Below are 57531 nucleotides of genomic sequence, written 5' to 3'. Positions count from 1 at the left end.
CGATCTGCCACGGCGACGCCGAGAAGACGGCCCCCGACAGCATCGCCCGCACCGCGGCCCAGCCGAACGACATGCCCAGCACCACGCCCACCAGCGCCCCGATCAGCCCGAGCACCAGCGCCTCCACGGAGAGCATCCGCCGCAACTGCGGCCTGGTGAGCCCGAGCGCCCGCAGCAGCGCCGATTCCCTGGTCCGCTCGTGGACCGACAGGGAGAGCGTGTTGGCGATGCCGAGCAGCGAGATGAGGATCGCCAGCCCGAGCAGCCCCGTGATGATCATGAGCACCATGTCGAGCGTCTGGTCGAACTCGCCGCGGATCTCGGTCGAGCTCATCACCTGGACGGTCGGGTGGCCGGCCGCCGCGGCGTCGACCACGGCGCGGGCCCGTTCCGCGGTCACGCCGTCGGCGATGTTGAGCACGACGGTGCTGTCGGGCACCGCCCCGAACACCTCGTCGAACTGCGGCGCGGACATCGTGATCGTGGGCAGCGGCGAGTCGCTTCCCGGGAAGACGGCGACCACCCGCAGGTTGACCGTGCCGGACCGCTTGGCCTTGACGGGGACGGTGTCGCCGACCTTGACGCCCAGGTCGGTGGCGGCGTAGTCGGCGATGGCGGCCGTGCCGGGCCCGAGCGCGCCGATCGAGCCGGACGTCACCTCAGGCTTGAGCGGCCCCTGGAAGGCGCCCACCTGGACCTTGACGTCGCCTGACGTGCTCATCGTGTCGCGGATCTGCACCACGCCCGACAGCTCGGGCGCGGCCCGCAGCTCGTCGGCGATGGAGCGCGGGATGCTGGACTCGCGCGACTGGGAGGTGAGCTGGTAGTCGACGGGGAACTGGTCGTCGAGCTTGACCGTCACGGTGGCCCGGGTCGACGCGGTGATCACCGAGATGAGCGTCATCAGCGTCACGCCGATGGTCAGCGCCACGGTCGTGGTGGCCGCCCGCTTGGGGTTGCGCCCGGAGTTGTCCACGGCCAGCTTGCCGGGCACCCCGAACAGCCGGGCCGGGAGCCAGCCGACCAGCGCGCTCAGCGGCCTGACCAGCAGCGGCCCGATGATGAGCACGCCCAGGAAGGTCAGCACGCCGCCGCCCATGACGACGAGCAGCGAGATCTGCTCGCCGGGCGTCATCACCAGCGCGCCGACCGCGGCCAGCCCGACGCCGCCCAGCAGGAACAGCGCGGCGAACGCCACGCGCAGCATCCCAGCCCGGAACGTCTGCTCCTCGGTCTGCGTGCGCAGCGCCGCGATCGGCGCGACCCGGGTGGCGGTACGGGCGGGCAGCACCGCGGCGCCGACCGTGACCACCAGGCCGACGGCCAGGCCGATGCCGATCGTGGCCGGGGTCAGCCGCATCGCCGCCTCGGTGGGCAGCGGCGCGTCCACTGCGCGTAGCACGGCCAGCGTGATCGCGCTCAGGCCGTAGCCGGCGGCCAGCCCGAGCACCGACGCGATCAGGCCGACCACCGCCGACTCGACGAGCACCGAGCCGAACACCTGGCCGCGCGTCGCCCCGATGCACCGCAGCAGCGCCATCTCCCGGGTCCGCTGCGCGACGAGGATGTTGAAGGTGTTGTAGATGACCAGCGTCGCCACCAGCATCGCCACGAACCCGAACATCAGCAGCCCGAGGGTGAGCATCTCGATCTGCAGCCCGGCGGACTTGGCCAGGTCGGAGGCCAGCTCGTCGCCGGTCTTGACGACGAGCCCGGCGCCGGCGGCCGAGGCGACGGCCCGCTTCAGCGCGACGGGGTCGGCCCCCGCGACGTCGATCTCGGCGAACTCCCGCTCGCCGGTCATCCGCTGCGCCGTCGCCGTGGTGAACCCGAGCGCCCCGGTGAAGGCCAGCTCCTGGTCCACGCCCGGGTCGAACAGCCCGACGAGCTTGAACGTGTGCTCGCGCTGCTTGGCGTCGAGCACCGTGATCGTGTCGCCGACCTGGAAGCCCTCGGCCTTGGCGGTGTTCTCGTCGAGCACGGCCGCCTGGTCGTCGCTGCCGGGGCCGGTGCCGCTCACGATGGAGGTGCGGGCCAGCACGCCCGGCACGACGGAGATCGCCGTCGTGGGCAGGCTGCCGACGGCCTTGCCGTCCTTGCCGAGCAGCGGCGCGCTGCCGCGGACCAGCCCGTGCGCCTCCTGGACGCCGGGGACGGCGCGCACCCGTTCCAGCGTCTCCGGAGCGATGCCCTGGTCCGGCTTGCCGGGCAGCACGGCCACCGCGACCTTGCCGGCGTCGGCCGTGACGCGCTCCTCGAACCCGGCCTGGACCGTGTCGTTCAGCACGAAGGTGCCGGTGATGAACGCGACCCCCAGCATGATCGCGAGCGAGGTGAGCAGCAGCCGCACCTTGTGCGCGCGCAGCCCCGCCCTGGCGGTCTTCAGCACCTCACGCCTCCAGCTTCATCAGCGTGTCGAGCACCGACTGCGGCGTCGGCGAGGTGATCTCGGTGACCAGCGAGCCGTCCCGCAGGAACACCACCCGGTCGGCGTACGAGGCGGCCATCGGGTCGTGCGTGACCATGACGATCGTCTGGCCCAGCTCGCGCACCGACGTGCGCAGGAACGACAGCACCTCGGCGCCGCTGCGCGAGTCGAGGTTGCCGGTCGGCTCGTCGGCGAAGATCACCTGCGGCTTGCTGATGAGCGCCCTGGCCACGGCCACGCGCTGCTGCTGGCCGCCGGACAGCTCGTTGGGCCGGTGGCGCAGCCGGTCCTTCAGCCCGACGGTCTCGATGACCCGGTCGAACAGCACCTGGTCGGCCTGCCGGTCGGCGATCTCCAGCGGCAGCCGGATGTTCTCCTCGGCGGTCAGCGTCGGCAGCAGGTTGAACGCCTGGAAGATGAAGCCGATCCGCTCCCGGCGCAGCAGCGTGAGCTGCTTGTCGCCGAGCCCGGTCAGCTCCACGTCACCGATGTGCACGGTGCCCGCGGTCGCGCTGTCGAGACCGGCCAGGCAGTGCATCAGCGTGGACTTGCCGGATCCGGACGGGCCCATGATCGCGGTGAAGGCGCCGGTGGCGAAGGCCACGTCCACCTCGCGCAGGGCGTGCACCCGGGCGTCGCCCTGGCCGTACACCTTGGACAGCCCCTTGGCCACCACTGCCGGCGGCGCCTGGCGCGGGGTCTCGGTGAGAGTCACGTTCACTCCTCGTCGTGCGAAAACAACGCGACTCACGCTAGGGGCGCGAAACCCGCCGGACCTGGGCCTTGAGGACGGACTTCGTGTAGGACCCTGGATGACCCGGGTCAGCCGTTCGGCCGATGCGAGGGCACCACGAGCCCGGCCTCGTAGGCGTAGACGACCACCTGCGCCCGGTCGCGCAGCCCCAGCTTGGCCAGCACCCGGCCCAGGTGCGTCTTGACCGTCGCCTCCGCCACCTCCAGCTCGGCGGCGATCTCCAGGTTGGAGCGGCCGCGCGCCACCATGAGCAGCACCTCGCGCTCGCGCGGCGTCAGCTCCGTCGCCGCCGCGGGCTCCTCCGCCGGCAGGAACGTGGCGAACCGGTCGAGCATCCGCTTCAGCGTCGTCGGCGCCATCACGGCCTCGCCCGCGTGCACCGACCGGATCGCCGTCACCAGCTCCGCCGTCGGCACGTCCTTCAGCAGGAACCCCGACGCGCCCGCCCTGATCGCCGCGAACGCGTACTCGTCGAGGTCGAACGTGGTCAGCACCAGCACCTTCGGGCCGGTGATGTGCTTGATCGCCTCGACGCCGTCCATGCGCGGCATCCGCACGTCCATCAGGACGACGTCCACCTCGACCGTGCGCAGCACCTCGATCGCCTGCTGGCCGTCGCCCGCCTCGGCCACCACCTCGATGCCGGGCTGCGCGCCCAGCACCATGCGGAACCCGGCCCGCAGCAACTGCTGGTCGTCGACCAGCATGACCCGTATCATCCGACGCTCCCCCTAAGCCGCTTTCGACTCGGCCGTAGGCAGCCGCGCCAGCACTTCGAACCCGCCACCCGCGCGCGGCCCGGCCGTGACCGCGCCGCCGTACATCGTGACCCGCTCCCGCATACCCACCAGCCCGTGGCCGCCCGTCTCGGTGGCCGGGGCGGCCGCGCCGCGCCCGTCGTCGGTCACCCGCACGACCAGCTCGGGGCCGCTGTAGCGCAGCTCGACCTGCGCGCGGACGCCCGGCCCGCCGTGCTTGAGCGCGTTGGTCAGGGCCTCCTGGACGATCCGGTAGACCGCCAGCTGCTTGCCCTCGGTCAGCTCGGTGCGCCGGCCCGTGACCCGCAGCCGCGCGGGCACGCCCGCCGCCCGGACCAGCTCGTCGAGCTGCGCCAGGCCGGGCTGCGGCGTGTAGTCGGTGCCGCCGTCGTCCTGCCGCAGCACGCCGACGAGCCGGCGCATCTCGGCCAGCGCCTCCCGGCCGGTCCTGGAGATCGTCCGCACGGCCTGCCGCGCCTGCTCGGGGTCGCTGTCGATGGCGTAGCCCGCGCCGTCGGCCTGCACGACCATGACGCTCACGTTGTGCGCCACCACGTCGTGCAGCTCCCTGGCGATCCTGGCCCGCTCGGCGGCGGCCGCCATCCGGGCCTGCTGGTCGCGCTCGCGCTCGGCGCGTTCGGCGCGCTCCTCCAGGCCCTCCAGGTAGCGGCGGCGCGTGCTCGCGTACAGGCCGGTCAGCCAGAGCGCCATCACGAAGATCGTGCTGGTGGTGAACATGCCCAGCGTCGGCGTGTCCCACTGCACCAGCGCCAGGAACACGCCCAGCTCGGCCACCATCAGCGCCGCCAGCGCCCACCGGAACGCGCACTGGTAGACCACCGACCACAGCGCCACCAGCACCGCCATGTTGGCCGGCAGCACCTCGATCTGGGCCGCCCACTGCGCGAAGCTGACCAGCGACACCACGGCGAACACCGCCAGCGGACGCCGCCGCCACAGCAACGGCAGCAGCAGCGCCAGCGTCAGCACCGCGTAGACGGGCGCGTTGAGCGGCGGCAGCGACCCGTCGGGCGCGTAGGTCAGGTAGGGCACGACGGGCAGCAGGCACAGCAGCGCGAGAGGAGCCACCCGCAGGGCGTCCATCAGCTTCACATGGCGCCTCGACCACGCCCGTACCCTGCCGAACACAACCATCACGATACGTAAACCCGGGAGTGGGGCGGCTCAGCCTTGAGAGTGAAGTACGCCTACGACCCTGGTCTTACACGGCTCCGGTCTTACGCGGGTCTTACGGCCCGGCAGGCAAAGTAGTCGTCGGGAGCACCCTCTGGGGTGAGTAAAGGGAGAGATCGTGATGGCGATCATGATCGCGAAGCCGGGTCGCGCGGAGACGAGGAAGCTCTGCGCGACCCGATCCGCTTGCGGGCCGCTGGGCTAGAGTCTCCCCCGGCCGAAAGATCCGAGACCGGGGACCCGCATGTCAGCGCACCACAACCGTCCGCAGGACCTCGTCGTCCTGGTGCCCGAAGAGCGCGGCCGCGCGGCCCTGTCCGCCGTCACCGGCCTGCGGCCCCTCCTGTACGACGTCGGGGCCCCGTTGCCGCCGGGAGCCGCCGAGGCCCGCGCGATGGTGGTGCCCTCGCGCCCGGTCGACCGCGTGCTGGCCCTGATCGGCGAGCTGCCCGAGCTGCGCCTCGTCCAGACGCTCAGCGCCGGCACCGACCAGTGGCAGGGCCGCCTGCCCGCCCACGTCGCCCTGTCCAGCGCCCGGGGCGCCCACGGCGCGGCGGTCGCCGAATGGGCCGTCGCCGCCCTCCTGTCCCTCTACAGGGACCTGCCGGGCTTCGCCGCCGACCAGGCCGCCGCCCGCTGGCGTCCCCGCATGGCCGAGTCGCTGGCGGGCAAGCGCGTGCTCGTGCTCGGCGCCGGTGACCTCGGCACGCAGCTCCGCGTCCGGCTGGAGCCGTTCGGCGCCCGCGTCACGATGGTGGCCCGCCGCGCCCGTGACGGCGTGCGTGCCCTGGACGACCTGCCGGGCCTGCTGCCCGCCCACGACGTGGTGGCGCTCATGCTCCCGCACACCCCGGCCACCCACCACCTGGCCGACAAGCGGTTCCTCGGCCGCATGCGCGACGGCGCCGTCCTCGTCAACGCCGCCCGCGGCCCCGTCGTCGACACCGACGCGCTGCTCGGCGAAACCCGCTCCGGGCGGCTGCGCGCCGTCCTCGACGTCACCGACCCCGAGCCGCTGCCCGGCGACCACCCGCTGTGGCACACGCCGGGCGTCATCATCACCCCGCACGTCGCGGGCACGGTCCCGCAGGCGGACGAACGCTCGTGGCAGGTCGCGGCCGACCAGCTCGCCCAATTCGCCCGGGGTGAGCAACCCGCGAATCTGGTCGGCTGACGCCAATTCTTCGCGTCCGTATTTCGGGGTGCCGCCGCGCCGAATAACCGGCCGGGTTTCGGCGCATCGCAATTCCGGGCGAACACATATCGGCCAATTGCCGGACGGTGTCATTGATGTGCGGGCGGGGGGACTCGAACCCCCACAGTGTCTCCACCAACAGGACCTAAACCTGCCGCGTATGCCTGATTTCGCCACGCCCGCGCAATCCCGCCAAAGGCGGGCCGTGAGTAGTTTAGCGCTCCGGCCACGCACCGGTGCCACGTCACCTACCGGCACGGACAAGGCGCGGTGCGTGTCAATTCACCCCGGGCGGGCTCCCGGATCGGAGCCCGCGGGGAGTGGTCAGGAGAGGCCGAGCTTCTTCTTCAGGCTCGCCACGTGCCCGGTGGCCTTCACGTTGTAGAGGGCCTGCTCGATCTTGCCGTCGGCGTCGATGACGAACGTGGAGCGGATGACGCCCACGACTTCCTTGCCGTAGAGCTTCTTGGTGCCGTACGCGCCGTACGCCTTGTGGATTTCCAGCCCCGGGTCGGACAGGAGCGGGAAGGTGAGCGCGTCGCGTTCGGCGAACTTGGCGAGCTTCTCCGGCTTGTCCTTCGACACGCCGAGGACGACGAAGCCGTCGGCGGTGAGCTGGGCGAGGCTGTCGCGGAAGTCGCACGCTTGCTTGGTGCACCCGGGAGTCATCGCGGCGGGGTAGAAATAGAGGATCACCCGCTTGCCTCTGTAGGCGTCGAGGGAGATCTCGTCGCCGCCGGCGGCGGGCAGCGCGAACTCGGGGGCGGCGTCGCCGGGGGCGAGCCTGGTCTCGGTCATGGGTCCTCCAGGAGTTTCTCCAGGAAAACCTACCTGGCCGCCCGCCGTGCCGTACGGCGTGCGGACCTGACAGACTGATCAGGACATGTGAGGGCACGGGCAGGAGCGCGGCCGAGAGGAGAGTCATGGCTGACACCGATCCCGATGAGCTGGAGCGGCGCATCGCGCGGACGCGGGCGGAGCTGGCGCAGACGGTCGACGCGATCGCCGACCGGGTGAGCCCGAAGCGTGTGGCCGAGCGCACGGTGGCGGATGTGAAGTCCCGGGCGGGGAGCCTCGCGGCTTCGGTCAGCGACGCGCTGGGGATGTCGCCTCGGCCGGTGGAGTTCGGTGACGACCCCGACCGGCTGTGGGACGACGAGGCGCCGAGCCTGGCGCCGGTGCTGATCGGCGTGGGCGCGGCGCTGGTGATCGGCGCGGCGGTGGTCCTGTGGCGGCGTCGCCGCCGGTGACCCGTCTCTAGGGGCCTCTAGAGGAAGGTGCGGCCCTCGCCTCTGTAGGTGGGGACGGTCTCGGTGAGCGTGTCGCCCTCGACGAGGTGGAGGGCGTCGAAGCGTTCGCACAGCTCGCCCGACTTCGCGTGCCGGAACCAGACGCGGTCGCCGGTGCGCAGGTCCTCGGCGGGCGCGCCGATGAGCGGGGTCTGCACCTCGCCCGCGCCCTCGTCGGGCGCGTAGCGCAGGCCGGCGGGCAGGTAGGGCTGCGGCAGGCGGCTGGGGCCGGGGGCGCCGGAGGCGAGATAGCCGCCGCCGAGCACGGTGACGATGTCGCGCGCGGGCCGCCGCACGACGGGGAGCGCGAACAGGGCCGCCGGGTGGCCGCTGAAGCGGCTGTAGAAGTCGAACAGCCGGGGATGGAAGAGCCCGGACCCGGCGGCGACCTCTGTGACGGCCTTCTCGCGTACGGTGCGCTCGATGGAGCCGGTGCCGCCGCCGTTGACGAACTCCAGGTCGGCGACCTGGCGCACGGCGTTGACGATGCGGCCGCGGCGCACGACGAGCTCGCGGGCCGACAGGGTCTGCATGGCCTTGACGAGCCGGGCGTACGCGGCGCGGGCCTGGGGGGCGTCGCCGACGCCGGCGATCTGGGCCTCGTACGCGAGCAGCCCGGTCAGGCGGTAGCCGGGACGTTTGGCGATGGCGGCGGCCAGGTCGGCGGCCTGGTCGGGCTCGCGGATGGGGGAGCGGAGCGCCCCCGCCCGAAATTTCCCACCAAAGGCCACAAATCCGGCGTCGATGTCCATACATATCCGGATCTCGTGGCGCGGGTGGACCCCCGCCACCGCATGGTCCATGAACGCCAGATGCTCCGCCGAGTCCACCGTCAGCGTGATCGCCGCCGCGGCCTCCGCCGAGCCCGCCAGCGCGGCCAGCGCCCGCCGGTCGGCCGTCGGATAGGCCACCAGGATGTCGCCGAACCCCTGCTCCGCCAGCCACAGCGCCTCGGGCAGCGTGAAGGCCATCAGCCCGCGGAACCCGTCCAGGGCCAGCACCCGCTCCAGCACCGCCCGCGAGCGCACCGACTTGGTGGCGACGCGGATCGGCTTGCCGGCGGCCCGCCGCACCAGGCTGCGGGCGTTGGCGCGCAGCGCCTCCAGGTCGAGGATCGCGAACGGCGGCTCAACAGCGGCCGTGGCCCGGTCGTAGCGCTGGCGGTCATCCATACCGGCAGCGTAATCCAGGTAAAACGGGCACGGCAGGGGTGCGCGCCCCCGGCGGGCAACCACGGCATATCCGCCCATTGATCGCCGGGCCCGTAATGATCCTGCAAACGGGCGGCGGGGGCGCGGTCGAGCCGGTCGGGGACCCGTGTACCTCTGGTCGTTGTGATGACCACGCTCCAGCAGATCCTGCCCGGTGCGGCCGTCGCCGCGCAGGACACCCCGCTCCGCAGGTCCAACCGGGTGCTCAGACCCGCGCGCACGCCCGCCGCGGTGGCCGTGGCCCTGGTGCTGACGGCCGCGCTCGGGCTGACCTGCGCCGAGGTGGTCGCGTCGCTGATGGGCCGGCCGCTCGGCTGGGTGCCGGTCAACGAGGCCGCCGAGCTGGCGTCCGCCTCCTCCTGGAGCGAGCTGGACGCCGTCGCGGTGGCGCTGGCGGGCACGGGTGCGGTGCTGCTGCTGCTCGCGCTGCTGCCCGGCCGCTCCCGGCTGGTCCCGGTGGAGACCACCGACCCGCTGATCGTCATCGGCATCACCCGCTCGGGCCTGCGCCGTACGCTGCGGGCCGTCGCCCAGGAGGTGGACGGCGTGCGCCGGGCCCAGGTACGGCTGCGCAGGCGGCGCATCGAGGTCACCGTCGTGACCGAGGGGGAGAGCTCGGGCACGATGCTCAGGCAGGTCGGCAACGCGGTGGGCGACCGCCTGGCGGGCGTGGGCACGCTGGCCGCGGGCGAGGTCGTGGTGCGGCTGCGCAGGAGGGGGCTGTGATGCGGCAGTACGCGGGCAACCGGATCGGCCTGGCCGTCGTCGGCGCGGTGCTGCTCGTGGCGGGCGGCTACGCCTGGCTGCGCGGCCACGACAAGCTGGCGGGGCTGCCGCCGAAGGCCAAGGTGCTGCCGGAGCGCACCGCGCGGGCGCTGGCCGAGCAGCCGTGGGCGCTGTGGGTGGTGGCGCTGGTGCTGCTGGTGCTCGCCCTGGTCACGCTGCGCTGGCTGCTGCTGAGCCTGGGCTGGGGGCGCTACGGCTCCCGGTCGGGCACCGGGACGGCGATGCTCTGCGTGGGGCTCAAGGACGTCGACGGCCTGGCCAGGGCGGGGGTGCGGGTCGTCGGCGAGGGGGCCAGGCTGCGCATCGGCCTGACCTGCCCGGCCGCCACGGACGTCGGCGCGGTCGTGGCCAAGCTGGACCGCGAGATCGTCAGCCGCATCCGCCGCGAGGTGCGCGACGACGACCTCGGCGCCGTCGTCCGCATCCACGTCCGGCGCTGAACGACCGCGCCGGTCATCACGCGCTCAGCACTCGATGACGTTGACCGCGAGGCCGCCGCGCGAGGTCTCCTTGTACTTGTCGAGCATGTCCCGCCCGGTGTCGCGCATGGTCTTGATGGCCTTGTCCAGCGACACGTGGTGGCGTCCGTCGCCGCGCAGCGCGATGCGGGCGGCGGTGATGGCCTTGATGGAGGCCACCGCGTTGCGCTCGATGCACGGGATCTGCACCAGCCCGCCGATGGGGTCGCAGGTCAGGCCCAGGTTGTGCTCGATGCCGATCTCGGCCGCGTTCTCCACCTGCTCCGGGGTGCCGCCCAGCACCTCGGTGAGGCCGGCGGAGGCCATCGAGCAGGCCGAGCCCACCTCGCCCTGGCAGCCGACCTCGGCCCCGGAGATGGAGGCGTTCTCCTTGAACAGCACGCCGATCGCGGCGGCCGTGAGGAGGAAGCGGACCACGCCCTCGTCGTCGGCGTTGGGGGTGAAGCGGGAGTAGTAGGTCAGCACGGCGGGGATGATGCCGGCCGCGCCGTTGGTCGGGGCGGTGACGATGCGGCCGCCGGCCGCGTTCTCCTCGTTGACGGCCAGCGCGAACAGGGAGACCCAGTCCATCGCCTGGAGCGGGTCGCGCTCGGCCGACTCGGTCTGCAGCCGCCGGTGCAGGCGGTTGGCCCGGCGCTTGACCTTCAGGCCGCCGGGCAGCACGCCCTCCTGCGAGATGCCCCGCTGGACGCAGTCGGACATGACCTGCCACAGGTGCAGGATGCCGGCGCGGATCTCGGCCTCGGAGCGGCCGAACGCCTTCTCGTTCTCCAGCATGAGCGCGGAGATCGACAGGCCGGTGTTGGAGCAGTGCTTGAGCAGCTCCTCCGCCGTGGTGAACGGGTAGGGCAGCACGGTGTCGTCGGGCTTGATGCGGTCGGCCCCGGTGGCCTTCTCGTCCACGACGAAGCCGCCGCCGACGGAGAAGTAGACCTTCTCCCGCAGCTTGGCGCCCGAATCGTCGAACGCGGTGAAGCGCATGCCGTTCGGGTGCTCGGGCAGCGAGATCTTCCGCTCGAAGACGAGGTCCTGGCCCACGACGAAGGGGATCTCGCGGACCCCGTACAGCGTGACGGTGCCGGAGTCGCGCATGGCGGCCAGCCGCTCGTCGATGCTGTCGACGTCCACCAGCTCGGGCTTCTCGCCCGACAGGCCGAGCAGGACGGCCTTGTCGCTGCCGTGGCCCTTGCCGGTGAGGCCGAGCGAGCCGTACAGGATGGCCTCGACGCGCGCGGTGCGCTCCAGCAGGCCGTCGTCGTTCAGGCCGCGCGCGAACTTGTGCGCGGCCGCCATCGGGCCGCCCGTGTGGGAGCTGGACGGGCCGATGCCGACCTTGAAGAGGTCGAAGACGCTGATCGCCATTGACGCGCCTTTCGGGAGGGCCGGGGCCCGCTACCGGGCCCCGGCGGTGCTGTCAGGAGTCGCCCGAGGTGAGGGCGGTGTATTCCTCGGGCGTCAGCAGGTCCTTCGGGTCGCCGTCCACGCGCACCCGGAACATCCAGCCGTCGCCGTAGGGGTCGCTGTTGGCCAGCGACGGGTCGTCCACCAGGGCCTGGTTGATCTCGACGACCTCGCCGCCGACCGGGCTGTAGATCTCGCTCACGGACTTGGTCGACTCGACCTCGCCGACCGAGTCGCCCGCCTCGATGACCGACCCGGCGTCGGGGAGCTGCACGAAGACGACGTCACCCAGAGCCTCGGCGGCGAACGCCGTGATGCCGATCGTGACGGTGATCCCGTCGTCGATCCCGGCAACCCACTCGTGCTCCTTGGTGTAGCTCAGGTCGTCAGGGATGTTGCTCACTTGTTCCTCCTGTAGAAGGGCAGCTCAACCAGGTCCACAGGTTCTTGGCTGCCCCGGATGTCCACGGCCAGACCTTCACTGACCCCGGTGTCGACGTACGCCAGCGCGATGGGCTTGCCCAGGGTCTGGGAAGGCGCCCCGCTGGTGACCTCGCCGACGACGGCACCGTCCTTGGTGACCGGGTACCCGTGGCGGGGCACCCGGCGGCCCCGCGCGACCAGGCCGACGAGCCGGCGCGCGGGAGCGGTGTCCTTGACCGCCTCCAGCGCCGACCTGCCGACGAAGTCGCCCGGCTTGTCGAATTTCACCACCCTGCCCAGCCCCGCGTCGAACGGGGTCAGCTCCGCGCTCAACTCGTTGCCGTACAGGGGCATGCCCGCCTCCAGGCGGAGCGTGTCGCGGCTGGACAGACCGGCGGGCTTGATCCCGTACGGCGCTCCGGCCGACGTCAGGGCGTGCCAGAGCGGCACGGCGTCCTCGTTGGCCACGAACAGCTCGAAGCCGTCCTCGCCGGTGTAGCCGGTGCGGGCGATGAGCGCCTGGCGCCCGTCGACGACGCCGGGCAGGCCGGCGTAGTACTTGAGCCCGGCCAGGTCGGCGTCGGTGAGCGTGGCGAGGATCTCCTGCGCGCGCGGGCCCTGCACCGCGATCAGCGCGTACTGCTCGGAGCGGTCCTCGACCACCGCGTCGTACGACTTGGCGCGGTTCTTCAGCTCCGCGTCGACCTTCGGGTAGTTGGAGGCGTTGGCCACGACCATGAACTCCTCGTCCCCGAGCCGGTAGACGATGAGGTCGTCGAGCACGCCGCCGCGCTCGTCCACGATCATGGTGTAGCGGGCCCGGCCCGTCGCCAGCGCCGACAGGTGGCCCACGAGCGCGTAGTCCAGCGCCTTGGCGGCCTGGGGGCCGGTCACGAAGATCTCGCCCATGTGGGAGAGGTCGAACAGCCCGGCTGCCTGGCGGACCGCGTTGTGCTCGGCGGACTCGCTGCCGTAGCGCAGCGGCATCAGCCAGCCGGCGAAGTCGGTGAGCGTGGCGCCGAGAGCCTCGTGGACGTCTCGCAGCGGTGTCGGTCGGGACATGGGTCGCACCTCAGGGCAGAGTCGGATGCCAGCATCCTCCCCCTCTGTCATCGATGCCTGAGAGCTTCGCCCGGGTTTTGCCGGACTTTCACCTTCGGCGAGGCCCACCGGCCTGCTTTCCAGAGGTCACCTCGGCCGTGCGGTCCTTTGCCTTGAGAGGTTCGCGGGGAGGGCTTGCTCCTTCAGGGGCCCTGACCGGCTGTCAGGGCGCTCTCCCGCACGGTTTCGTCGGTGATGTCCGCAAGCCTAGTGGGGTGACGGCGGTGTTGTCGCGCCCTGAACCGGGCGGACGCCGTACCCGTCGTAGAGGTATGAGACGGATGACCGCGTTCCTCGCGCTGGCGGTGGGCCTGGCGGCCTGCGGCGCCCAGGGCGGCGCCGCGCCCGCCGGGCCCACCGGGGCCACCGGGCCCACCGGGCCGCCCCCGCGCTACACGGCGACGGTGACCGTGCTGGAGGACGGGACGCACGGCCCGCAGATGTGCCGCGCGCTGCTGGAGTCGATGCCGCCCCAGTGCGGCGGCCCCGACGTGGTGGGCTGGGACTGGAGCAAGGTCCGCCACGAGTCGGCCGCGAGCACCCGCTGGGGCCTGTACGTGGTCACCGGCACCTGGGACGGTGCGCGGCTCACGCTCACCGAGCCGCCGCGCCCTGCCGAAGGGGGAGCGGACCGGCCGGACCGCATCGGGACGCCGTGCCCCGCGCCCGAGGGCGGCTGGAAGCCGGTCGACCCGGCCAGGACGACGCCGGACGCCATGAACGAGGCCATCGCCAGGGCCGGATCGGCCAAGGAGTTCGCCGGGGCGTGGATCGACCGGCTCGACCCGGACCCGCCGGAGGAGGGCGAGGACCACGCCCGCGACGTCGTGCTGAACCTGGCCTTCACCGGCGACCTGTCAGGCCGGGAGGCGTGGATCCGGGAGGTGTGGGGCGGCGCGCTCTGCGTCACCGGCGCGAAGCGGACGCGGGCCGAGCTCTACGGGATCCAGGAGCGGGTCATGGACGAGAAGGGCGTGCTGGAGGCCGCCACCAGCGAGACGCGCAACCGGGTGGAGGTGACCATGTGGCTGGCCACCCCCGAGCAGCGCGAGCGCCTGGCGGCCGCCTACGGGGACGCCGTCGTGGTGGAGGACGTCCTGAAGCCGGTCGGTTAGGTGGTGGCCGCGTGCGGGCCGGTCATGGCAGAGGCGGCCCGCACGCGGTGTCCAGGAGTGATCAGACGCGCGCCCACAGCGCGGGCACGTTGGACGGCTCCCAGCCCGGCAGGCTGGTGTGCGCCTGCAGGCACCTGTAGCTGGCGCCCTGGTAGGTGACGACGTCCCCGGCCGCGTACGAGGTGTACGCCACCCAGGTGCCGCCGCCCGTGTCGCCGGCCACGGTGAGCGAGAACGAGGCCGACCGGTCGGCGCTCGCCCCGTCGCCGTTGACGCTGATCGGGTAGGTGCCCGGCGCGGTGCCGGCGGTGGTGGCGATCGTGACCGTGGACGACTGGCCCGCGGTGATCGTCGCCGGGCTGAACGTGACGCTGACGCCGGCGGGCGCGCCGCTCGCCGAGAGCGTGACGCTCTGCGCCTGCCCGGAGCTGACCTGGGTGCTCACGGTCGTGGTGGCCGTGCCGCCCGGGTCGACCGACGCCGACGCCGGGTTCACCGAGATCGTGTAGTCGTCGGCGGGCGGGTTCTCCGAGCCGACCGCGAGCTTCCACAGCGCGTGCGCGATGGCGTCGGTGTTGCGGTCGAGCGCGGTGGTGTTGACGTTGGCCGGGTAGGTGTCGCACGCCCGGTGGTAGCAGCTGTCGAACGGCGCGTTCGCGGTGCCGCCCCACTTGGCCGCCTGGGCCGCCGTCTTGATCGCGCCCGCTCCGGTGGCCAGGCCGCCGACCCGCACCCCGGCGTTCTTGAACGAGGCGTGGTCGCTGCGCCCGTCACCCTCGCGGTCGGGGTCCGGCTGGACGCCGATCGAGGTGAAGTACTCGGTGAACGCCTGCCGCAGCGTGGCGTCGTCGTCGTAGACGAAGTAGCCGGCGTTCCTGGAGGAGATCATGTCGAAGTTCAGGTACGCCTCGACGCCCTGGGCGCCGCCGTTCTGCACGTAGTAGCGGGAGCCGACGAGGCCCTGCTCCTCCGCGCCCCACCAGCCGAAACGCACGTGCTTGGTGAGCGTCGGGTTCCTGGCGGCCAGCGTGAGCGCGACCTCCAGCAGCGCCCCGGAGCCCGAGGCGTTGTCGTTGATGGCCGCTCCGGCGCTGACGCCGTCGAGGTGCGCGCCGAGCATGAGAACCGGGCCGGCCGGACCGCCTCGCCAATCGGCGATCAGATTGCTGCCGCCGCTGAAGCTCTGCACCCGGGTGGTGTACCCGGCCGCGTCGAGCTTGCCCCTGATGTAATTCAGCGAGGCGGTGAAGCCCGGCCGGCCCGAGGCCCGATTGCCTCCGTTGGCGTTGGCGATCTGCTGGAACTGGGCCAGATGCGCCGTCACGTTGGAGATCGGGATGTCCGGGGCGGTCTCCGCGACGGCGTTCGCCGTCTGCGGCTGTAAGAAGGTCAGCGTCAGCGCGAGCGTCGCGACTGCGCCCATGGTGAGTTTCACGGTGTCCCGCCTGTCTGAGAAAAGGGGGGCGGCCACCCCGGCGTGGCCGCCCGGTCTTGAGGGGTCAGATCCGCTGCCAGAGAGCAGGCACCAGGTTCGGCTCCCAGCCGGGGAGGCTGGTGTGCGCCTGGAGGCATCGGTAGCTGGAACCCTGGTGGGTGACGACGTCCCCGGCCGCGTACGGGGTCCACGGAGCCCAGGCGTCGCCGCCCTGGTCACTGCCCACCGTCAGGGTGAACGTGGCCGTGCGGTCGACGCTGGCGCCGTCGGCGTTCAGCGTGATCGGGTACGTGCCCGGCGTGACGTTCGCCGTGGTGGCGACCGTGACCGTGGACGACTGGCCGGAGTTGATCGTCTGCGGGCTGAAGGTCACGGTGACGCCGGCGGGCGCGCCGCTCGCCGTCAGCGCGACGCTCTGCGCGTCGCCCGAGGTGATCTGGGTGGCCAGCGTGGTCGTGGCGGAGCTGCCCGGCTGCACCGACGCCGAGGACGGGGTCACGGTGACAGAGAAGTCGTCGGCGACCTCGCCGAGCTGCAGGTTGTAGGTCGCGGTCCGGTCCACGTCGGCGCCGTCGGCCGTCACGGTGATCGCGTGGGCGCCCTGCGGGCTGTTGGCGGAGGTGGTCAGCGTGAGCGTGGAGCTCTGGCCGGCCTGGATGGTGGCCGGGCTGAAGGAGGCGGTGACGCCCGAGGGCAGGCCGCTCGCCCGCAGCGTGATCGACTGCGCCGAGCCGCTGGTCACGGTCGTGCTGACGGTCGTGGTGGCCGTGCCGCCCGGCTGCGTGCTGCCGGAGGCGGGGTTCAGCGTCATCGAGAACTCGTTGCCCTGGTTGCAGGGCTGCTCGCCGGCCTGCGGGCGGACGTTGATGCCGTCCCAGGCGGCCTTGACGACGTTGTACTCGGCGCAGCCGGTGTAGAGCGTCCTGGCGGCGTTCAGCGTGGCGACGCGGGCCTTGGCGTGCGTCCACGGCTGCGTCTTGGCGTTGAGGCCGGTCATGAAGATCTCGCCGGCCTTGCGGATGCCGATGCCGGTGATCGCGCCGCCGCCGTCACAGCGGGTGCTGGCGGGCTTGCCCGCCGGGTTGGTGCCCTCGGCGACCAGGTAGAACCAGTGGTTCTGGGGCCCGGCCGCGGCGTGCACCTCGGTGTTCGGGATCTGGGCGCTGTAGCAGTTGGGGTGGTTGAGCGCCTGCGGGTTGTACATGTTGCGGATCGGGCCGTTGCCGGCCAGGTTGACCTTCTCGCCGACCAGGTAGTCGGCCGGGTCGCTGGCGTTGTTCGCGTACGCCTCGGTCAGGGCGCCGAAGATGTCGCCTGTCGACTCGTTCAGGCCGCCGGCCTCGTTGCCGCTGCCGGCGCCGCCGCCGCCGGAGAACTGGAAGACGCCGTGCCCGAACTCGTGGGCGACCACGTCGATGGAGGTGAGCTGGGAGCTGCCGGCCTGGTTGCGGCCGAAGTTGGCGTAGGAGCCGTACCAGTAGGCGTTGACCGCCGACAGGCCCACGCGCGCCGGGTAGCCGCCGCCCGAGCCGTTGACGCCGTTGCGGCCGAGCCACTCGCGCATCATGTCCCACTGCTTCTGGGCGCCGTAGAGGGCGTCCACGCAGGCGGTCTCCATGTTGGTGCCGCTGCCGTTGCCCCAGGTGTCGGTGGTCTTGGTGAACGGCTGGCCGTTCTGCCCGCCGCACTGCACGCCGGGACGGTTCGGGTCGCGCATCGTGTAGGACGGCGTGGTGTCGATGGAGACGGTGCCGACGTGGTGGCCGTTGCCGGTGCCCGCCCTGACCTCGTCCCAGGAGTCGACGACCTTGCCGGTACGCGCGTCCACGAACACGTGCAGGATGCTCGGGCGGTCGGCGGCGGTGACGACGACCTCCCAGGTGAGCTTGGGCGTCGCGGTGGCGGCGTGCACGACGAGCTTCGGCGTGGCGACGCTGGCCGCCTCGGTGCCGAGGTGCTTCCTGGCGGCGACGGCCGCGGCGGCCGCGGTGACGCGCGCCTTGACGCTCACGTCGATGGTGGCGCGCTGGCCGGTGGTGACCGTGTTGACGACCGCGCCGGACTCGTCGGTGCCCACGACGACGTCGCCGCCGTAGACGGGCAGGCCCTGGTGGGTCCGGGAGTAGGTGAGGAACTGCAGGCCGCGCACGCCGGTGACGGCGGACGAGAGCGTGAACTCGTCCTGCGCCGCCGCCTTGAGCGCCGCCGGCTCGGCGAGCATGAGGCTGGTCGCGGTGGTGAGCGCGTTGCGGCGTTCGTCCGGACCGGGGGGATCGGCCACCTGCATCGCCTGGGCGCTGGTGGCGCCCGCGAGCGTGCTGGTGATCAGGGCTAACGCGAGCGTGGCGGCAGCCCCCAACCTGAGTCTGGGGTTCACTCTCTGGCTCCTACGGGGGTGTGGAGTGGAAGAGCCCCGGCCGGCTGGGGTCACTCAAACCATGCCACCGCCAGTACGAAAACTGGTACCCAACATTTTCCTATAACGTCACGCTATGGCCATGATCAAGTGGCCCGTGGCGCTTCAACCAGGCCCGATAGGCGGGCGCCCGCACCGACTCCGCCCAGTACGTCTTCCGCACGGCCTGGACCAGGTCGGCCGCGGTCGCGGCGAGCGGGCCGCGGGCCGACCAGCCCAGCAGGTGCCGGAAGCGCAGCGGGGTCCCGGCCAGGGGGCGCAGCGTGACCCGGCCCCGGGGCGGCGCGGTCGCCTGGAAGAGGCCGACGCACCGGTCCTCGGAGATCAGGTCGAGCGCCACGTCGAGGTTGACGCCGTAGGACATGCGGGGCTCGAAGCCGCGCTCGGCGCAGGCGGCCCAGAAGTGCTCGCGCGGGCCCGCCTCGATCAGCGGCGGCAGCGCCCAGTCGGCGTCCGCCAGGTCGGCCAGCTCCACCTCCTCCTGCGCGGCCAGCGGGTGGTCGTGCGCCAGGCCAACGAACAGCGGCTCGGTGGCGACCACCGCGTAGACCGCGCCCTGCGGCGGTGACAGCTCGTGCCCCGGGTAGTCGTCCAGCGTGGCCAGCTCGATCCGCTCGGCGGCCAGCAGGCCGGGCAGCGGGTCCAGCGACTGCTCGGTGCGCAGGCTGACGTCGGCGTCGGGGAGCAGCGTGCGCAGGCTCTTGGCCACGTAGATCGCCAGCCGGGTGGGCGCGCAGCCGACCCGGATGCGGGCGTGCCCGGCGGCCTCGGCGCGGCGCAGGGTGTCGCGTTCCAGTTCCTCGAAGGCGGGCAGCAGCGACCGCGACCTGACCAGCAGCCACGCGCCGAGCGGGGTGGGCGTCGCGCCGTCCGGCCCGCGCTCGAACAGCGTGCCGCCGAGGCGTCGTTCGATCCGCTGGAGCTGGGCGGCCAGGGCGGGCTGGGACATCCCCAGGGCGCCGGCGGCGCGGGAAATGCTGCCGGTGTCGGCGATCGCGCACAGCACCCGGAGGTGGCGCACCTCGAGTTCCACGCTTCGAGCTTAAAAGTAAAGAAGCTTTCCAGTAAGGCCCAATCAGGGACAGGCCGCGACCAGAGCCTCGAACAGCTCGCATCCCGTGGCCGCCTCCGGATGCCACTGGACCGCCACGGCGAACGGACGGGAGTCCAGCTCGACGGCCTCGACCGTGCCGTCGTCCGCCGTGGCCGTCACCGCCAGCCCGGCCGCCAGGCGGTCCACGGCCTGGTGGTGATAGTGCGGCACGTCCACCGGGCCGTCGCCGAGCGCCTTCGCCACCCGGCTGCCCGCCACCGGCCGGACCGGCGACCACCCGAACGCGCCCGGCGCGGGGGAGTGGCCGGTGTGCCCGACGACATCAGGCAGATGCTGGTGGAGCGTGCCGCCGAGCGCCACGTTCAGCACCTGGAGCCCCCGGCACACGCCCAGGAACGGCAGCCCGGCGTCCAGCGCCGCCGCCAGCAGCGCGAACTCCGCCTCGTCGCGGAACTCCCGTACGTATCCCGTCCGCTCGTCCTGCGGCGCGCCGTAGCGTGCCGGGGCGATGTCGCCGCCGCCCGCCACGATCAGCCCGTCCAGCCGCGCGACCAGCCCGGCGGGCGCGCCGGCGGGCGGCAGCACGACCGGCTGGCCGCCCGCCCGCACGACCTGCTCCACGTACGCGTACGGCAGCAGCGCCGCCGTCGTCTCCCACACCGTGTAGCGCGCGGGCTCGACGTAGCAGGTGACGCCGATGACCGGACGGCTCACAGCGGCGTCACGTACGCGCCGGAGATGCCGCCGTCGACCAGGAACTGCGACGCGGTGATGAACGAGGCGTCGTCGCTGGCCAGGAACGCCACCGCGGCCGCGATCTCCGACGCCTCGGCGAAGCGCCCGATCGGCACGTGCACCAGGCGGCGCTGGGCGCGCTCCGGGTCCTTGGCGAACAGCTCCTGGAGCAGCGGCGTGTTGACCGGCCCCGGGCACAGCGCGTTGACCCGGATGCCCTCGCGGGCGAACTGGACGCCGAGCTCGCGCGACATCGACAGCACCCCGCCCTTGGAGGCGGTGTAGGAGATCTGCGAGGTGGCCGAGCCCATCACCGCGACGAACGAGGCCGTGTTGATGATCGAGCCCTTGCCCTGGCGGCGCATGTACTCCAGGGCGTGCTTGCAGCACAGGTAGACGCTGGTCAGGTTGACCTCCTGGACCCGCCGCCAGGCGTCGAGGCCGGTCTCCAGGATGGAGTCGTCGTCCGGCGGCGAGATGCCCGCGTTGTTGAACGCGACGTCCACGCTGCCGTAGGTCTCGAACGCCGTGCGGAACAGCCGCTCGACGTCCTCCTCGCTGGTCACGTCCGCCTTGACGAACAGGCCGCCGACCTCGGCCGCGGCCTTGACGCCCGCCTCCTCGTCGATGTCGGCGCACACCACGCGGGCGCCCTCCTGGGCGAACCGGCGCGCGGTGGCCAGGCCGATGCCGCTGCCGGCCCCGGTGATGACGGCGACGCGGTCCTGCAAACGCTGCATGCGCTACTCCGTGGATATGAAGACGTTCTTGGTCTCGGTGAAGGCCGCCAGGGCGTCGGGGCCCAGCTCGCGGCCCAGCCCCGACTGCTTGAAGCCGCCGAACGGGGTCCAGTGGCGTACGGACGAGTTGGAGTTCACCGACAGTGTGCCCGCCTCGACGGCCCTGGCCACGCGCAGCGCCCGGCCGACGTCGCGGGTCCAGATGGAGCCGCTCAGGCCGTAGCGGGTGTCGTTGGCGACGCGCACCGCCTCGGCCTCGTCGGCGAACGGGACGACCGACACCACCGGGCCGAAGATCTCCTCGGTGAACGCCCGGTCCGTCACGGCCGGCGTCAGCACCGTCGGCGGGAACCAGAAGCCCTTGCCCTGCGGGCAGGAGCCCTGAAGGTACGGCTCGGCCTCGACGAAGCCGCTGACCCTGGCCAGGTGCTCGGCGCTGATGAGCGGGCCCATCTCGGTGGCCGGGTCGAGCGGGTCGCCCACGCGCACGGCCAGCACGGCCCGTGACAGGCGCTCCAGGAACTCGTCGTACACCTCGGCCTGGACCAGGACGCGGGAGCGGGCGCAGCAGTCCTGGCCGGAGTTGTCGAAGACGGCGTACGGCGCGGCGGCGGCGGCCTTCTCCAGGTCGGCGTCCGCGAAGATGATGTTCGCGGACTTGCCGCCCAGCTCCAGCGTGAGGCGCTTGACGTGGTGCGCCGCCTTGGCGGCGATCTCCTTGCCCACCTCGGTCGAGCCGGTGAACACGATCTTGGCCACGTCCGGGTGCTCGACCAGCCGGGCGCCCGCGACCTCGCCCGCCCCCGGCAGCACCTGGAGCACGCCCTCGGGCAGCCCCGCCGCCAGCGCCAGCTCGGCCAGCCGCAGCGCCGTCAGCGGCGTCCACTCGGCCGGCTTGACGATCACCGTGTTGCCCGCCGCCAGCGCCGGGGCGACGCCCCAGCTCATGATCAGCATCGGGAAGTTCCACGGCACGATCACGCCCACCACGCCCAGCGGCTCCTGGAACGTCACGTCCACGCCGCCCGCCACCGGGATCTGCTTGCCGTGGTTGCGCTCCGGCGCGGCGGCGTAGAAGTGCAGCACGTCGCGGACGGCCCCTGCCTCCCAGCGGGCGTTGCCGATCGGGTGGCCGGAGTTGGCCACCTCCAGCAGCGCCAGCTCCTCGGCGTGCGCGTCCACCACGTCCGCGAACGCGCGCAGCAGCCGCGCCCGGTCTCCCGGCGCGACCTCGCGCCAGGCCGCCTGCGCCTTCCTGGCACGCTCCACGGCCAGGTCCACCTCGGCGGCCCCGGCGAACTCGACCTCGGCGACGACCTCTTCGGTCGCCGGATTGATGATCCGCATGCTCACATCCGCTCGAAACCTCGGAACAGCTCCCAATCGGTCACCGCCGCGTCGAAGGCGGCCAGCTCCACCCGGGCGTTGTTCGCGTAGTGCGCCACCACGTCCTCGCCGAACGCCTCCCTGGCCGGCTTGGACCCCTCGAACAGCGCCAGCGCGTCCCGCAGCGTGGCGGGCACCGTCTGCGCGCCGGAGGCGTAGGCGTTGCCCTCGAACGCCTCCTCCAGCTCCAGCCCGCCGTCGATCCCGTGCAGCCCCGCCGCCACCATCGCCGCCACCGCCAGGTACGGGTTCACGTCGCCGCCCGGCACCCGGTTCTCGATCCGCAGCGACGGCCCGTGGCCCACCAGGCGCAGCGCGCAGGTCCGGTTGTCCACACCCCACTTGACGGCCGTGGGCGCGAAGCTGCCGGGCACGAAGCGCTTGTAGGAGTTGACGTTGGGCGCGTACATGAGGGTGAGCTCGCGCAGGCAGGCGAGCTGACCGGCGACGAACGCGCGGCCGAGCGGCGACAGCCCGTGCGGGCCCTCGCCCGCCATGACGAGCTCGCCGTCGAGGCCGCGCAGCGACAGGTGGATGTGGCAGGAGTTGCCCTCGCGCTGGTTCGGCTTGGCCATGAACGTGATCGCCTTGCCCTCCTGGGCGGCGATCTCCTTGGCGCCGTTCTTGTAGATGGCGTGGTTGTCGCAGGTGACGAGCGCCTCGGCGTAGCGGAAGGCGATCTCGTGCTGGCCCAGGTTGCACTCGCCCTTGGCCGACTCGACGTACAGGCCGGCGCCCTCCATGCCGAGCCTGATGCGGCGCAGCAGCGGCTCCACGCGGGCGGTGCCGAGCAGGGAGTAGTCGACGTTGTAGAGGTTGGCGGGCGTCAGATCGCGGTAGGCGCGCCGCCACGCGTCCTCGTAGGTGTCGTCGTAGACGACGAACTCCAGCTCGGTGCCCACCTGGGCGCACAGGCCGCGCTCGGCCAGGCGGGCGAGCTGCGCGCGCAGGATCTGGCGCGGCGAGGCCGTCACGTCGGCGCCGCCCTCCCAGGCCAGGTCCGCCATCAGCATGGCGGTGCCCTCCTGCCAGGGGACGCGCCTGAGCGTCGACAGGTCGGGCCTCATCACGAAGTCGCCGTAGCCGCGCTCCCAGGACGACATTGCGTAGCCGGCGACGGTGTTCATGTCGACGTCCACGGCGAGCAGGTAGTTGCAGCCCTCGGAGCCGTGGTGGAGCACCTCGTCCAGGAAGTAGCGGGCCGACAGCCGCTTGCCCTGGAGCCTGCCCTGCATGTCGGCGACGGCGAGCAGGACCGTGTCGATCCGCCCCGCGGCCACCTCGTCCCGCAGCTCGCCAACGGCGAGGAACCCGGCCCGCTCGTTCACGCCCATCCCGCTTTCCCGTTGATTGGGCTAGTCTCAGACCATTGATGTGTATAGCGGGATCATCTGTCAAGACCTGAGGACATGTTGGACGAGTCGGCGCGTTTGATGACGGTGCTGCGCCCGGTGCGGGCCGGCAACGCCTTCGAGGAGACCGTGGAACGGCTCCTGCAGGCGATCAAACTCGGCGTGGTCGCCCCGGGCGAGAAACTGCCGCCCGAGCGCGAGCTGGCGGTCCGGCTCGGCATCAGCCGCGTCACGCTGCGCGAGGCCATCCGCGCCCTCCAGGAGGCCGGCTACCTCGACGTGCGGCGCGGCCGTTACGGCGGGGCGTTCGTCACCTACGTGCCGCCCCGGCCCGCCGACGGCGACCTGCGCCGCGTCGTCGCCGACATGGGCACCGCCGACCTGACCGACGCGCTCACCTTCCGCATGGCCGTCGAGTGCGGCGCCGCCCAGGTGCTCGCCGGGACCCCGCTCACCGCCGACCGCCGTGCCGTGCTGGAACGCCGGCTGGCCGACCTGAACGCGGCCTCGCTGGAGGACTACCGGCGCCTCGACACCGCCTTCCACCTGTCGATCGCCGAGCTGACCGGCTCCCCGCTGCTGGCCGCCGCCTGCGCCGACGCCCGGCTGCGCGTCTCCGACCTGCTCAACGCCATCCCGATGCTCCAGGTCAACCTCGACCACGCCGCCACGCAGCACCGCGCCATCGTGGCCGCCGTCGTCGCCGGCGACCCGGACGCGGCCCGCCGGGCGGTCGCCGAACACCTGGAGGGCACCGCCGCGCTTCTCCGGGCGTTCCTCTCCTGACGGACACTCCACTCGGGCAGAGCTCGTAGAGTCTCTTTCAAGGTCATGGCGAACTGGTTCGAGCACAGCATCATCGCGACAGGACGGCTTCCGCTGTTCTGCTTCTTCGTCGCGCTCATCGTCACGTTCATCGCCACCCGCATCAACGTCCGGCTCATCCGGGCCAAGATCGGCTGGTTCCGTAACGTCAACGTGGGCGAGATGCACATCCACCACGTGGTCTTCGGCGTCATCCTCATGCTGGTGGGCGGCGTCGCCGGGCTGATCGTCTCCGGCGGCTCCCAGACCGGCTACGCCGTGGCCGCCTCCGTCTTCGGCATGGGCTCGGCGCTCGTGCTCGACGAGTTCGCGCTGATCCTGCACCTGCACGACGTCTACTGGGAGGAGGAGGGCCGCACCTCGGTCGACGCGGTCTTCATCGCCGTCGGGATCACCGGCCTGCTCTTGACCGGCCTGCGGCCCCTCGTCTGGGACTACGCGCTGCCGATCAGCCCCGTCCCGCTGATCGCCGCCCACCTGGCCATGGTCGTCATCACCCTGCTCAAGGGCAAGATCTGGACCGGGATGGTGGGCATGTTCGTGCCCATCCTGCTCGCGGTCGGCGTCGTCCGGCTGGCCCGGCCCGGCTCGCCGTGGGCGCACTGGTTCTTCGCCGGGCGCTCGCCGCGCAAGCTCGCCAGGGCGATCCGGCGCGAGGAGCGCTGGCGGCGTCCCGTCATCCGGGCCAAGATCGCCTTCCAGGAGTTCCTCTCGGGCCGTCACGACCTCCCGTCCACCCGCCGCGCCCGCCGGCTCCCGTGACCCCCGGCGGCGTGGGGGCCCTGGTGCTGGCGCTGCACGACCGCGGGCTCGCCGAAGACCTGGCCACCGTGGCCGCGCTCGCCGGGCGCTGGAGCTTCCGCGAGTTCGAGGCGCACGCGCGGGCGCACGACGCCTCGTTCGGCCTGGACGAGCTGATCATGCGGCTGGAGTACGCCGAGTTCATCCCCGACGACGAGTACGCGCCGCACGGCGACGGGCCGGCGGTCCGGCGGTTCGCCGCGGCCTGGGTGGAGGACGTCAAGCTGCGGCGCGCCGACGACGGGGACGCCGACCACGACTGGCCCGACACCCCCGCCATCGACTAGATCACCGCCCCGCCCCTCCTCGGCTCCGCCCCCCGCCCCCGCCTCTCCTCGGCCCCGCCCTCTGCCCTGCCCCCGTCCCCGCCTCTCCTCGGTCCCGGTCGCGCGCGTTCCCGTGGGGGGTGTTCTCCTCCTCAGGGAGGAGTCGTCAATCAAAGTTGACATACTTTGGTCGTCAATTTAGGTTGACCGGTGCGGATTCCGTTCCGTCGTTCGTTGGGTTTTTTCGGGATATGTCGCGAGAGGAGATCGCGTGATCAAGGAGTTGCTCGCTTACCTGCGACCGCACAGGGGCATCCTGGTCGTGGGCGGGGTGCTGGGCCTGATCGGCTCGGCGGCGGGCCTCGCGATGCCGCTGCTGGCCAAGTACGTGGTCGACGCGTTCGGCGAGAACGCCTCCATGGCCGGGCCGCTCATCGGGCTGACCGTCGCGGTGCTGGTCGGAGCCGTCGTGTCGGCCGGTGGCAGCTATCTGATGGAGCGCACCGGCGAGGGCATCGTGCTGGGCGCCCGGCGCAGGCTGGTCGACCGGATGCTGCGCCTGCGGGTCGCCGACGTCGACCGGCTCAAGCCCGGCGACCTGCTGTCGCGGGTGACCGGCGACACGACGCTGCTGCGCGCGGTGCTGACCAACGGCGTGGTCGACTCGGTCAGCTCGGTGTTCATGCTGGTCGGCGCCATCGTCATGATGGCCACGATGGACGGCGTGCTGCTGCTCGTCACGCTGCTCGTGATCGTGGTGATCGGCGGGCTGACCGGGCTGGTCATGCCGAAGATCCAGCGGGCCCAGAAGGACGCGCAGGAGGCCGTGGGCGAGATGGGCGCGGTCCTCGACCGGGCGCTGCAGTCCTACCGCACGGTCAAGGCCAGCGGCGCCGAGGAGCGGGAGATCGGCGTCGTCGCCGAGGCCGCCGAACGCGCCCGCGACCGCGGTCTCCAGGTCGCGGGCTGGACCTCGCTCGCCGGGGTCGCCACCTGGATGGCCGTGCAGATCGCCTTCCTGGCCGTGCTCGCCGTCGGCGGCGCCCGCGTCGCCGCGGGCACGCTGGAGGTCTCCTCGCTGATCGCGTTCCTGCTCTACCTGTTCTACCTGGTGGCGCCGATCGGCCAGCTCGTCGAGGGCGCCGTCCAGCTCCAGCAGGGCCTGGCCGCGATGAAGCGCATCCGCGAGATCGAGGACCTGCCCGGCGAGCCCGTCGGCGCCGTCCCGGCGAGCGACGCGCGCCCGCTCGGCGTCCGCTTCGACGACGTCGTCTTCTCGTACGGCGAGGACCGGCCGGTCGTGCACGACGGCGTCACGTTCGAGGTGCCGCCCGGCGGCCTCACCGCGCTCGTCGGCCCGTCCGGCGCGGGCAAGTCCACCGTGTTCGCCCTGCTCGAACGCTTCTACGAGCACCAGGGCGGGACGATCACGCTGGACGGCCGGGAGATCCGCGACTGGCCGCTGGCCGAGCTGCGGGCCGCGCTCGGCTACGTCGAGCAGGACGCCCCCGTGCTGGCCGGCACGCTGCGCGAGAACCTGATGTTCGCCGCCACCGACGCGACCGAGGAGGAGCTGCACCGCGCCGTCGCCCGCACCCGGCTCGACGACCTGGTGGCCCGGCTGCCCGACGGGCTCGACACCGCCGTCGGCCACCGAGGCGTGCTGCTGTCCGGCGGCGAGCGGCAGCGGGTCGCGATCGCCCGCGCGCTGCTGCGCAAGCCCCGGCTGCTGCTGCTCGACGAGGCCACCTCCCAGCTCGACGCGGTCAACGAGCTGCGGCTGCGCGAGGTCATCGCCGAGGTGGCGACCGAGACGACCGTGCTCGTCATCGCGCACCGGCTGTCCACCGTGACGAACGCCGACCGGATCGTGGTCATGGAGGGCGGCAGCGTCCGCGCGGTCGGCACCCACGACGAGCTGGTCGGACAGGACGGCCTCTACCGGGAGCTCGCGGCCACCCAGTTCCTCGTGACCTGAGCCGTTGTACTCTTCGGGTGACAAAGGTGAATGTGTTCATTCAGGAGGGTCACCATGGGCCGCACCGTCCGCGCGCCGCGAGGCGCCACGCTCACCGCCAAGGGCTGGCCGCAGGAGGCCGCCCTCCGCATGCTCCAGAACAACCTCGACCCCGAGGTCGCCGAGCATCCTGAGGAGCTGGTCGTCTACGGCGGCTCGGGGCGGGCGGCGCGTGACTGGCCCTCGTTCGACGCGCTGGTCAGGACCCTCACCACGCTGGAGGGCGACGAGACGCTGCTCGTGCAGTCCGGCCGCCCGGTCGGCGTCTTCCGCACCCACGAGTGGGCGCCCCGCGTCCTCATCGCCAACTCCAACCTGGTGCCCGACTGGGCCAACTGGGAGGAGTTCCGGCGGCTGGAGGCGGCCGGGCTGACCATGTACGGGCAGATGACGGCCGGCTCCTGGATCTACATCGGCACCCAGGGCATCCTCCAGGGCACCTACGAGACGTTCGCGGCCGTCGCGGCCAAGCGGTTCGGCGGCTCGCTGGCCGGCACGATCACGCTGACGGCCGGGCTCGGCGGCATGGGCGGCGCCCAGCCGCTGGCCGTCACCATGAACGGCGGCGTGGCCATCTGCGTCGACTGCGACCCGCGCTCGGTCGAGCGCCGCATCGAGCACCGCTACCTCGACGTCCGCGCCGGCTCCCTCGACGAGGCGCTGGAGCTGGCGTACGAGGCCCGCGACGCGCGCCGCCCGCTGTCGATCGGCGTGGTCGCCAACGCCGCCGACGCCCTGCCCGACCTGCTGGCCCGGGGCGCCGAGATCGACATCGTGACCGACCAGACCTCCGCCCACGACCCGCTGATGTACCTGCCGTCCGGCGTGGCCTTCGAGGACATGGCCGGCGAGCGCGACAAGGACCCGGCGGGCTTCACCGGCCGGGCCCGCGAGTCGATGGCCCGGCACGTCGAGGCCATGGTCGGCTTCCAGGACGCCGGGGCCGAGGTGTTCGACTACGGCAACTCCATCAGGGGCGAGGCCAAGCTGGCCGGCTACGAGCGGGCCTTCGACTTCCCCGGGTTCGTGCCCGCGTACATCAGGCCGCTGTTCTGCGAGGGCAAGGGGCCGTTCCGGTGGGCGGCGCTGAGCGGCGACCCGGCCGACATCGCCGCCACCGACCGCGCCATCCTGGAGCTGTTCCCCGAGAACGAGCCGCTGGCCCGGTGGATCAGGAAGGCGGGGGAGAAGGTCCACTTCCAGGGGCTGCCGGCGCGCATCTGCTGGCTCGGCTACGGCGAGCGCGACCGGGCCGGCGAGCGGTTCAACGACATGGTCGCCTCCGGCGAGCTCAGCGCGCCCGTCGTGATCGGGCGCGACCACCTCGACAGCGGCTCGGTCGCCTCCCCGTACCGCGAGACCGAGGCGATGGCCGACGGCTCCGACGCGATCGCCGACTGGCCGCTGCTCAACGCCATGCTCAACACCGCGTCGGGAGCCTCCTGGGTGTCCATCCACCACGGCGGCGGCGTCGGCATCGGCCGCTCCATCCACGCCGGGCAGGTCACCGTCGCCGACGGCACCGCGCTCGCGCGGGAGAAGCTCAACCGCGTCCTCACCAACGACCCCGGCACCGGCGTCATGCGTCACGTCGACGCCGGTTACGAGGAGGCGGCCGCAGTGGCCGACGAGCGGGGCGTCCGCATCCCCATGCGCGAGCGTCCCGAAGCGGGAAAGTGAGTTTTCCCGTTACGGGATGAGATTGCCGTGGCCGCGGTGTTGGAGGAGGCGTGACGGGCGCATACCACGGCGGGCTGGACGGGCTGCTCGACGGCCGGAGGCTGTCACCGGTGCAGCGCAGGATCGCCCACTACCTGTCGGAGCACCTCGAAGAGGCGATCTTCCTGTCCAGCGTCGAGCTGGCCGAACGGTCGGGCGTGAGCCAGCCGTCGGTGACCAGGTTCGCGATGGTGCTGGGGTTCGCCGGCTACCCGGAGCTGCGGCAGGCGCTGCGCCCGCTGGTGCTCGGCGCCCCCGCCGAACGGCCGCAGGAGAGCCTGATCAAGGGGGCCATCGACCGGGAGATCCGCAACCTGTCGCTGGTCCGTGACCGGCTCGGCAGCCTGCCGCTCAAGGAGCTCGGCGCGTCGCTGGCCGCCGCCGAGCCGCTGCCCGTGCTCGGGCTGCGGGTCTCGGCGGGGCTCGCCACCACGTTCGCCTACTACACCCGGCGCATCCACCCCGACGTCCGGCTGCTCACCCACGGCGGGTCCGAGCTGGCCGACGGGCTGCACGCGGCGCGCCGGGCCGGCGCCGAATGGCTGGTGGCCGTCGTGCTGCCGCGCTATCCGGCCGAGGTCATGCAGGCGCTGGAGTACGCCGGGAAGCTCGGCTACCGGGTGGCGGCGATCTGCGACCGGGCCGACTTCCCCGCCGAGGTGGTGCTCGACGCGCCCGTCGGCGACCGGCTCGTGTTCGACTCGCACGCCGCCCCGCTCGCCCTGGCGATGGCCCTGGTGGAGGCCATGGCCGACGCCGCGCCGCTGCGCACCCAGGCGCGGCTGGAGGAGTACGAGCGGATGACGGACGAGACCGGCACGTTCCTAACCGGCGATCCGTCGTAGCGAGCGCACTGACCAGGTGACGGTCAGCGCCGCCAGGCCCAGCATCACGGCGAACGCCAGCGGGATCGACAGGTCCGTCAGGTCACCGGCGAACAGCGCCCGGCCGGCCTCGACCGGATGGTAGAAGGGCGTGAACCAGGCGACCCGCTCCAGCCAGTCGGGGCCCAGCGCCATCGGCAGCAGCGCGCCCGACAGCAGCATCAGCGGCAGCGCGAAGAACTGCATGATCTGCCCCATCGCGTTCTCGTCCTTCAAGCCGAACGCCAGCCCGTACGCCACGCCGGAGGAGAACAGCCCCGTGACGCCGAGCAGCAGGAGCATGAGCAGCAGCCCGGCCACGCCGATGCGCAGGCCCATGAGCGCCGCGATGAGGATCACCACGAGCGACTGCGCCATCAGCACGGCCACGTCGCGCAGCATCCGGCCGAGCACGATCGCCGGCCGCCACGCCGGCGTGACCGCGATCCGCTCCAGCACGCCGCTGCGCATCTCGTAGATCGTCCCGTACGCGACGCCCATTGAGCTGAACAGCGCCGTGATGACCAGCATGCCCGGCGCGAACGAGGTCAGCGCCCGGCCGAGGTCGCCCCCGGCCCCCATGCCCGCGTACAGCGGGCCGAACAGCAGCAGGTACATCACCGGCTGCATGATGCCGAACAGCGGCCAGATCGGGTTGCGCAGCGTGCCGCGCATCTCGTGGCCCAGGAAGAGCGCGGTGTCCCTGATCACGCGGCCACCCCCGTGTCACGCAGGGACCGGCCCGTCTTGGCCAGGAAGACGTCGTCGAGCGTCGCCCGGTCGAGCGAGACGGACGTGATGCCCAGCCGCTGCTCCTCCAGCGTGCGCAGCAGCACCGGCAGCGTGTGCTCGCCGTCGTCCACGTACACGCGCAGCACGTCGTCGTCCACGCGGGTGTCCTTGGCCAGCGGCGCCAGCGTGCCGGCGGCCCGCTCCGGCTCGGCCAGCCTGAGCGTCACCACGTCGCCGGACACCTCGCGCTTCAGCTCCGCCGGGGTGCCGTCGGCGACGACCACGCCGTGGTCGACGATCGCCAGCCGGTCGCAGAGCGCGTCGGCCTCCTCCAGATAGTGGGTGCTGAGCAGCACGCTGGTGCCGCCGTCGCGCAACTCCCTGATGCGGTCCCACAGGTTGGCGCGGTTCTGCGGGTCGAGGCCGGTGGTCGGCTCGTCCAGGAACAGCAGCGGCGGCGTGTGGACCAGGCCGAGGGCGATCGACACGCGCCGCTTCTGGCCTCCGGAGAGGGTACGGCCCGGCCGGTCGGCGATCTCCGCCAGGCCGAACCGCTCCAGCACCGCGGCGGTCGCCTTCTCCGGCTGCGGCACCCCGTACAGCCTGGCCGCGAAGACGATCTGGGTCCGCGCGGTGTTCTGCTCCTCGACGCCGCCGTTCTGGCTCACGTAGCCGAGGTTGCGCCGGACCATCGCCGGCTCCCTGAGCAGGTCGTGGCCGGTGATCGTGGCGGTGCCCGCGTCGGGCCTGATCAGCGTGGCGAGCATCCGGATCGTCGTGGTCTTGCCGGCGCCGTTGGGGCCGAGCACGCCGTAGATCTCGCCGGCCTTCACCTCCAGGTCCACGCCTCGGACGGCCTCGACCGTCTGGGGTCCTTTGCGGCTCTTGGTGGTGAAGGTCTTCTTTAACCCATGTGCCTGAATGATCATGCTTCTCCCTAGGGAAGCTCGTCGTCTTCCACCTTCCGCATCGCCTGCTGGCACCATTCGAGCTGCGCGCGCAGCGTGCCGATGTTGAGCTTGAGGTTCTCGTCGATGTGGCGGGGGGCGCCGTAACGCTGCTTGGCGCCGAGCGCCCGCTCGGTCGTCGCGATGCCCAGCTTGAGCTGCTCGATCCTGTTCTCCATGGCGGCCAGGATCTGGGACTTCTCGAGCCGGTCGAGATACGTGACCGCCACCTGGAACGGGTCGACGATCGGCTGGAGCTCGTGCCAGGTCTGCATCAGCAGCCGGTGGAACTCGAACCGGCCGTCCTCCGTCAGCTGATAGACCGTGGAACCGCCCTTGCCGCCCTCGACCACCTCCAGCAGGCCCTCGTCGGCCATCTTGCCGAGGCCGTGGTAGATCGAGCCGAACTTGACGTTGGCCCAGGTGTCGGTGCCCCACGTCTCCAGGTGCCTGCGCACCTGATAGCCGTTGAGCGGGCCGTCGAGGAGGGTGCCGAGGATGAGGATGCGGGTCGTGGATGCTGTGGACACATTCAAGTTTGTATTCAAATTTGAATGCCTGTCAAGCGTGAGAGGCTTCCCGTCATGAGCGAACGACCGACGGCCCTGGTCACCGGGGCCTCACGCGGGGTGGGCGCGGCCGTGGCCCGGGCCTTCGCCCCGACCCACCACGTCATCCTCGGCGGCCGCGACCGCGACGCGCTCTCGGCGCTGGCCGCCGAGCTGCCCGGCGCGCGGGCCTGGCCGGTCGAGCTGACCTCCGTCACCGAAGCCGACGTCGCCGGGATCGACCGGCTCGACGTGCTCGTCCACAGCGCCGGCCTCACCCGGCTCGGCCGCATCGGCGACCTGCCCGCCTCCGTGTGGCGCGAGACGATGGAGCTCAACCTGTTCGCGGTCGCCGAGCTCACCCGGCTCCTCCTGCCCGCCCTGCGCCGTGCCCGAGGCCACGTGATCTGCGTCAACTCCGGCGCCGGCCAGCGCGCCAACCCCGGCTGGGCCGCCTACTCGGCCAGCAAGTTCGCGCTGCGCTCGTTCGCCGACGCGCTCCGCCTCGAAGAGCCCGAGCTGCGCGTCACCACCGTCTACCCCGGGCGGATCGACACCGACATGCAGCGCGGCGTACGCGAGCAGGAACGCGGGGCGTACGAGCCCGAGAAGTACCTCACCGCGCAGAGCGTCGCCCGCGCCATCCACGCCGCCTGCACCGCCGGGCCCGACGCGCACCTCACCGAACTCACCCTCCGGCCGAGCGCGGGACCCCTCACCTGACCGCCTGAATGGATCCATTCACTACAGTGGGCCCATGCTTGAAGATCTCGCGCGCGTGGGCCGCGACCCCGCCACCGGAGGCTACGTACGGGACGCCTGGTCGCACGCCGACCAGGAACTGCGCGAATGGTTCGCCGGCGAGGCCACGCGCCGCGGGCTCGACCTGCGCGAAGACCGCAACGGCAACCTGTGGGCCTGGTGGGGCGACCCCGCCCGCGAGCCCGGCGTCGTCACCGGCAGCCACCTCGACTCCGTCCGCCAGGGCGGCGCCTACGACGGGCCGCTCGGCGTCGTGTCCGCCTTCGCTGCCATCGACCTGCTGCGCCGCCGCGGCTTCCAGCCCCGCCGGCCCCTCGGCGTCGTCTGCTTCACCGACGAGGAAGGCGCCCGATTCGGCGTCCCCTGCGTCGGATCCCGGCTCCTCACCGGCGCGCTCACCCCCGAACGGGCGCTCGGGCTCACCGACGACCACGGCGACACCCTCGCCGACGTCCTCACCCGCCTCGGACGCGACCCCCGCGCCCTCGGCCCCGACCCCGAGACCCTGCGCGCCATCGGCGTCTTCGTCGAACTCCACGTCGAACAGGGCAAAGGACTCGTCGAACACGGCCGGCCCGTCGGCGTCGCCAGCGGCATCTGGCCCCACGGGCGGTGGCGCTTCGACCTGCGCGGCCAGGCCAACCACGCCGGCACCACCCGGCTCGCCGACCGGCACGACCCCATGCTCGCGCTGGCCCGCCTCGTCCTCGCCGCCCGTGAGCACGCCGCCCGCCGCGGCGTCGTCGCCACCGTGGGCAAGGTGCTCGTCTCCCCCAACAACGCCAACGCCGTCCCGGGGCTCGTGTCCGCCTGGCTCGACGCCCGCGGGCCCGCCGAGGCCGACGTCCGCGCCCTCGTGGCCGACCTCCACCACCTCACCGCCCCGCCCGTTCACCCCGCCGCCCCCCAACCCCCCGAACCCCGCACCCCAGACGGCTCCCCCAGCCCCCAGCCCCCGCCGGGCAACTCAGTCCGGGGCCAGGCCCCGGCCCCGTACGGCGCGGCCTCCACGGGGGGCGCGGCCTCCCAGGGCGGTGCGGTCCCGGAGGGTGGGGTGGCTTCGGTGGGTGGCTCCTCCTCGGGGGAGGCCGCAGCCCCGTACGGCGGTGCGGGCTCCTCGGGGGGTTACGTGGGTTCGGTGAAGCGTCGGGGCTTCGAGGAGGGCGGTTTGGCTCCGGGTGAGGGGTCGGGCTTGCGGGGTGGGGTGGTGGTGCGGGAGGAGTCCTGGACGCCGCTGGTCGGGTTCGATGTGGGGTTGCGGGAGCGGGTGGGGCGGGCAGTGGGGGGTGAGGTGCCGGTGCTGGCGACCGGGGCCGGGCATGACGCGGGGATCCTGGCGGTGGCCGGGGTGCCGAGCGCGATGTTGTTCGTGCGCAACCCCACCGGCGTGTCCCATGCCCCGGATGAGCATGCCGAGCAGGCAGACTGCGAGGCGGGAGTCGCCGCACTCGCGAACGTGCTGGAGGAGCTGTGCCGCTGACCTACTGGTGCGAGCAGGCCTGGCTGCCCGACGGCGTGGCGGCCGGGGTGCTGGTCGAGGTGGAGGGCGCCCGGATCGTCGGGGTGCGCCGGGGTGAGCCCGGGGGCGCGCACCGGCTGCCGGGGTTGACGATCCCGGGCCTGGCCAACGCGCATTCGCACGCCTTCCACCGGGCGTTGCGGGGTGTGACACAGGGCGGCAAGGGGGATTTCTGGACGTGGCGCGACCAGATGTACGAGGTGGCCGCGCGGCTGGATCCGGACGCGTATCTGGCGCTGGCCCGGGCGGTCTACGCCGAGATGGCGCTGGCGGGGATCACGAGTGTGGGGGAGTTCCACTACCTGCACCACGGCCCGGGCGGCACGCCGTACATCGATCCGAACACGATGGGGCACGCGCTGGTGCAGGCGGCGCGGGAGGCGGGGCTGCGGATCGCGCTGATCGACGCCTGTTATGTGGCGGGCGGGCCGGGGCGGGCGCTGGCGGGGGCGCAGTTGCGGTTCGGCGACGGTGACGCCGACGGGTGGGCGGTGCGGGCGGAGGAGCTGGCCGCGGCGTACGAGGGTCAGCCGGACGTGGAGATCGGCGCGGCGATCCATTCGGTGCGGGCGGTGCCGCCGGAGCAGATGCCGGTGGTGGTGGAGTTCTCACACCGGCACGCCGCTCCGCTGCACGCGCACGTGTCGGAGCAGCGGGCGGAGAACGCCGCCTGCGTGGAGACGTACGCGGCGACCCCCGTGCAGGTGCTGCACGAGCAGGGGGCGCTGGGCCCGCGTTCGACGGCGGTGCACGCCACGCATCTGTCGGAGGTGGACGTGGAGCTGCTCGGGCAGTCGGGAACGTACGTGTGCATGTGCCCGACGACGGAGCGGGATCTGGCCGACGGGATCGGGCCGGCGAGGAGGGTGTACGACCGGGGGGCGCCGGTGACGCTGGGGTCCGACAGTCACGCGGTCGTGGACCTGTTCGAGGAGGCGCGGGCGGTCGAGCTGGACGAGCGGCTGGCGACGGAGCGGCGCGGCCATTGGAGCGCCGCCGAGCTGCTGGGCGCGGCGACGGCGGCGGGGCACGCGTCGCTGGGGTTCCCGGAGGCGGGGCTGCTGGTGCCGGGGGCGTGGGCGGATCTGGTGACGGTGGGCCTGGACTCGGTGCGTACGGCGGGTGCGGGCGGGCTGGAGGCGGTGGTGTTCGCGGCGACGGCGGCGGACGTGCGCTCGGTGATCTCCGGGGGCCGCCGGGTGGTGTCCGATGGCCGCCACGAGCTGGGGGACGTCGGCGCGATGCTGGCCGACGCGATCGGCCGCGTGAGATGACCGCGCGGGACGACCCGCGCGGGACGGCGATGACGGCATGACGGCATGACGGCATGACGGTGACGATGACGGCGACGAGGGCGGGACGGGTGCGATGACGACGACGGTGATCGACGGGATCGGGTTGCTCTACACGGGGGATCCGGAGCGGGAGGAGGTCGCCGGGGCGGCGCTCGTGCTGGAGGACGGCCTGGTCGCCTGGGCGGGACCGGCGGGGCGGGCCCCGGCGGCCGATCGGCGGGTGGACGCCGGGGGCAGGGCGGTGATTCCGGGGTTCGTGGACAGTCACGCGCATCTGGTGTTCGCGGGCGACCGCACCGCCGAGTTCCGGGCCCGCATGTCGGGGGAGCGCTACACGGGCGGCGGCATCAGGACGACGGTCGAGGCCACCCGGGCGGCGGGCGACGCGGAGCTGGCCACGCGGGCCGCCGCGCTGGTCGCCGAGATGCTGGCGCAGGGCACGACGACCGTGGAGATCAAGAGCGGTTACGGCCTGTCCGTGGAGGACGAGCGGCGCTCGCTGGAGATCGCCACGTCGCTGACCGACGAGACCACGTTCCTCGGCGCGCACGTGGTGCCGGCGGGCGTGGACGCCGACGACTACGTCCGGCTGGTCACGGGTGACATGCTGGCGGCCTGCGCCCCGTACGCGAAGTGGGTGGACGTCTTCTGCGAGCGCGGCGCCTTCGACGGCGAGCAGTCGGCGGAGATCCTCAGGGCCGGACTGAAGGCGGGGCTGCAGGCCAGGGTGCACGCCAACCAGCTCGGCGAGGGGCCGGGGGTGCGGCTGGCGTGCGAGCTGGGCGCGGCCTCGGCCGACCACTGCACGCATCTGAGCGCCGCCGACGTCGACGCGCTCGCCGCCTCGGAGACGGTGGCGACGCTGCTGCCGGGGGCGGAGTTCTCCACGCGCTCGCCGTACCCGGACGCCAGGCGGCTGATCGACGCGGGCGTGACGGTGGCGCTGGCGACCGACTGCAACCCGGGCTCGTCGTTCACCTCGTCGATGCCGTTCTGCGTGGCGCTGGCGGTGCGGGAGATGGGGATGACGCCGCTGGAGGCGGTGCGGGCCGCGACGGTGGGCGGGGCGCGCGCGCTGCGGCGGACGGACGTAGGCTGGCTGGGTCCCGGCGCGCGTGCCGACCTCGTCATCCTCGACGCGCCCTCCTACGTTCATCTGGCTTACCGGCCCGGCGTTCCCCTTGTTCACCAGGTGTTCCAGGACGGCCTCCTCCTTTAGGAGGACATCCAGAACCGTCCGCTGGTCGTAGTCCTTTAGGGAATCTTTGCCCCTGGCCGGACGTTGGCCGGATATAGAACGCAGCTGCGGAACGAGGTGCCTGGGGATGGCAAGGCCTACGGGGAGTCGCGCGCAGGAGCAGGCGGTCGCCGACCGCGATCTGCTGGGGACCTACCTGGCGGAGATCGGCAGGGTCCCGCTGCTCACGGCGGAGCAAGAGGTGGAGCTCGCCAAGCGGATCGAGGCGGGCCTCTTCGCCGAGGTGCTGCTCGACAGCGGGGGCGCGGAGCCGCGGATCGGGGACGCGGCGGACGAGGAGCTGGAGCGGCTGGCCGTCTCCGGCCAGCGGGCGAAGGACGAGTTCATCCAGGCGAACCTGCGCCTGGTGGTGGCGGTGGCCCGCAAGTATTCGGGGCGCGGGATGCCGCTCATCGACCTGGTCCAGGAGGGCAACCTCGGGCTGGTCCGGGCGGTGGAGAAGTTCGACTACAAGCGGGGTTACAAGTTCTCCACCTATGCCACGTGGTGGATCCGGCAGTCGGTGGGCCGGGCGATTCACGAGCAGGCGCGGCCGGTGCGGCTGCCGACGCACGCCGGTGAGCAGATGACGCGGCTGATGCGGGTGCGGCGCGACATGCTGGCCGAGTTCGACGTGGAGCCGACCGACGAGGATCTCGCGGCGGTGCTGGAGCTGCCCATCGAGCGGGTGCGCGAGCTGCGCCGCTGGGCGTCCGACCCGGTGTCGTTGCAGCTCGGCGTGGGTGACGAGGACGAGACCGAGCTGGGCGACATGATCGCCGACGAGACGTGGGCGGATCCGGAGCAGCAGGCGATCGACATCCTGGAGCGCGAGCGGCTGGACCAGTGGCTGACCGGGCTGGAGGGTGACGCGAGCGAGATGCTGCGGTGGCGTTACGGGCTGGTCGACGGGCGCGAGCACACGCTGACCGAGGTGGGGGAGCGCTACGGCATCGGCCGTGACCGGGCGCGGCGCATCGAGCGTGACGCGCTGGCGCGGCTGCGGCGGATGGCCGACGCCGCCGCCTGAGCTCGCCGCACCGCGTGCCTAGGATTCCGGGCATGCAGATTGGTGAGATCGCGTCCCTGTTCCGTTATCCGGTCAAGTCGATGCTGGGCGAGGAGGTCACGGCCAGCATCGTGAACGAGCGCGGGCTGGCCGGTGACCGGGTGAAGGCCGTGCTCGACGTGGCGACCGGGAAGATCGCCAGTGCCAAGAACCCGCGGCTGTGGCGCGGGCTGCTGACGCTGCGCGGCGGCGCGGCGCCCGGTGACGCGGAGCTGTCGGAGCTGCTGGGCCGCGAGGTCCGGCTGGTGGACACACCGCCCGAGGGCGCCGAGCTGGAGCGGTCGGTGCCGGACGAGGTGCTGGACCGGGGAGTCGACGCGGAGGTGCCGTTCACGGTCGGCGGGCTGGGCGGGGCGGCGCCCGAGGGCACGTTCTTCGACTTCGCGCCCGTCCATCTGATCACCACGTCGGCGCTGGCCAGGATCGGCGAGCTGGGGCCCCGCGGGGTGGTCGAGGCGGCCCGCTACCGGCCGAACCTGGTGATCACGACGCCCGAGCCCGGGTTCCCGGAGAACGCCTGGGTGGGCGCGGAGCTGGCGGTGGGCGACGAGCTGGTGCTCGGCGTCATCGCGCCGACGCCGCGCTGCGCGGTGCCGACGCTGGCCCACGGCGAGCTGGGGCGCGACACCGACGCGCTGCGCACCCCGGCCCGGCACAACCGGGTGGACGTGCTCGGCACCGGCCCCCAGCCGTGCGCGGGCGTGTACGCGCGCGTGCTGCGCCCCGGCACGATCGCGCAGGGCGACCCGGTGCGCCTGGCCCGCTGAAGCCCCTTGCGGGCGGGGCTCATAGGACCGCAACGGGCCGCGTGAACTGTCCGAAACGCGGGTGAAACACCGGCGCGGCGAGATTCACCCATGCGAAACACACCAGGTGGAGGGCCGAAACCGGCGGCGAACACGCTGTGGCGACACGTCACATTTAAGGAGGGTCGCCGTGCAGATCGATACCGGCACCACGGCCTGGATGCTCGCGGCCACCGCGCTGGTGCTGTTGATGACTCCCGGCCTCGCGTTCTTCTACGGTGGTATGACCAGGGCCAAGAGCGTCCTGAACATGATGATGATGTCGTTCGCCGCGATCATCACCGTCACCGTCATCTGGGTGCTGTTCGGCTACTCGCTGGCCTTCACCGAGAACCCGAGCCCCGCGCTCAACAACCTCGTCGGCGGGTTCGACGCGCTCGGCCTGCAGAGCCTGGTCGACACCGCGACCAAGGACGACGGCACGGGCATGCCGAGCCTGCTGTTCGCGGCCTTCCAGCTGACGTTCGCCATCATCACGGTCGCCCTGATCAGCGGCGCGATCGCGGACCGGGCCAAGTTCGGCGCCTGGGTGCTGTTCACCGTGGTGTGGGCGACGATCGTGTACGTCCCGGTCGCGCACTGGGTGTGGGGCACCGGCGGCTGGCTCAACGCGATGGGCATCGAGGACTTCGCGGGCGGCACCGTCGTCCACATCAACGCCGGAGCCGCCGCGCTCGCGCTCGCCCTGGTCATCGGCAAGCGGCAGGGCTGGCGCAAGGAGCCGATGCGGCCGCACAACCTGACGCTGGTGCTGCTCGGCGCGGGCCTGCTGTGGTTCGGCTGGTTCGGCTTCAACGCGGGCTCGGAGCTGGCGGTCGACGGCACGGCCGCGCTGGCGTTCATGAACACGCAGATCGCCACCGCCGTCGCGGCGGGCGCCTGGCTCGTGGTGGAGAAGCTGCGTGACGGCCACGCCACCAGCCTGGGCGTCGCCTCCGGCGCGGTCGCCGGGCTCGTCGCCATCACCCCGGCGTGCGGCTTCGTCGACCCGTGGGCGGCCATGCTCATCGGCCTGCTCGCCGGCGCGGCCTGCGCCTACGCGGTCGGCCTGAAGTACCGGCTCGGCTTCGACGACTCGCTCGACGTGGTCGGCGTGCACCTCGTGGGCGGCGTCGTGGGCGCGGTGGCGCTCGGCTTCGTGGCCGCCTACCCGTTCCTGCCGCAGCAGAGCAAGGGCCTGTTCTACGGCGGCGGCCTCGGCCAGCTCGGGCTGCAGGTGCTCGGCCCGGTCGTGGTCGGCGCCTACTCGTTCGCCGTCACCTGGGTCATCGCCAAGGTCATCGACAAGACGATGGGCTTCCGCGTCAAGCCCGAGGACGAGGTGACCGGCATCGACGTCACCAGCCACGCCGAGACCGGCTACGACCTCGGCACCGTCTACGCCTCGGGCGTGACCTCCCCCAACGGCCCCGTCACCGTCACCCCTGCCCCCAATAAGCCGGCCCCCAAGAAGGTGGAAGCATGAGGCTCATCACAGCCGTCATCAAGCCCTTCAAGCTCGATGACGTGAAAGCGGCCCTGGAGCAGTTCGGCATCAAGGGCATGACGGTCAGCGAGGCGAGCGGCTACGGCCGCCAGCGCGGCCACACCGAGGTCTACCGGGGCGCCGAGTACCAGGTCGACCTGGTGCCCAAGGTCCGGCTGGAGGTGCTGGCCGAGGAGGACGACGCCGAGGACGTCATCGACGTCATCGTCAAGGCGGCCCAGACGGGCAAGATCGGCGACGGCAAGGTCTGGTCCGTCCCGGTGGACACGGTGGTCCGGGTGCGCACCGGGGAGCGGGGGCCGGAAGCCCTGTGACGAGGGGAGAGGCGCGGTCCTACGCCGCGGCCCGCAAGGAGCGGGCCGCGGACACCGACCGCTGGCTCAGGGATCTCTTCCGCACGGCGAGCGACGGGGAGCGCGTCTCCCTCGTCGCCGTCGGCAGTCTGGGCCGCGGCGAGCTGGCCCCGGGCAGCGACCTCGACCTGGTCCTGCTGCACGACGGCCGGCCGGACGTGGCCAGGATCGCCGACCGGATCTGGTACCCGATCTGGGACTCGGCCGCCGGGCTCGACCACTCGGTGCGCACGGTGGACGAGGCCGTCTCGGTGGCCAGGCAGGACCTCAAGGCCGTGCTGGGCCTCATCCAGGCCCGGCACGTGGCCGGCGACCCGGAGCTGACGCGCCGGGCCAGGGAGGGCGTGCTGGCCGAGTGGCGGGCCGACTCGCGGCGGCGGCTCGCCGAGCTGCGCGAGTCGGCCGACCAGCGGGCCAAGGTCAGCGGCGAGCTGGCCTTCCTCCTCGAACCCGATCTCAAGGACGGCCGGGGCGGGCTGCGCGACGTGCAGGCGATGCAGGCGGTGGCGGCGGCGTGGGTGGCCTCGGCCCCCGGCCCGCGGGCGCGGGAGGCGTACGAGTTCATCCTGGACGTCAGGCACGCGCTGCACGTGGTCACCGCGCGCGGCGCGGACCGGCTGGTGTTGCAGGAGCAGGACGCGGTGGCGGGGCTGCTGGGCCTGCTCGACGCGGAGGCGCTCATGCGCAGGCTCGCGGAGGCGGGCCGGACGATCTCGCACGCCTTCGACGGCACCTGGCGTTCCGTTGACAGGCTGCTGTCAGGCCCGGTGCCGCGCGGGCGGCGTCCGCTGGCCGACGGGGTGGTGGAGCACGGCGGGGAGGTGGTGCTCGCCCGGGGGGTGTCGCCGCGCAAGGACCCGGTGCTGGTGCTGCGGGCCGCCGCCGCGGCGGCCGGGGCGGGGCTGCCGCTGGCGCCCGCCACGGTGTCCGTTCTCGCAGCTCAGTCGCCTCCGATGCCGGTGCCGTGGCCGGAGGAGGCGCGGGACGCGCTGGTGTCGATCCTCGGCGCCGGGCGCGCCGCCGTGCCCGTGTGGGAGGAGCTCGACCAGGCGGGCGTGCTTGTCAGACTGCTTCCTGACTGGGAGCGCGTACGGCACCGGCCGCAGCGCCATCCGATCCACCGTTTCACCGTCGACCGGCACCTGATCGAGGCCGCCGCGAACGCGGCCGGCCACACCCGCGAGGTCTCGCGCCCCGACCTGTTGCTGATCTCCGCGCTCTTCCACGACATCGGCAAGGGCTGGCCGGGCGACCACTCGGTCACGGGCGAGGTCGTGGTGCGCGACCTCGGCGCGCGCATCGGCCTGCCCCCGGCCGACGTGGACGTGCTGGCCACCGTGGTGCGCCACCACCTGCTGCTGCCCGAGACGGCCACCCGCCGCGACCTGGACGACCCGGTCACGATCGAGAAGGTCGCCGCCACCGTGGGCTCGCGCGACGTGCTGGACCTGCTGGCCGCGCTGGCCGTCGCCGACGGCGCCGCGACGGGCCCCGCCGCCTGGAACGCCTGGAAGGCCGGGCTCGTCGCCGACCTCGTGCGCCGGGTGCGCTCGGTGCTGGCGGGCTCGCCGCCGCCGCAGCCGCCCACGCTCTCGCCCGAGCAGGCGGCGCTGGCCCGGCACGGCGGCGGCGCGGTGCGCGTCATCGGCGGGGCGGTCACGGTGGTCGCGCCCGACCGGGCCGGGCTGCTGTGGAGCGCCGCCGGGGTGCTCGCTGCGCACCGCCTCGTCGTGCGGTCGGCCTCGGCCGCGTCGGCGGGCTCCACGGCCGTGATCGAGTTCTCCGTCATCCCCGAGTACGGCACCCCGCCCGACCCCGCCACGCTGGAGGCGGATCTGCGTCTGGTCCTTGCTGGGCGCCTTGACATCGAGCAGCGGCTGGCCCGCCGGACCAGGTCGATGCGGCCCGCCCGGGTGCCGGTCGCTCCACCCCGTGTGACGTTGGTGGACGACGCCTCCGCGACGGCCACCGTGGTGGAAGTCAGGGCCCATGACAAGCCAGGACTCCTGTGGCGCATCGGACGGGCATTCGGGGCCTGCGGTCTTGACGTAAGGGCCGCTCGCGTAGAGACTCTCGGCGCGGAGGCGGTGGACGTCTTCTACGTGGTTGACCGCGCCGGACGCCCCCTCAGCGACGAGGCGCAGCGCAACCAGGTCCGCGACGCGGTGCTTGCGGCACTGCGGTAACCAACAGCACACGACACACGGTCACATTTGTAACGATTGTGTCCGTTTTGCCTGATACGTCAGATGCTGCGGATACCTTGTGGACGGCCTACGGCCCGTGCCGGGAACGGGATGATTGAGGGGTAGCGGGAGCAGTGACAACGGGGAGTGCAGACAGCGGCGCCGCCGCCGGGAAGGGTCGCCTGAAGCGGCCGATGCCCCGGCTGGGGCTGCGCAATTGGCGCGTGAGGTGGCGGCTCACCGCACTCGTCCTGGTCCCCACCATCGCAGGCGTCGTGCTCGGGGGAGCGCGCGTGGTGGGCTCGGTTCAGAGCATCGGTGACTATGATCGCACAACTGTCGCGGCGGAGCAGGCATCCCGCATCCGCGACCTCGTCGAGGCCGTCGGGCTGGAGCGTGACACCGGCGGCTGGAGCAACGCCGCCAGGAGCCTGCGCAAGAAGCTGAGCAAGCCCTACAACGACCGCAAGGCCGATGTCGACCGGCTGGTCAAGGCCGTGCGGGCCGACCTCGGCGCGATGGACGAGTCCTACGGCGACCGCGTCCAGGCCGTCGTCAAGCGGGCACACATCGACCTCAACGCGCTGCCGCGCATCAGGGAAGAAGCCCAGCGCGACACCACCCGCTACGACACGATGCTCGACACGCTGCTCCGGCTGCACGACGAGCTGAGCCTGCTGAGCGAGGACCCGCAGATCATCGGCCACTTCCGCGCGCTGAGCGCGCTGACCCGGGCCAAGGAGCAGGTCTCCCGCCAGCGCGACCAGCTCCTGCGCGGCTACTACAACTCCGCCAGCGTCGACGCCCAGGAGGTGGAGCGGTTCATCGCCTCCAACTCCGTGCAGCACAGCGAGATCGACAACGTCACCCAGGAGGCCGGCGCCTCCATCGGCATGGAGCTGCAGAAGGCGCTGACCATCCCCGAGTACGTCAACACCGAGCTGACCAAGTCGCGGGCGATCACGCTGGCCAGCGGCAAGCAGCCCGGCGTCCGGCTGCGCCAGAACCTGCTCGCCGCCACCGTGCCGGACAAGTCCGCGCCCGACCAGTGGTTCGACGACAACACCACGATCATCAACGCGCTGTCGTCCATCGAGGACAAGCTCAGCGAGCGCGTCGCGCTGCGCGGCCAGGAGCTGCGTGACGCCGAGATCCGCAACGCGATCATCGCCGGCGCGCTCATCCTCGGCCTGCTGCTGCTCGTGCTGCTGCTGACCGTCGCCATCGCCCGCTCGATGGTCTCGCCGCTGCGCCGCCTGCGCACCGAGGCCCTGGAGATCGCCGGCTTCCGGCTGCCCGACGTGGTGCGCGCGCTGCGCGTGTCCGGCGACAGCGCGCCGCCCGACGTGCGCCCGATCGAGGTCGAGGGCGACGACGAGATCGGCGAGGTCGCCAAGGCCTTCGACCAGGTCCACCGCCAGGCCGTGCGCCTCGCCGGCGAGGAGGCGGAGCTGCGCGGCAACATCAGCGCCATGTTCGTCAACCTCTCCCGGCGCACCCAGACGCTGGTCGAGCGGCAGATCTCGCTCATCGACGGCCTGGAGAAGGGCGAGCAGGACGGCGGCCGGCTGGCGGACCTGTTCAAGCTGGACCACCTGGCCACCCGCATGCGCCGCAACTCCGAGAACCTGCTGGTCCTGGCCGGGCACGAGCCCACCCGCCGCCGCAGCCAGCCCGCCAAGCTCGTCGACGTGGTCCGCGCCGCGCTGTCGGAGGTCGAGGGGTACGAGCGCGTCCAGGTCAAGGTGCACCGGGCCACCTCGGTGCTCGGCAGCGCCGCCAACGACCTCGTCCACCTGGTGGCCGAGCTGGTCGAGAACGCCATCCAGTTCTCGCCGAGCAACTCCCAGGTCATCGTCTCCAGCAGCCTCATCGAAGGCGGCGGCGCGCTGCTGTCGGTGAGCGACACCGGCATCAGCATGACCGACGAGGAGCTGGCCGAGGCCAACCGCCGGCTGGCCGAGCCGCCCGTCGTGGACGTGTCGGTGTCGCGCCGGATGGGCCTGTTCGTGGTCGGCCGGCTGGCCCTGCGCCACGGCATCCGGGTCCAGCTCCGCAAGGGCGAGGGCGAGGGGCTCATCGCCATGGTGCTGCTGCCGCCCGCGCTGGTGCAGGACGGCGGCCAGCCGCCGCTGCCGCAGCGCTCGGCCTACAACCAGGGCGCTCCCGCGCAGCCGCCGCTCCAGCAGCGGCCGGTGCCGCCCGCGCGCAACGGCCACGGCTCGTTCGCCAGCTTCGACTCCTTCGACACCGCCGCGGGCCGGGGCGGCCAGCCTGTCGGGCCCTTCACCGCCGACACCGACGGCGGCGCCTTCGGGCAGCGGCCGTTCGACTCCGGGGCGTTCCCGTCCTACCCGAGCCCGGCGCCGACGCCGCCACCTGCGGCTCCCGCGCCGCCGTCGTACCCGTCGTACCCGTCGCAGCCCGGCCCCGAGCGGATCGGGACGTTCCCGTCGTATCCCAGCTCGGACGGGGGATTCCCGTCCGCGCCCGCCTACAGCACGAACGACGTGCGCAGGCCCGAGCCGCCGCCCTCCGTGGACGTCTCGCCGATGGAGCCCGGGCAGGAGGAGTTCCTGCCGATCTTCGCCTCGGTGGAGTCCGCCTGGTTCCGCAGACCGACAGGCGATACAGCACCGGAATCGAACCGGGATGAGCAATCGCCCGCGCAACCCGTACCCTCTGGGGAGGAAGCGTGGCGAACCGCTGCCGATGCCGGTTGGCAGGCGGCGGCCGCCGCGAGCGACCCCAGCCTCGGCGGCACCACCGCCGCCGGGCTTCCCAAGCGCACCCCCAAGGCCAACCTGGTCCCGGGCACGGCCGCCGCACCGGCGGCCCAGCCGCAACAGCGGCAGGCCCCGGCCCAGCCGTTGTCACCGGACCGGATACGCAGCAGGATGGCCAGCTACCAGCAGGGAGTGCGCCGGGGTCGGGCGGAAGTACGTGAACAGGAGGAACGAGAGTGAGTGAGCGTCCTGCTAGGGAGGGCGAGTGACGACCCTCAGCCATGAGGCGCACCGGTTCGACTGGCTGATCACCGACTTCGTGCGTAACACGCCCGGAGTCGCGCACGCGGTCGTCGTCTCGGCGGACGGGCTCTGCCTGGCCGCCTCGGAGGGCTTCCCTCCGGACCGGGCCGACCAGCTGGCCGCGGTCTCCGCGGGCCTGCTGAGCCTCACCGTGGGCGCTTCCCGGGTGTTCGAAGGCGGATCGGTCTCGCAGACCGTCGTCGAGATGCAGCGTGGACTGCTGATCGTCATGGCGATCAGCGACGGCTCGGTGCTGACCGTGCTGGCCGGGCCCGACTGTGACATGGGGCTGGTGGCGTACCAGATGACGCTGCTCGTCGACCGGGCGGGCCAGGCACTGACCCCCGCCCTGCGGGCGGAGCTGCAGGCGGCCAGGACGCGGTGATGCAGATGACGGGAGTGGGTCGTGTACGGCAGTGACGGCGCAGGGGACGACGAGCCCCTGTTCCGTCCCTACGCGGTGACCGGCGGCCGTTCGGAGCCGCGTTACCACCTCGCGATGGAGACGCTGATCTCGTCCATGTCCATCCCGGACGACGAGATGGCCCTGCTCACCCCGGAGCAGGAGGCGATCATGCAGCTCTGCAGGTCGTTCCGGTCGGTCGCAGAGATCTCGGCCCTGCTCCGCGTCCCGCTGGGCGTGGCTCGCGTGCTCGTCGCAGACATGTCGGACGAAGGGCTCGTCCGGCTGCACGCGCCACGCCTCAGCCAGGGACAGCCAGACCTCAATATGCTCGAAAGGGTGCTCAGTGGACTTCGCAGGCTCTAGCCCCGGGCTGACGTCGACGAAAATCGTCGTCGCGGGCGGGTTCGGCGTCGGCAAGACGACGTTCGTGGGGGCGGTGTCCGAGATCCTGCCGCTCACCACGGAGGCGGTGATGACGGACGCGTCCGCGGGCATCGACGACCTCGGCCTGACGCCGACCAAGCGGACGACGACCGTCGCCATGGACTTCGGGCGGCTCTCGCTCGACCGTGACCTGATCCTCTACCTGTTCGGCACGCCCGGACAGCACCGGTTCTGGTTCATGTGGGACGACCTGGTGAAGGGCGCGATCGGCGCGGTCGTGCTGCTCGACACGCGGCGGCTGGCCGACAGCTTCCCGGCCATCGACTACTTCGAAGAGGCGAAGCTGCCGTTCGTCATCGGGATCAACGGGTGGGACGGGCAGTTCCTCCACACCGACGACGAGGTGCGCGAGGCGCTGGCGCTGTCGTCGCACGTCCCGATCGTGCGCACGGACGCGCGCAACCGGGAGTCGGTCAAGGCGACGCTGATCTCGCTGGTCGAGCACGTGGTGCGGCTGCGGGCCGCCCCCGTGCGGTGATGGCTGGAATTGTCGGATTTATCGGGCATGATCACACTACGCTGCTAGGTCTTTTTCGGATCCCTGAAAGAGGCACGGAAAAGGCGTGCACAGGAGTGTGAATCGTGTGGATCGCGGTCGTCGTGGCCCTGGCCGTCGCCGGGGTGATCGTCTGGTCGTTCCGGCGCGGGGCCACCGGCGCTGACGAGGCGCCGGACCCGGCCTGGGAGTGGGAGTCCCGGCTGGAGGAGAACGCCCGGGTGGCGTTCATGGAGGGCCTGCGGGCCTGCCACGACCAGGCGGCCGTGAGCGAGGAGCGCGGCGTGCTCCGGCTCTTCGGACCGCCGTGCGCGATCTCGCTGTCCCTGCTGGCCGACCGCTTCGCCGCGCGCGGCCAGGAGGGACTGCACGACCCCGAGGGCGTGGTGCGCGAGCTGGTCGAGAAGTGCGTCGCCGCCGAGCAGCCCGGCGTGCTCCACCTGACCGAGGGTCTGCCGGGCGACGACGCCTCCGATGACGCCGGCGGGATGGACCGGGCGGCGTTCGGCGCCGCCGTGCGCGAGCTCGTCCGGCCGGACGGCGCGCCCGGCGGCTCCTGGTATCTCGACGAGGCCGGCGGCTGCCTGGAGGTCGTCGTGCCCGGCGACTACGCCACCACGCTGCTGCTGGACCTGGGCCGGCTGCGCGAGCGCCATCGCGTGGCGCGCGCGGAACGGCCCGGGATGCCCGCCGTCGCCGTGCTGCGCGACGTGGTGTTCGGGCTCATCGCCGAGGACGGGCCCGGCGTGACCTGGACCAGGCCGCCGTCGGAGCGGCACCGCACCGCCGTGCTGCCCGCCGGCGAGCGCCGCACTGCGAGCTGACCTCTCCTCAGCCCCGGGTACGCCGCTCGACCAGCGCCTCCACCCCGTCGAGCAGCCGCTGCAGGCCGAACTCGAAGGCGTGCCCGGCGCTGTAGGCGGCCCCCATGGCCTCGGCCGCGGCCTGGCCCACCCGGGTGGCCGTGGGGAACCGGCTGGCGTCGGCGATCCGGTTGAAGAACGGCGCGTGCGCCGCCCACCACTGCTCGTCGGTCACCCCGGTGTGGCTCTCGGCCTGCGCCGCCTCCACCGCGCCCCGCGCCGTGCCGTGCACGAACCCGGACACCAGCGTGATCACCGAGTCCATCTCCACGTCCGTCAGGCCGATGCCGTCGACGGCGCGCAGCTCGTGGTCGTACTTGGCGGTGGCGTTGGGGCCCAGCACCGGCCGGCTCGCCGCCACCTGGAGCAGCCACGGGTGGCGCAGGTAGAGGTCCCAGTTGTCGCGCGCGATGCGCTCCAGCCGGTCGCGCCAGCCGCCCTCGGCGTCCTCCAGCGGAACCTCGCCGTAGACGGTGTCGAGCATGACGTCCAGCAGTTCCGGCTTGCCCGGCACGTACGTGTAGAGCGACATCGTGCCCACGCCCAGCCGCTCGGCCACCCGGCGCATGGACAGCGCCTGCAGCCCTTCGGCGTCGGCGACGTCGATCGCGGCGCGGGCGATCCGGTCGACGCTCAGGTCGGGCTTGCCCTTGCGGCTGACGCGCTCGCTGGTGCGCCAGAGCAGCGCGAGGCTGCGGGCGGGGTCGCCCTTGCCGCTGTACTCCACAGTCACCCTCGTACGGTACACCGTACGGTCAATCATGCGCGGTAGAAGGGCACAGGTTCCGGGGGGAGCGGCGTGTTGCCGAGGACGAGATCGGCGGCCTTCTCGGCGATCATCATGACCGGCGCGTAGATGTTGCCGTTGGTCACGTACGGCATGACCGAGGCGTCGACCACGCGCAGCCCGTCGAGGCCGTGCACGCGCATCGTGGCGGGGTCGACGACCGCCATCGGGTCCACGCCCATGCGGCAGGTGCACGACGGGTGCAGCGCCGTCTCGCCGTCCCTGGCCACCCAGGCGAGGATCTCCTCGTCGGTGCGCACCGACGGGCCGGGGCTGAGCTCGCCGCCGTCGAGCCCGGCCCAGGCGGGCTGGGAGAGGATCGCGCGGGCGTGCCGGACGGCCTCCACCCACTCGCGCCGGTCCTGCTCGGTGGACAGGTAGTTGAAGCGCAGCGCCGGCTTGACCCGCGGGTCGGCGGAGGTGATGCGCACCGAGCCGCGCGCGTCGGAGTACATGGGCCCGATGTGCACCTGGTAGCCGTGGCCGCCGGCGGGGGCCGAGCCGTCGTAGCGCACGGCGATCGGCAGGAAGTGGAACATCAGGTTCGGGTACGCCACGTCGTCGTTGGAGCGGATGAAGCCGCCCGCCTCGAAGTGGTTGGTGGCGCCCGGCCCGTCGCGCAGGAACAGCCACTGCGCGCCGATGAGCGGCCTGCGCCACAGCGACAGCGACGGCTGCTGCGACACCGGCCGCGTGCAGGCGTGCTGGACGTACACCTCCAGGTGGTCCTGAAGGTTGGCGCCGACGCCCGGCAGGTCGTGGCGCGCCTTCACCCCGGCGGACGCCAGCACGGCGGCCGGGCCGACGCCGGAGACCTGGAGGAGCTGCGGCGTGTTGATCGCGCCGCCGCACAGGATCACCTCGCCCGCCGTGATGCGCTCTCCGTCGCACACCACGCCGGTGGCGCGCGTGCCGTCGAACGTGATCCGCTCGACGAACGCGCGCGTCCGCACCGTGAGGTTGCGCCGCCGCCGCACCGGATGCAGGTACGCGCGCGCCGCGCTCAGCCTGCGCCCGCGGTGCAGGGTGCGGTCGAATGCGGCGAACCCCTCCTGGCGGAACCCGTTCACGTCGTCGGTGAGCCGGTGCCCGGCCTGCTGCACGGCCTCGAAGAACGCCTCGAACAGCGGCCCGCGCGCCGCCCCGCGCTCCAGCTTGAGCGGCCCGTCGCCGCCCCGGAACCGCGACTCCGGGTCGGCCAGGCAGTTCTCCATGCGCTTGAAGTACGGCAGGCAGTGCGCGTAGTCCCAGCTCGCCATGCCGGGATCGGCGGCCCAGCGTTCGTAGTCGAGCGGGTTGCCCCGCTGGAAGATCATGCCGTTGATGCTGCTGGAGCCGCCCAGCACCTTGCCCCTGGCGTGGTAGACGCGGCGGCCGTCCATGAACGGCTCGGGCTCCGACTCGTAGCGCCAGTCGTAGAACCGGTTGCCGATGGGGAACATGAGCGCCGCCGGCATGTGGATGAACACGTCCCACAGGTAGTCGGGCCGCCCGGCCTCCAGCACGAGCACGGACACCGACGGGTCGGCGCTGAGCCGGTTGGCCAGCGCGCAGCCCGCCGACCCGCCGCCGACGATGACGTAGTCGTAGCCGGCGCTCACCGGGGCATCCAGTCCTTCCACACGATCGCGTTCTCCTCGACCCACCGCCTGGCGGCCTCGTCGGCGGTGATCTTCCGGTTGACCATGTCGGCGGCCACGGCGTTCTGGTCGGCGTTGGTCCAGGTGAAGTTGCGCACCAGCTCGTAGGCCCGGCCACCGCGCTCGGCGAACCGCTTGCTGACGATCTTGTCGAGCAGGTACGGGGGATAGTCGCAGGCGACCTCGGCCGGCACGGTGTCGCAGCCGATGGCGTGCGGCGGAAGATTGACCTTGACCAGTTTCACCTTGCTGAAGAGCCATTGCGGTTCGTAGAAATACATCAACAAGGGCGTCCGATTCTTCGTCGCCGCTTGGGCCGCCTTGATGAGCGCGGCTTCGCTGCCGGAGTAGACGACGCGGTAATTCAGGTCGAGGTTCTTGACGATCGCCTCGTCGTGAGTGACGAACGTCGGATCGCCGTCCAGGACTTGCCCGGCATTTCCGGATCTTGAAGTTTTGAAGAGATTCGCGTACTTGTTCAGGTTCCGCCAGTCGGTGATGTCTGGATATTTCTTGACCATCCACTCCGGGACATACCAGCCGATCACCCCTTTGTTCCCCGTGAGACCGGCGGAGAGCGCCACCTTCCTGCGCTCGACGTACTCCTCCTTCAGCTGGTTGTGACCCCAGTTCTCCACGATCACGTCGACCTCGCCGGACTCGAACCCCGCCCAGGAGTCCTCCTCCTTCATCGGCCGCCGCTCCACCCGGTACCCCAGCTCGTGCTGGAGCAGGTATGCCAGCACGGCGGCCTGGGCCTCGTACCCGTCCCACGCGTGGACGTCGATCCTGACCGTGCGGTCCCCGGTGGCCACCGGGACGGCGGGCCGGGAGCCGGTGCAGGCCGCCAGCAGCAGGACCAGCGCCAGCGGGCCCGCGAGCATCGTCGTGATCCGCATGGCTACCGGGGGATCCAGGCCTGCCACTTGGCCGGGTTGGCCTCCACCCACTTCTTGGCGGCCTCCTCGCCGGTCATGCCGCCGTTCGTCATGTCGTCGGCCACGGCGTTCTGGTCCTCGTTGGTCCAGCTGAAGTTCTTGACCAGCTCGTACGCCTTGCCGCCGGTCTGCGCGAACTTCGTGCTCACGATCTTGTCGAGGTCCATCTCCGGGTAGTCGCAGGCCACCTTCTTCGGGTCGGCGTCACAGCCCTCGGTCCACTCCGGCAGTTTGACCCGGACCAGCTCCGTCTTGCTGAACAGCCAGTGCGGGTCCCAGAAGTAGAACAGCAGCGGCTTCTTCTGCGCCTGCGCCTGCTGGGCGCCCTTGATCAGCGCCGCCTCGCTGCCCCCTGTGACGATCTTGAAGTCGAGCTTGAGGTTCTTGATCAGCGCCGCCTCGTTCGAGACGTACGACGGGTCGCCGAACAGGAGCTGGCCCTTGCCGCCCGACTCCGACGTCTTGAACAGGCCGGCGTACTTGTTCAGGTTGCGCCAGTCGGTGATGTCCGGATACTCGTCGGCCATCCACTTGGGGATGTACCAGCCGATGACGCCCTTGTTGCCGGTGGACCCGGCCTCGACCGCCGTCCTCTTCTCCTCGATGAACTGCTTCTTCAGGTCGGGGTGGCCCCAGTTCTCGATGATGACGTCCACGTCGCCGGTCTCGAAGCCCTCCCAGGCGAGCTGCTCCTTGATCTCCGGCAGCTCCACCGTGTAGCCGAGCTCGTTGCGCAGCAGGTAGGCGACTACGTTGGCGCTGGCCTCGTAACCCACCCACGGGTTGATCGCGATCTTCACGGTCCCGGCGGGCGCCGGCGCGCTCGCGGAGCCCTCCGCGGCGGTCGCACTGGGCGCGGTCTCCACGGTGGCACCGCCGCAGGCCGTGGCGAGCCCCAGCGCTAGCAGGCCTGCGAGCAGGCGAATCCTCATGTGACTGTCCTTTGGTGGGGGGAGGTGCGCCTGTCGGCGCCCTGCGTGATGCGGTCGAGCATGACGCCGAGCAGCACGGTCGCCACGCCCGCGATGAATCCCATGCCGAAGTCCGTGCGCTGGGAGAAGCCCAGCACCACGTCGTAGCCGAGCGCCCCGGCGCCCACCAGCCCGCCGACCACCACCATGGCCAGGGTCATGACGATGCCCTGGTTGGCGGCCAGCAGGATGGCGCGCCTGGCCATCGGGAGCTGGACCTTCCACAGGAGCTGGCCGGGCGTCGAACCGGCGGAGACGGCCGCCTCGACGACCGGGCCCGGCACGTTCCTGATGCCCTCCTCGACCAGCCGGACGACCGGCGGGACGGCGTAGACGATCGAGGCGAAGATCGCGGTGAACCGGGTGGTGCCGAACAGCGCGAGCGCGGGCAGCAGGTAGACGAACGCGGGCATCGTCTGGGCCGCGTCCAGCACCGGCCGCTGCACCGCCGACCAGCGCGCCGAACGCGCCGCCGCCACGCCCAGCGCCAGGCCGACGACCAGCGTCACGCTCACCGCGACGGCGACCGTGGTCATCGTCCGCATGGCGTGCTCCCAGGTGCCCAGCAGCGCGATCGCGAGCAGGCAGCCGAGCGCCGTGAGCGCGGGACGCACCCCGCTCACCCGCCAGGCGACGAGCAGCACCGCGGCGGCGACCAGCCACCACGGCGCCGACGTGAACAGGCCCTCCAGCGGGTTCAGCAGCAGGTAGGAGGTGGTGTCCTTGACGAACGTGGTGACGCCGTACCAGCTCGTCTCGGCCCACAGGACGGCGTCGTTGATCTCGGCGGCCAGGTCGACCGTCAGCGCCCGCGGCCACTCGCGCGGCAGCGCGAACCCGAGCGCCACCCCCGCCACCGCCAGCGCGCCCGCGCCGGCCAGGCGGGCGCGGCCGATCCGGCTGTGCGGGCCGCGCCGGGCCACCGCGACCGTCATCCGGTCCAGCAGCATCGCCATGACCACGATCGCCACGCCCGCCGGGAGCATGATGCCGACCTGGGCGCGCGACAGCCCGAGGATGATGTCCGAGCCCAGGCCCGGTGCGTTGATCAAATTGGCGATGACCACCATCGACAGCGCCATCATGATCGTCTGGTTCACCGCCAGCGCCATCGTCGAGCGGGCCAGCGGCAGGTGCACCTTGACCAGCGTCTGCGCCCGGGTCGCGCCGAGCGAGGCCGACGCCTCCACGGCCGTGGGGGAGACCTGCTGGATCGCCAGCGCGGTGATGCGGATCGCGGGCGGGATCGCGTAGATCATCGTCGCGATCGTGCCCGCGGGCGCCCCGATGTGGAAGAACAGCGCCAGCGGCGCCAGATAGGCGAACGTGGGCATGATCTGCATGACGTCCAGCACCGGCGTGACCGTCCGGTGCACGCGCCGCGACAGCCCCGCCCACACGCCGAGCGGCACCCCGATCGCCAGCGACAGCAGCACCGCCGCCGCGACCAGGGCCAGCGTCTCGACGCTCGACTCCCACAGCCCCAGCACGCCGAACGAGCAGAACCCCGCCACCGCCGCTGCCGCGATCCGCCGGCCGCCCGCCAGCCACGCCAGCGCCCCCGTCACCCCGATCAGCCCCGGCCACCCCAGCGCGGTCAGCGCCGCGTGGAACGCGCCGTAGACCCCGCCCACGAACAGCCGGACGTAGTTGAGGAAGTACAGGAACACCGGGTTGTCGTTGCGGTGGTCGTCGATCCACTCGCGCAGCTCGGTGACGGCCGCGAACTGCGGGGCCTCGCTGTCGTGCGGCAGCGTGCCGGTGCCGCGGAAGACCAGGTACGCCGCCGCGAACCCGGCGGCGATCCCGGCGGGCGCCACCCACCGGGGCACCCGCAGGCCCCGGGGCGTGCTGACCGCCGTGCTGCTCATGCCGCCGTCACTCCGGCGCCGCCCGTCTCCTGACCGGACAGGAAGGTGAGCAGGTCGACCCGGTCCACCAGGCCGACCAGCTCGTCGCCGTCGACCACCCGGATCGGGCGGGACGACTCCGAGGCGGCGGCGACGGCGTCCTTGATCACGGTGGTGGCCGGGAGCGCCGGGCCGTCGAGCGGCTCTCCCGGCTCGGGCGGGCGGGCGATCCAGCGCAGCGACAGGACGTGGCCGCGCGGCACGTCGCTGACGAAGTCGGCCACGTAGTCGTCGGCGGGCGCGCCCACCAGCTCTTCCGGCGTGCCGAGCTGCACGATCGAGCCGGCCCGCATGATCGCGATGCGCTCGCCCAGCTTGAGCGCCTCGGCCAGGTCGTGGGTGATGAACACCATGGTCTTGCCCACCTCGCGGTGCAGGCGCATCACCTCGGCCTGCATGTCGCGGCGGATCAGCGGGTCCAGCGCGCTGAACGGCTCGTCGAACAGCATCACCTGCGGATCGACGGCCAGCGCCCTGGCCAGCCCGACCCGCTGCTGCATGCCGCCGGAGAGCTGGTCGGGGTAGGCGCCGGCGTGCCCGTCGAGGCCGACGAGCGACAGGATCTCCGCCGCCCGCGCGTGCCGCTCGGCCCGGGCCACGCCCTGGACCTCCAGCCCGTACGCCACGTTGTCGATCACCCGGCGGTGCGGCAGCAGGCCGAAGTGCTGGAAGACCATGCTGACGTGGTGGCGGCGCAGCTCGCGCAGCCGGGCCGGGCCGGCCGCGCCCACGTCCTCGCCGCCGATCGTGACCCGGCCCGCGGTCGGCTCGACGAGCCGGGTCAGGCAGCGGACGAGCGTGGACTTGCCGCTGCCCGACAGGCCCATGACGACGAACACCTCGCCGGGCCGTACGTCGAAGCTCACGTCCCGCACGGCGGCCGTGCAGCCGGTTTTCTCCCTGAGTGCGGCGGGGTCCAGAAACCTGTCATCGCACGCCAGCACCTTCGCCGCCTTGGGGCCGAAGATCTTCCACAGTCCCTCGACGCCGATGGCCGCGCTGTCGGGAGAAACCCGCACCTCTCGCCTCCTCGGTTTGAGGGGGCAAACATATGTCGGGATTCACGACAATCTCAATGCTGTGACTCGGGGGAGGCGGTGACGGATGTGCCCTGTTATGAACGTGGAACGCGACAAACGCCCATCAACGGACATTCGCCAATTTGGAGTGGTATTTCGCGCTGAAGGTGCGCTATATGTGGAGCTCCAGCTTCTATGCTCATGAGTCACACTGGTTGACTTATGTCGCGTTATGTTCTCTTGGCCGAGCTGGTCGGCATGTGTTCCAATTACCAGGATTTCCCCGCGAGTCGCATATAGCGCCGATTCGGGCGAGAGGTTGCGTTCGGTGAGTACAGAGTTAGGGCGGCGGCCGCCAGAGGAAGGCAACTGGCGACTGCGCAACTGGCGCGTCCGCGCCCGCCTCGTCGCGCTCATCCTCGTGCCCACCGCCGCCGCCGTGCTCCTCGGCGGCTTCCAGGTGTTCACCTCCACCGGAGCCGCCGCCGACTACGAACGCACCAGCCGCCTCGCCCAGCTCTCCGGACAGGTCGGCGCCCTCACCCACGAGGTCGCCGCCGAACGCGCCCGCATGGCCTGGCACATCGCCCGCGGCCGCCCCCAGTCCCGGCTCGCCGACGTCCACGAGCGGATCGACCGCGCCGACGAAGCCATCCAGCGGGTACGCGGCAGCGCCACCGCCATCCTGCCCGCCGTGTCCGGCCGCACCGCCGACCAGATCGAGAACATGCTCAACCGGCTCGACGACCTGCTCACGCTCCGCCAGCAGGCCCTCAAGGGCGACCTGCTCGCCGCCCCCGCCGTCGACCTCTACACCGTCGTCATCGACGACCTGCTGTCCGTGCACGACGAGCTCATCAAGGGCAGCCAGGACGACGAGCTCATCCGCCAGTCACGCATGCTGCACGCCCTCGCCGGCGCGAAGGAGAGCCTCTCCCTCCAGCAGGCCGTGCTCACCATCGCGCTCACCGACGGCGCCATCAGCCAGGAACAGCTCAAAGGACTGCTCGGCGAGCTGTCCCGCGAGGAGAACGAACGGGCCGCCTTCGCCGACGAGGCCACCGCCGCCGAACGGCGCTTCTTCGACGAGACCGTCAACGGCCGCAGCGCCGACGCCATGCTCTTCCTGCGCGAACTCGTCCTCATCCGAGCCACCGCCGGCCAGCCCCTGCGCGGCCTCGACCAGAACACCGCCGACGACGCCGGACTGTGGTTCAAGGCGTCCACCACCGTCGTCGACTCCCTGCGCACCGTCGAACAGCGCCAGGCCGGCGGCATCCTGGCCCGCTCCCACGCGCTCAGCGCCGACGAGCGGCAGCGCGCGTACGTGATCGCCGGAGCCGTCATCGCGCTGCTCCTCGCCGTCCTGCTGATCACCACCGGCGTCGCCCGCTCCCTCGTCCGCCCCCTGCGCCGCCTGCGCTCCGAAGCCCTGGAGATCGCCGGCCGCCGCCTGCCCGACTTCGTCCAGCACCTGCGCGAATCACGCGACGGCGACATCGACGCCGAAGTGCCGCCCATCCACGTCTTCACCCGCGACGAGGTCGGCGAGGTCGCCCGCGCCTTCGACGAGGTCCACCGCGAGGCCGTACGGCTCGCCGGCGACGAGGCCCGGCTGCGCGCCAACGTCAACGCCATGTTCGTCAACCTGTCCCGCCGCAGCCAGACCCTCGTCGAACGGCAGCTCACGCTCATCGAACGGCTCGAACGCGGCGAACGCGACGACACCCGGCTCGGCGACCTGTTCAAACTCGACCACCTCGCCACCCGCATGCGCCGCAACAGCGAGAACCTCCTCGTCCTCGCCGGCCAGGAAGCCGCCCGCCGCTGGAGCGAACCCGTCGAGCTCATGGACATCGTCCGCGCCTCGCTCGGCGAGGTCGAGAACTACGACCGGGTCAGCGTCCAGATCCAGTCCCAGTCCGCCGTCCTCGGCCAGGCCGTCAACGACGTCGTCCACCTGCTCGCCGAACTGATCGAGAACGCCGTGTCGTTCTCCGCGCGCGACACCAAGGTCGTCATCTCCAGCAACCGCATCGACGGCGGCGGCCTCATGGTGTCCGTCTCCGACAGCGGCATCGCCATGACCCCCGACGAGCTCGCCCAGGCCAACTGGCGCCTGGCCAACCCGCCGGTCGTCGACGTGTCGGTGTCGCGCCGCATGGGGCTGTTCGTCGTCGGACGGCTGGCGCTGCGCCACAACATCAAGGTCCAGCTCCGCCGCCAGGACACCGGCGGGCTCACCGCCATGGTCGTCCTCCCCGAAGCCCTCCTCACCCCCATCCCCCACCCCCCGGCCCCGGCCCTCGACACCACCCCAGCCTCGCCACCCTCCACCCCAGAGC

Annotated in this window: 51 protein-coding genes, 1 tRNA gene and 1 riboswitch (1 of these 53 only partly in view); of the genes, 26 read left to right on the top strand and 26 right to left on the bottom strand. The window is 72.2% G+C overall.

Annotation, left to right across the window (positions count from 1 at the left end; genetic code table 11):
• From ACBI99_RS33905 to ACBI99_RS33890, 4 genes are all read right to left on the bottom strand, one after another.
• On the bottom strand, positions 1-2389 hold the 5' portion of the coding sequence (locus ACBI99_RS33905; protein ID WP_375074322.1) for an ABC transporter permease. The gene continues 101 nt to the left of window position 1, outside the view; only the first 2389 of its 2490 coding nucleotides appear in the window; it begins with the start codon at positions 2387-2389; its stop codon lies off the left edge, out of view.
• Position 2390: 1 nt separating this feature from the next.
• Positions 2391-3143, bottom strand: a complete 753-nt coding sequence (locus tag ACBI99_RS33900; RefSeq protein WP_308126017.1) for an ABC transporter ATP-binding protein — start codon at positions 3141-3143, stop codon at positions 2391-2393.
• Between the two features lie 107 nt (positions 3144-3250).
• Positions 3251-3901: a response regulator transcription factor gene (locus tag ACBI99_RS33895; protein WP_219510395.1), complete on the bottom strand. Its 651-nt coding sequence runs from the start codon at positions 3899-3901 to the stop codon at positions 3251-3253.
• A 12-nt stretch (positions 3902-3913) separates the two neighbouring features.
• Entirely contained in the window at positions 3914-5044 is a 1131-nt protein-coding gene (locus ACBI99_RS33890) for a sensor histidine kinase (protein WP_219510426.1), read from the bottom strand.
• 334 nt (positions 5045-5378) lie between these two features.
• On the opposite strand from ACBI99_RS33890, the gene ACBI99_RS33885 reads away from it, so the two are divergent.
• Positions 5379-6308, top strand: coding sequence for a 2-hydroxyacid dehydrogenase (locus tag ACBI99_RS33885; RefSeq protein ID WP_375074321.1), 930 nt, complete (start codon positions 5379-5381; stop codon positions 6306-6308).
• A gap of 119 nt (positions 6309-6427) precedes the next feature.
• On the opposite strand, the gene ACBI99_RS33880 is transcribed toward ACBI99_RS33885, so the two are convergent.
• Both ACBI99_RS33880 and bcp read right to left on the bottom strand, forming a co-directional pair.
• Positions 6428-6512: transfer RNA gene (locus ACBI99_RS33880), tRNA-Leu, on the bottom strand.
• Positions 6513-6653: 141 nt separating this feature from the next.
• The gene (gene bcp, locus ACBI99_RS33875; RefSeq protein ID WP_219510397.1) at positions 6654-7127 is read right to left on the bottom strand and encodes a thioredoxin-dependent thiol peroxidase; all 474 of its coding nucleotides are present in this window, start codon (positions 7125-7127) and stop codon (positions 6654-6656) included.
• Positions 7128-7252: 125 nt separating this feature from the next.
• Here bcp and ACBI99_RS33870 point away from each other — a divergent pair, with 125 nt between their 5' ends.
• On the top strand, positions 7253-7579 hold the full coding sequence (locus tag ACBI99_RS33870) for a DUF3618 domain-containing protein (protein WP_219510398.1): 327 nt from the start codon (positions 7253-7255) through the stop codon (positions 7577-7579).
• Positions 7580-7596: 17 nt separating this feature from the next.
• Here ACBI99_RS33870 and ACBI99_RS33865 read toward each other — a convergent pair whose 3' ends face one another.
• Entirely contained in the window at positions 7597-8790 is a 1194-nt protein-coding gene (locus tag ACBI99_RS33865) for an amino acid deaminase/aldolase (RefSeq protein WP_375074320.1), read from the bottom strand.
• Positions 8791-8955: 165 nt separating this feature from the next.
• Between ACBI99_RS33865 and ACBI99_RS33860 the strand changes: the two genes are divergently transcribed.
• On the top strand, positions 8956-9555 hold the full coding sequence (locus ACBI99_RS33860) for a DUF6286 domain-containing protein (protein ID WP_219510400.1): 600 nt from the start codon (positions 8956-8958) through the stop codon (positions 9553-9555).
• Complete coding sequence (locus ACBI99_RS33855; RefSeq protein ID WP_219510401.1) at positions 9552-10055, top strand: hypothetical protein; 504 nt, start codon at positions 9552-9554, stop codon at positions 10053-10055. Before ACBI99_RS33860 ends, ACBI99_RS33855 begins: the two co-directional genes overlap by 4 nt.
• A gap of 24 nt (positions 10056-10079) precedes the next feature.
• On the opposite strand, the gene ACBI99_RS33850 is transcribed toward ACBI99_RS33855, so the two are convergent.
• The 3 genes from ACBI99_RS33850 to gcvT are packed head-to-tail and all read right to left on the bottom strand — an operon-like array spanning position 10080 to position 12980.
• Complete coding sequence (locus ACBI99_RS33850; RefSeq protein ID WP_375074319.1) at positions 10080-11456, bottom strand: L-serine ammonia-lyase; 1377 nt, start codon at positions 11454-11456, stop codon at positions 10080-10082.
• A gap of 52 nt (positions 11457-11508) precedes the next feature.
• A complete protein-coding gene (gcvH, locus tag ACBI99_RS33845; protein ID WP_219510403.1) occupies positions 11509-11898 on the bottom strand; it encodes a glycine cleavage system protein GcvH in 390 nt (129 codons plus the stop codon).
• A complete protein-coding gene (gene gcvT, locus ACBI99_RS33840) occupies positions 11895-12980 on the bottom strand; it encodes a glycine cleavage system aminomethyltransferase GcvT (RefSeq protein ID WP_375074318.1) in 1086 nt (361 codons plus the stop codon). The genes gcvH and gcvT overlap by 4 nt, the downstream gene beginning before the upstream one ends.
• A 130-nt stretch (positions 12981-13110) precedes the next feature.
• A riboswitch (glycine riboswitch) is annotated at positions 13111-13208 on the bottom strand.
• A 92-nt stretch (positions 13209-13300) separates the two neighbouring features.
• On the opposite strand from gcvT, the gene ACBI99_RS33835 reads away from it, so the two are divergent.
• Complete coding sequence (locus tag ACBI99_RS33835; RefSeq protein ID WP_375074317.1) at positions 13301-14134, top strand: hypothetical protein; 834 nt, start codon at positions 13301-13303, stop codon at positions 14132-14134.
• Between the two features lie 61 nt (positions 14135-14195).
• On the opposite strand, the gene ACBI99_RS33830 is transcribed toward ACBI99_RS33835, so the two are convergent.
• The 7 genes from ACBI99_RS33830 to ACBI99_RS33800 form a co-directional block, all read right to left on the bottom strand.
• A complete protein-coding gene (locus ACBI99_RS33830) occupies positions 14196-15557 on the bottom strand; it encodes a M28 family peptidase (RefSeq protein WP_357591260.1) in 1362 nt (453 codons plus the stop codon).
• 76 nt (positions 15558-15633) lie between these two features.
• Positions 15634-17946 carry a M4 family metallopeptidase gene (locus ACBI99_RS33825; RefSeq protein ID WP_375074316.1) on the bottom strand — a complete coding sequence of 771 codons (2313 nt, stop codon included), beginning with the start codon at positions 17944-17946 and terminating at the stop codon, positions 15634-15636.
• Positions 17947-18046: 100 nt separating this feature from the next.
• Positions 18047-19018 (bottom strand): LysR family transcriptional regulator, encoded by a 972-nt coding sequence (locus tag ACBI99_RS33820; RefSeq protein ID WP_308126019.1) that lies wholly within the window; start codon positions 19016-19018, stop codon positions 18047-18049.
• A gap of 42 nt (positions 19019-19060) precedes the next feature.
• Entirely contained in the window at positions 19061-19753 is a 693-nt protein-coding gene (locus ACBI99_RS33815; RefSeq protein ID WP_357591258.1) for a gamma-glutamyl-gamma-aminobutyrate hydrolase family protein, read from the bottom strand.
• Complete coding sequence (locus tag ACBI99_RS33810) at positions 19750-20514, bottom strand: 3-oxoacyl-ACP reductase (RefSeq protein ID WP_219510409.1); 765 nt, start codon at positions 20512-20514, stop codon at positions 19750-19752. Before ACBI99_RS33810 ends, ACBI99_RS33815 begins: the two co-directional genes overlap by 4 nt.
• Before the next feature lie 3 nt (positions 20515-20517).
• On the bottom strand, positions 20518-21861 hold the full coding sequence (locus ACBI99_RS33805) for an aldehyde dehydrogenase family protein (RefSeq protein WP_375074315.1): 1344 nt from the start codon (positions 21859-21861) through the stop codon (positions 20518-20520).
• Positions 21862-21863: 2 nt separating this feature from the next.
• Complete coding sequence (locus ACBI99_RS33800) at positions 21864-23234, bottom strand: glutamine synthetase family protein (protein WP_375074314.1); 1371 nt, start codon at positions 23232-23234, stop codon at positions 21864-21866.
• A gap of 75 nt (positions 23235-23309) precedes the next feature.
• Here ACBI99_RS33800 and ACBI99_RS33795 point away from each other — a divergent pair, with 75 nt between their 5' ends.
• The 6 genes from ACBI99_RS33795 to ACBI99_RS33770 all read left to right on the top strand — a co-directional run bounded on the left by ACBI99_RS33795 (position 23310) and on the right by ACBI99_RS33770 (position 29725).
• Positions 23310-24038: a FadR/GntR family transcriptional regulator gene (locus ACBI99_RS33795; RefSeq protein ID WP_246646142.1), complete on the top strand. Its 729-nt coding sequence runs from the start codon at positions 23310-23312 to the stop codon at positions 24036-24038.
• 45 nt (positions 24039-24083) lie between these two features.
• Complete coding sequence (locus tag ACBI99_RS33790; protein ID WP_219510412.1) at positions 24084-24839, top strand: hypothetical protein; 756 nt, start codon at positions 24084-24086, stop codon at positions 24837-24839.
• Between the two features lie 11 nt (positions 24840-24850).
• Complete coding sequence (locus ACBI99_RS33785; RefSeq protein WP_375074313.1) at positions 24851-25165, top strand: hypothetical protein; 315 nt, start codon at positions 24851-24853, stop codon at positions 25163-25165.
• A gap of 250 nt (positions 25166-25415) precedes the next feature.
• Positions 25416-27122: an ABC transporter ATP-binding protein gene (locus ACBI99_RS33780; RefSeq protein WP_375074312.1), complete on the top strand. Its 1707-nt coding sequence runs from the start codon at positions 25416-25418 to the stop codon at positions 27120-27122.
• Positions 27123-27176: 54 nt separating this feature from the next.
• Complete coding sequence (gene hutU / locus ACBI99_RS33775) at positions 27177-28841, top strand: urocanate hydratase (RefSeq protein ID WP_375074311.1); 1665 nt, start codon at positions 27177-27179, stop codon at positions 28839-28841.
• A 50-nt stretch (positions 28842-28891) separates the two neighbouring features.
• Positions 28892-29725: a MurR/RpiR family transcriptional regulator gene (locus ACBI99_RS33770; protein WP_219510415.1), complete on the top strand. Its 834-nt coding sequence runs from the start codon at positions 28892-28894 to the stop codon at positions 29723-29725.
• Here ACBI99_RS33770 and ACBI99_RS33765 read toward each other — a convergent pair.
• Genes ACBI99_RS33765 through ACBI99_RS33755 form a run of 3 tightly spaced genes read right to left on the bottom strand, consistent with a single transcriptional unit; the run spans position 29705 to position 31952 of the window.
• On the bottom strand, positions 29705-30454 hold the full coding sequence (locus ACBI99_RS33765) for an ABC transporter permease (RefSeq protein ID WP_375074310.1): 750 nt from the start codon (positions 30452-30454) through the stop codon (positions 29705-29707). The two genes, ACBI99_RS33770 and ACBI99_RS33765, sit on opposite strands and share 21 nt — an antisense overlap.
• Positions 30451-31404 (bottom strand): ATP-binding cassette domain-containing protein, encoded by a 954-nt coding sequence (locus ACBI99_RS33760; RefSeq protein ID WP_357591250.1) that lies wholly within the window; start codon positions 31402-31404, stop codon positions 30451-30453. Before ACBI99_RS33760 ends, ACBI99_RS33765 begins: the two co-directional genes overlap by 4 nt.
• An 8-nt stretch (positions 31405-31412) precedes the next feature.
• Positions 31413-31952, bottom strand: a complete 540-nt coding sequence (locus ACBI99_RS33755) for a PadR family transcriptional regulator (protein ID WP_219510418.1) — start codon at positions 31950-31952, stop codon at positions 31413-31415.
• Positions 31953-32006: 54 nt separating this feature from the next.
• Between ACBI99_RS33755 and ACBI99_RS33750 the strand changes: the two genes are divergently transcribed.
• From ACBI99_RS33750 to ACBI99_RS33685, 14 genes are all read left to right on the top strand, one after another.
• Complete coding sequence (locus ACBI99_RS33750) at positions 32007-32693, top strand: SDR family oxidoreductase (RefSeq protein WP_219510419.1); 687 nt, start codon at positions 32007-32009, stop codon at positions 32691-32693.
• A gap of 34 nt (positions 32694-32727) precedes the next feature.
• The gene (locus ACBI99_RS33745; RefSeq protein WP_375074309.1) at positions 32728-34212 is read left to right on the top strand and encodes an allantoate amidohydrolase; all 1485 of its coding nucleotides are present in this window, start codon (positions 32728-32730) and stop codon (positions 34210-34212) included.
• The gene (locus tag ACBI99_RS33740) at positions 34203-35525 is read left to right on the top strand and encodes a formimidoylglutamate deiminase (protein ID WP_375074308.1); all 1323 of its coding nucleotides are present in this window, start codon (positions 34203-34205) and stop codon (positions 35523-35525) included. The genes ACBI99_RS33745 and ACBI99_RS33740 overlap by 10 nt, the downstream gene beginning before the upstream one ends.
• A gap of 94 nt (positions 35526-35619) precedes the next feature.
• Complete coding sequence (gene hutI, locus ACBI99_RS33735) at positions 35620-36765, top strand: imidazolonepropionase (RefSeq protein ID WP_375074307.1); 1146 nt, start codon at positions 35620-35622, stop codon at positions 36763-36765.
• Positions 36766-36871: 106 nt separating this feature from the next.
• Positions 36872-37813: an RNA polymerase sigma factor RpoD/SigA gene (locus tag ACBI99_RS33730; RefSeq protein ID WP_219519642.1), complete on the top strand. Its 942-nt coding sequence runs from the start codon at positions 36872-36874 to the stop codon at positions 37811-37813.
• A 32-nt stretch (positions 37814-37845) separates the two neighbouring features.
• Positions 37846-38619 (top strand): MOSC domain-containing protein, encoded by a 774-nt coding sequence (locus ACBI99_RS33725; protein ID WP_375074306.1) that lies wholly within the window; start codon positions 37846-37848, stop codon positions 38617-38619.
• A 169-nt stretch (positions 38620-38788) separates the two neighbouring features.
• Positions 38789-40123, top strand: a complete 1335-nt coding sequence (locus ACBI99_RS33720; RefSeq protein ID WP_357591247.1) for an ammonium transporter — start codon at positions 38789-38791, stop codon at positions 40121-40123.
• Positions 40120-40458, top strand: coding sequence for a P-II family nitrogen regulator (locus tag ACBI99_RS33715; protein WP_093259464.1), 339 nt, complete (start codon positions 40120-40122; stop codon positions 40456-40458). Before ACBI99_RS33720 ends, ACBI99_RS33715 begins: the two co-directional genes overlap by 4 nt.
• Positions 40455-42683 carry a [protein-PII] uridylyltransferase gene (locus tag ACBI99_RS33710; protein ID WP_375074305.1) on the top strand — a complete coding sequence of 743 codons (2229 nt, stop codon included), beginning with the start codon at positions 40455-40457 and terminating at the stop codon, positions 42681-42683. The genes ACBI99_RS33715 and ACBI99_RS33710 overlap by 4 nt, the downstream gene beginning before the upstream one ends.
• A 224-nt stretch (positions 42684-42907) precedes the next feature.
• Positions 42908-45649, top strand: a complete 2742-nt coding sequence (locus ACBI99_RS33705) for a nitrate- and nitrite sensing domain-containing protein (RefSeq protein WP_357590504.1) — start codon at positions 42908-42910, stop codon at positions 45647-45649.
• A gap of 25 nt (positions 45650-45674) precedes the next feature.
• The gene (locus tag ACBI99_RS33700) at positions 45675-46097 is read left to right on the top strand and encodes a roadblock/LC7 domain-containing protein (protein WP_049575902.1); all 423 of its coding nucleotides are present in this window, start codon (positions 45675-45677) and stop codon (positions 46095-46097) included.
• A 21-nt stretch (positions 46098-46118) separates the two neighbouring features.
• Positions 46119-46481, top strand: a complete 363-nt coding sequence (locus tag ACBI99_RS33695) for a DUF742 domain-containing protein (protein WP_049575903.1) — start codon at positions 46119-46121, stop codon at positions 46479-46481.
• The gene (locus ACBI99_RS33690; RefSeq protein WP_357590502.1) at positions 46462-47040 is read left to right on the top strand and encodes an ATP/GTP-binding protein; all 579 of its coding nucleotides are present in this window, start codon (positions 46462-46464) and stop codon (positions 47038-47040) included. The genes ACBI99_RS33695 and ACBI99_RS33690 overlap by 20 nt, the downstream gene beginning before the upstream one ends.
• Positions 47041-47144: 104 nt before the next feature.
• The gene (locus ACBI99_RS33685; RefSeq protein ID WP_357590500.1) at positions 47145-47882 is read left to right on the top strand and encodes a hypothetical protein; all 738 of its coding nucleotides are present in this window, start codon (positions 47145-47147) and stop codon (positions 47880-47882) included.
• Between the two features lie 7 nt (positions 47883-47889).
• Here the strand turns inward: ACBI99_RS33685 and ACBI99_RS33680 are convergent, their stop codons facing one another.
• From ACBI99_RS33680 to ACBI99_RS33655, 6 genes are read right to left on the bottom strand one after another with little or no spacing between them, the layout of a single operon-like run.
• Entirely contained in the window at positions 47890-48654 is a 765-nt protein-coding gene (locus ACBI99_RS33680; protein ID WP_357590499.1) for a TetR/AcrR family transcriptional regulator, read from the bottom strand.
• Between the two features lie 26 nt (positions 48655-48680).
• A complete protein-coding gene (gene betA, locus ACBI99_RS33675) occupies positions 48681-50330 on the bottom strand; it encodes a choline dehydrogenase (protein WP_357590497.1) in 1650 nt (549 codons plus the stop codon).
• Positions 50306-51247, bottom strand: a complete 942-nt coding sequence (locus ACBI99_RS33670) for an ABC transporter substrate-binding protein (RefSeq protein WP_357590495.1) — start codon at positions 51245-51247, stop codon at positions 50306-50308. The genes betA and ACBI99_RS33670 overlap by 25 nt, the downstream gene beginning before the upstream one ends.
• Before the next feature lie 2 nt (positions 51248-51249).
• Positions 51250-52218, bottom strand: a complete 969-nt coding sequence (locus tag ACBI99_RS33665; RefSeq protein WP_219518269.1) for an ABC transporter substrate-binding protein — start codon at positions 52216-52218, stop codon at positions 51250-51252.
• Positions 52215-54128, bottom strand: coding sequence for a proline/glycine betaine ABC transporter permease (locus ACBI99_RS33660; RefSeq protein ID WP_219518267.1), 1914 nt, complete (start codon positions 54126-54128; stop codon positions 52215-52217). Before ACBI99_RS33660 ends, ACBI99_RS33665 begins: the two co-directional genes overlap by 4 nt.
• Positions 54125-55186 carry a glycine betaine/L-proline ABC transporter ATP-binding protein gene (locus ACBI99_RS33655; RefSeq protein ID WP_219518265.1) on the bottom strand — a complete coding sequence of 354 codons (1062 nt, stop codon included), beginning with the start codon at positions 55184-55186 and terminating at the stop codon, positions 54125-54127. The genes ACBI99_RS33660 and ACBI99_RS33655 overlap by 4 nt, the downstream gene beginning before the upstream one ends.
• 328 nt (positions 55187-55514) lie before the next feature.
• Here ACBI99_RS33655 and ACBI99_RS33650 point away from each other — a divergent pair.
• On the top strand, positions 55515-57531 hold a 2017-nt coding region (locus ACBI99_RS33650; RefSeq protein WP_375074304.1), incomplete at its 3' end, for a nitrate- and nitrite sensing domain-containing protein.

It is taken from the genome of Nonomuraea sp. ATR24, assembly GCF_041950485.1.
GTDB classification, from domain to species: domain Bacteria; phylum Actinomycetota; class Actinomycetes; order Streptosporangiales; family Streptosporangiaceae; genus Nonomuraea; species Nonomuraea ceibae.
This window is presented reverse-complemented; position numbering and strand designations above follow the sequence as displayed.

Bases quoted from the DNA above. Each gene is read 5' to 3' on its own strand.
- ACBI99_RS33895 (WP_219510395.1), bottom strand. From the start codon at position 3,901: ATGATACGGGTCATGCTGGTCGACGACCAGCAGTTGCTGCGGGCCGGG.
- ACBI99_RS33890 (WP_219510426.1), bottom strand. From the start codon at position 5,044: ATGGACGCCCTGCGGGTGGCTCCTCTCGCGCTGCTGTGCCTGCTGCCC.
- ACBI99_RS33885 (WP_375074321.1), top strand. From the start codon at position 5,379: ATGTCAGCGCACCACAACCGTCCGCAGGACCTCGTCGTCCTGGTGCCC.
- bcp (WP_219510397.1), bottom strand. From the start codon at position 7,127: ATGACCGAGACCAGGCTCGCCCCCGGCGACGCCGCCCCCGAGTTCGCG.
- ACBI99_RS33870 (WP_219510398.1), top strand. From the start codon at position 7,253: ATGGCTGACACCGATCCCGATGAGCTGGAGCGGCGCATCGCGCGGACG.
- ACBI99_RS33865 (WP_375074320.1), bottom strand. From the start codon at position 8,790: ATGGATGACCGCCAGCGCTACGACCGGGCCACGGCCGCTGTTGAGCCG.
- ACBI99_RS33860 (WP_219510400.1), top strand. From the start codon at position 8,956: ATGACCACGCTCCAGCAGATCCTGCCCGGTGCGGCCGTCGCCGCGCAG.
- ACBI99_RS33850 (WP_375074319.1), bottom strand. From the start codon at position 11,456: ATGGCGATCAGCGTCTTCGACCTCTTCAAGGTCGGCATCGGCCCGTCC.
- gcvT (WP_375074318.1), bottom strand. From the start codon at position 12,980: ATGTCCCGACCGACACCGCTGCGAGACGTCCACGAGGCTCTCGGCGCC.
- ACBI99_RS33835 (WP_375074317.1), top strand. From the start codon at position 13,301: ATGACCGCGTTCCTCGCGCTGGCGGTGGGCCTGGCGGCCTGCGGCGCC.
- ACBI99_RS33830 (WP_357591260.1), bottom strand. From the start codon at position 15,557: ATGGGCGCAGTCGCGACGCTCGCGCTGACGCTGACCTTCTTACAGCCG.
- ACBI99_RS33810 (WP_219510409.1), bottom strand. From the start codon at position 20,514: ATGCAGCGTTTGCAGGACCGCGTCGCCGTCATCACCGGGGCCGGCAGC.
- ACBI99_RS33805 (WP_375074315.1), bottom strand. From the start codon at position 21,861: ATGCGGATCATCAATCCGGCGACCGAAGAGGTCGTCGCCGAGGTCGAG.
- ACBI99_RS33800 (WP_375074314.1), bottom strand. From the start codon at position 23,234: ATGGGCGTGAACGAGCGGGCCGGGTTCCTCGCCGTTGGCGAGCTGCGG.
- ACBI99_RS33795 (WP_246646142.1), top strand. From the start codon at position 23,310: ATGTTGGACGAGTCGGCGCGTTTGATGACGGTGCTGCGCCCGGTGCGG.
- ACBI99_RS33790 (WP_219510412.1), top strand. From the start codon at position 24,084: ATGGCGAACTGGTTCGAGCACAGCATCATCGCGACAGGACGGCTTCCG.
- hutU (WP_375074311.1), top strand. From the start codon at position 27,177: ATGGGCCGCACCGTCCGCGCGCCGCGAGGCGCCACGCTCACCGCCAAG.
- ACBI99_RS33760 (WP_357591250.1), bottom strand. From the start codon at position 31,404: ATGATCATTCAGGCACATGGGTTAAAGAAGACCTTCACCACCAAGAGC.
- ACBI99_RS33750 (WP_219510419.1), top strand. From the start codon at position 32,007: ATGAGCGAACGACCGACGGCCCTGGTCACCGGGGCCTCACGCGGGGTG.
- ACBI99_RS33745 (WP_375074309.1), top strand. From the start codon at position 32,728: ATGCTTGAAGATCTCGCGCGCGTGGGCCGCGACCCCGCCACCGGAGGC.
- hutI (WP_375074307.1), top strand. From the start codon at position 35,620: ATGACGACGACGGTGATCGACGGGATCGGGTTGCTCTACACGGGGGAT.
- ACBI99_RS33730 (WP_219519642.1), top strand. From the start codon at position 36,872: ATGGCAAGGCCTACGGGGAGTCGCGCGCAGGAGCAGGCGGTCGCCGAC.
- ACBI99_RS33725 (WP_375074306.1), top strand. From the start codon at position 37,846: ATGCAGATTGGTGAGATCGCGTCCCTGTTCCGTTATCCGGTCAAGTCG.
- ACBI99_RS33715 (WP_093259464.1), top strand. From the start codon at position 40,120: ATGAGGCTCATCACAGCCGTCATCAAGCCCTTCAAGCTCGATGACGTG.
- ACBI99_RS33670 (WP_357590495.1), bottom strand. From the start codon at position 51,247: ATGCGGATCACGACGATGCTCGCGGGCCCGCTGGCGCTGGTCCTGCTG.
- ACBI99_RS33665 (WP_219518269.1), bottom strand. From the start codon at position 52,218: ATGAGGATTCGCCTGCTCGCAGGCCTGCTAGCGCTGGGGCTCGCCACG.
- ACBI99_RS33660 (WP_219518267.1), bottom strand. From the start codon at position 54,128: ATGAGCAGCACGGCGGTCAGCACGCCCCGGGGCCTGCGGGTGCCCCGG.